This window comes from Streptomyces tauricus, assembly GCF_014650955.1.
Classification (GTDB): domain Bacteria; phylum Actinomycetota; class Actinomycetes; order Streptomycetales; family Streptomycetaceae; genus Streptomyces; species Streptomyces tauricus.
In genome coordinates, this window is record NZ_BMVY01000047.1 from 1 (window position 1) to 48,710 (window position 48,710).

At 67.4% G+C, this 48,710-nt stretch carries 53 protein-coding genes and 13 pseudogenes; 33 read left to right on the forward strand and 33 right to left on the reverse strand.

Annotation, left to right across the window (positions count from 1 at the left end; genetic code table 11):
- Positions 1 to 158 precede the first annotated feature (158 nt).
- The 5 genes and pseudogenes from IE278_RS37920 to IE278_RS37935 all read right to left on the reverse strand — a co-directional run bounded on the left by IE278_RS37920 (position 159) and on the right by IE278_RS37935 (position 3,769).
- Complete coding sequence (locus tag IE278_RS37920) at positions 159 to 581, reverse strand: hypothetical protein (RefSeq protein ID WP_189779564.1); 423 nt, start codon at positions 579 to 581, stop codon at positions 159 to 161.
- Positions 582 to 874: 293 nt separating this feature from the next.
- Positions 875 to 1,357, reverse strand: a pseudogene (locus IE278_RS43325) (thioesterase family protein); the annotation flags it as partial.
- Positions 1,358 to 1,377: 20 nt separating this feature from the next.
- Positions 1,378 to 1,551 (reverse strand): LLM class flavin-dependent oxidoreductase, encoded by a 174-nt coding sequence (locus IE278_RS41890; protein ID WP_246571374.1) that lies wholly within the window; start codon positions 1,549 to 1,551, stop codon positions 1,378 to 1,380.
- 732 nt (positions 1,552 to 2,283) lie between these two features.
- The gene (locus IE278_RS37930) at positions 2,284 to 2,832 is read right to left on the reverse strand and encodes a TetR/AcrR family transcriptional regulator (protein WP_189779565.1); all 549 of its coding nucleotides are present in this window, start codon (positions 2,830 to 2,832) and stop codon (positions 2,284 to 2,286) included.
- 31 nt (positions 2,833 to 2,863) lie between these two features.
- Positions 2,864 to 3,769: an SAM-dependent methyltransferase gene (locus IE278_RS37935; protein WP_189779566.1), complete on the reverse strand. Its 906-nt coding sequence runs from the start codon at positions 3,767 to 3,769 to the stop codon at positions 2,864 to 2,866.
- Between IE278_RS37935 and IE278_RS37940 the strand changes: the two genes are divergently transcribed.
- A complete protein-coding gene (locus IE278_RS37940) occupies positions 3,768 to 4,625 on the forward strand; it encodes an SDR family NAD(P)-dependent oxidoreductase (protein WP_246571377.1) in 858 nt (285 codons plus the stop codon). The genes IE278_RS37935 and IE278_RS37940 overlap by 2 nt on opposite strands.
- A 23-nt stretch (positions 4,626 to 4,648) precedes the next feature.
- Here IE278_RS37940 and IE278_RS43435 read toward each other — a convergent pair.
- A pseudogene (locus IE278_RS43435) lies at positions 4,649 to 5,338 on the reverse strand (IS701 family transposase); the annotation flags it as partial.
- Between the two features lie 26 nt (positions 5,339 to 5,364).
- Here IE278_RS43435 and IE278_RS43440 point away from each other — a divergent pair.
- The gene (locus IE278_RS43440) at positions 5,365 to 5,529 is read left to right on the forward strand and encodes an MmyB family transcriptional regulator (protein ID WP_213089777.1); all 165 of its coding nucleotides are present in this window, start codon (positions 5,365 to 5,367) and stop codon (positions 5,527 to 5,529) included.
- A gap of 59 nt (positions 5,530 to 5,588) precedes the next feature.
- Here the strand turns inward: IE278_RS43440 and IE278_RS37950 are convergent, their stop codons facing one another.
- The 4 genes and pseudogenes from IE278_RS37950 to IE278_RS37965 all read right to left on the reverse strand — a co-directional run bounded on the left by IE278_RS37950 (position 5,589) and on the right by IE278_RS37965 (position 8,587).
- On the reverse strand, positions 5,589 to 6,707 hold the full coding sequence (locus IE278_RS37950) for an MMPL family transporter (RefSeq protein WP_189779567.1): 1,119 nt from the start codon (positions 6,705 to 6,707) through the stop codon (positions 5,589 to 5,591).
- A 372-nt stretch (positions 6,708 to 7,079) separates the two neighbouring features.
- Positions 7,080 to 7,307, reverse strand: coding sequence for an MMPL family transporter (locus IE278_RS43330; RefSeq protein WP_246571383.1), 228 nt, complete (start codon positions 7,305 to 7,307; stop codon positions 7,080 to 7,082).
- A gap of 38 nt (positions 7,308 to 7,345) precedes the next feature.
- A pseudogene (locus IE278_RS37960) lies at positions 7,346 to 7,804 on the reverse strand (transposase); the annotation flags it as partial.
- Positions 7,805 to 7,990: 186 nt separating this feature from the next.
- Positions 7,991 to 8,587, reverse strand: coding sequence for a TetR/AcrR family transcriptional regulator (locus IE278_RS37965; RefSeq protein ID WP_189779569.1), 597 nt, complete (start codon positions 8,585 to 8,587; stop codon positions 7,991 to 7,993).
- Positions 8,588 to 8,665: 78 nt separating this feature from the next.
- On the opposite strand from IE278_RS37965, the gene IE278_RS37970 reads away from it, so the two are divergent.
- The 4 genes from IE278_RS37970 (at position 8,666) to IE278_RS43335 (ending at position 10,975) form a co-directional block, all read left to right on the forward strand.
- A complete protein-coding gene (locus IE278_RS37970; protein ID WP_246571402.1) occupies positions 8,666 to 9,361 on the forward strand; it encodes an amidohydrolase family protein in 696 nt (231 codons plus the stop codon).
- Positions 9,362 to 9,433: 72 nt separating this feature from the next.
- Complete coding sequence (locus IE278_RS42650; RefSeq protein WP_246571405.1) at positions 9,434 to 9,574, forward strand: hypothetical protein; 141 nt, start codon at positions 9,434 to 9,436, stop codon at positions 9,572 to 9,574.
- On the forward strand, positions 9,571 to 10,425 hold the full coding sequence (locus IE278_RS37975; RefSeq protein WP_189779570.1) for an alpha/beta hydrolase: 855 nt from the start codon (positions 9,571 to 9,573) through the stop codon (positions 10,423 to 10,425). The genes IE278_RS42650 and IE278_RS37975 overlap by 4 nt, the downstream gene beginning before the upstream one ends.
- 154 nt (positions 10,426 to 10,579) lie before the next feature.
- Positions 10,580 to 10,975 carry a pentapeptide repeat-containing protein gene (locus tag IE278_RS43335; protein ID WP_213089770.1) on the forward strand — a complete coding sequence of 132 codons (396 nt, stop codon included), beginning with the start codon at positions 10,580 to 10,582 and terminating at the stop codon, positions 10,973 to 10,975.
- Between the two features lie 380 nt (positions 10,976 to 11,355).
- On the opposite strand, the gene IE278_RS37985 is transcribed toward IE278_RS43335, so the two are convergent.
- The 3 genes from IE278_RS37985 to IE278_RS37995 are packed head-to-tail and all read right to left on the reverse strand — an operon-like array spanning position 11,356 to position 13,569.
- Positions 11,356 to 11,553 carry a hypothetical protein gene (locus IE278_RS37985; RefSeq protein ID WP_189779572.1) on the reverse strand — a complete coding sequence of 66 codons (198 nt, stop codon included), beginning with the start codon at positions 11,551 to 11,553 and terminating at the stop codon, positions 11,356 to 11,358.
- Positions 11,554 to 11,571: 18 nt separating this feature from the next.
- Positions 11,572 to 12,918, reverse strand: coding sequence for an ISKra4 family transposase (locus tag IE278_RS37990; protein ID WP_189779573.1), 1,347 nt, complete (start codon positions 12,916 to 12,918; stop codon positions 11,572 to 11,574).
- A gap of 33 nt (positions 12,919 to 12,951) precedes the next feature.
- Entirely contained in the window at positions 12,952 to 13,569 is a 618-nt protein-coding gene (locus IE278_RS37995; protein WP_189779574.1) for a hypothetical protein, read from the reverse strand.
- A 247-nt stretch (positions 13,570 to 13,816) separates the two neighbouring features.
- On the opposite strand from IE278_RS37995, the gene IE278_RS38000 reads away from it, so the two are divergent.
- The 3 genes from IE278_RS38000 to IE278_RS38010 all read left to right on the forward strand — a co-directional run bounded on the left by IE278_RS38000 (position 13,817) and on the right by IE278_RS38010 (position 17,383).
- Positions 13,817 to 14,839, forward strand: coding sequence for a LacI family DNA-binding transcriptional regulator (locus IE278_RS38000; protein WP_189779575.1), 1,023 nt, complete (start codon positions 13,817 to 13,819; stop codon positions 14,837 to 14,839).
- A gap of 228 nt (positions 14,840 to 15,067) precedes the next feature.
- Positions 15,068 to 16,195 (forward strand): GH12 family glycosyl hydrolase domain-containing protein, encoded by a 1,128-nt coding sequence (locus IE278_RS38005; RefSeq protein WP_189779576.1) that lies wholly within the window; start codon positions 15,068 to 15,070, stop codon positions 16,193 to 16,195.
- 108 nt (positions 16,196 to 16,303) lie between these two features.
- Entirely contained in the window at positions 16,304 to 17,383 is a 1,080-nt protein-coding gene (locus IE278_RS38010; protein ID WP_189779603.1) for a lytic polysaccharide monooxygenase auxiliary activity family 9 protein, read from the forward strand.
- A 412-nt stretch (positions 17,384 to 17,795) separates the two neighbouring features.
- Here the strand turns inward: IE278_RS38010 and IE278_RS38015 are convergent.
- Positions 17,796 to 18,023, reverse strand: a pseudogene (locus tag IE278_RS38015) (TerD family protein); the annotation flags it as partial.
- Between IE278_RS38015 and IE278_RS38020 the strand changes: the two are divergent.
- The 6 genes and pseudogenes from IE278_RS38020 (at position 17,986) to IE278_RS38040 (ending at position 20,305) form a co-directional block, all read left to right on the forward strand.
- Positions 17,986 to 18,243, forward strand: coding sequence for an aldo-keto reductase family protein (locus IE278_RS38020; protein ID WP_189779577.1), 258 nt, complete (start codon positions 17,986 to 17,988; stop codon positions 18,241 to 18,243). The pseudogene IE278_RS38015 and the gene IE278_RS38020 overlap by 38 nt on opposite strands.
- Before the next feature lie 21 nt (positions 18,244 to 18,264).
- Positions 18,265 to 18,441, forward strand: coding sequence for a hypothetical protein (locus IE278_RS38025; protein WP_189779578.1), 177 nt, complete (start codon positions 18,265 to 18,267; stop codon positions 18,439 to 18,441).
- A 67-nt stretch (positions 18,442 to 18,508) separates the two neighbouring features.
- A complete protein-coding gene (locus IE278_RS38030) occupies positions 18,509 to 18,793 on the forward strand; it encodes an alcohol dehydrogenase catalytic domain-containing protein (protein WP_189779579.1) in 285 nt (94 codons plus the stop codon).
- Positions 18,794 to 18,886: 93 nt separating this feature from the next.
- Positions 18,887 to 19,084: pseudogene (locus IE278_RS43340) on the forward strand (zinc-binding dehydrogenase); the annotation flags it as partial.
- A gap of 175 nt (positions 19,085 to 19,259) precedes the next feature.
- Entirely contained in the window at positions 19,260 to 19,499 is a 240-nt protein-coding gene (locus IE278_RS42655) for a hypothetical protein (RefSeq protein WP_246571408.1), read from the forward strand.
- A gap of 524 nt (positions 19,500 to 20,023) precedes the next feature.
- Entirely contained in the window at positions 20,024 to 20,305 is a 282-nt protein-coding gene (locus IE278_RS38040; protein ID WP_189779581.1) for a hypothetical protein, read from the forward strand.
- Between the two features lie 25 nt (positions 20,306 to 20,330).
- On the opposite strand, the gene IE278_RS38045 is transcribed toward IE278_RS38040, so the two are convergent.
- Both IE278_RS38045 and IE278_RS38050 read right to left on the reverse strand, forming a co-directional pair.
- On the reverse strand, positions 20,331 to 20,870 hold the full coding sequence (locus tag IE278_RS38045; protein WP_189779582.1) for a transposase: 540 nt from the start codon (positions 20,868 to 20,870) through the stop codon (positions 20,331 to 20,333).
- A gap of 161 nt (positions 20,871 to 21,031) precedes the next feature.
- A complete protein-coding gene (locus IE278_RS38050) occupies positions 21,032 to 22,282 on the reverse strand; it encodes an FAD-dependent monooxygenase (RefSeq protein WP_189779583.1) in 1,251 nt (416 codons plus the stop codon).
- Positions 22,283 to 22,354: 72 nt separating this feature from the next.
- Here IE278_RS38050 and IE278_RS38055 point away from each other — a divergent pair, with 72 nt between their 5' ends.
- From IE278_RS38055 to IE278_RS43120, 5 genes and pseudogenes are all read left to right on the forward strand, one after another.
- Entirely contained in the window at positions 22,355 to 22,963 is a 609-nt protein-coding gene (locus tag IE278_RS38055) for a TetR/AcrR family transcriptional regulator C-terminal domain-containing protein (protein WP_189779584.1), read from the forward strand.
- Positions 22,964 to 23,088: 125 nt separating this feature from the next.
- Positions 23,089 to 23,538 (forward strand): DUF6924 domain-containing protein, encoded by a 450-nt coding sequence (locus IE278_RS38060; protein WP_189779585.1) that lies wholly within the window; start codon positions 23,089 to 23,091, stop codon positions 23,536 to 23,538.
- A 102-nt stretch (positions 23,539 to 23,640) separates the two neighbouring features.
- Positions 23,641 to 24,525, forward strand: a pseudogene (locus IE278_RS43115) (transposase).
- 332 nt (positions 24,526 to 24,857) lie between these two features.
- Positions 24,858 to 26,588, forward strand: a complete 1,731-nt coding sequence (locus IE278_RS38070) for a SpoIIE family protein phosphatase (RefSeq protein WP_189779586.1) — start codon at positions 24,858 to 24,860, stop codon at positions 26,586 to 26,588.
- Positions 26,589 to 27,197: 609 nt separating this feature from the next.
- Positions 27,198 to 27,343: pseudogene (locus IE278_RS43120) on the forward strand (SDR family oxidoreductase); the annotation flags it as partial.
- A gap of 690 nt (positions 27,344 to 28,033) precedes the next feature.
- On the opposite strand, the gene IE278_RS41895 reads toward IE278_RS43120, so the two are convergent.
- The 6 genes from IE278_RS41895 to IE278_RS41980 form a co-directional block, all read right to left on the reverse strand.
- Complete coding sequence (locus IE278_RS41895) at positions 28,034 to 28,252, reverse strand: hypothetical protein (RefSeq protein ID WP_213089771.1); 219 nt, start codon at positions 28,250 to 28,252, stop codon at positions 28,034 to 28,036.
- A gap of 642 nt (positions 28,253 to 28,894) precedes the next feature.
- Positions 28,895 to 29,377 (reverse strand): hypothetical protein, encoded by a 483-nt coding sequence (locus IE278_RS38075; RefSeq protein ID WP_189779587.1) that lies wholly within the window; start codon positions 29,375 to 29,377, stop codon positions 28,895 to 28,897.
- Positions 29,378 to 29,434: 57 nt separating this feature from the next.
- On the reverse strand, positions 29,435 to 30,337 hold the full coding sequence (locus IE278_RS38080; RefSeq protein ID WP_189779588.1) for a hypothetical protein: 903 nt from the start codon (positions 30,335 to 30,337) through the stop codon (positions 29,435 to 29,437).
- 520 nt (positions 30,338 to 30,857) lie between these two features.
- Positions 30,858 to 31,820, reverse strand: coding sequence for an STM4015 family protein (locus IE278_RS38085; RefSeq protein ID WP_308434964.1), 963 nt, complete (start codon positions 31,818 to 31,820; stop codon positions 30,858 to 30,860).
- A gap of 57 nt (positions 31,821 to 31,877) precedes the next feature.
- A complete protein-coding gene (locus tag IE278_RS38090; protein WP_308434963.1) occupies positions 31,878 to 32,132 on the reverse strand; it encodes a hypothetical protein in 255 nt (84 codons plus the stop codon).
- A 99-nt stretch (positions 32,133 to 32,231) separates the two neighbouring features.
- A complete protein-coding gene (locus IE278_RS41980; protein WP_220451695.1) occupies positions 32,232 to 32,375 on the reverse strand; it encodes a hypothetical protein in 144 nt (47 codons plus the stop codon).
- Between IE278_RS41980 and IE278_RS43445 the strand changes: the two are divergent.
- The 3 pseudogenes from IE278_RS43445 to IE278_RS38100 all read left to right on the forward strand — a co-directional run.
- A pseudogene (locus IE278_RS43445) lies at positions 32,376 to 32,567 on the forward strand (transposase); the annotation flags it as partial.
- A gap of 96 nt (positions 32,568 to 32,663) precedes the next feature.
- Positions 32,664 to 32,966 (forward strand): annotated as a pseudogene (locus tag IE278_RS43450) (MmyB family transcriptional regulator); the annotation flags it as partial.
- A gap of 193 nt (positions 32,967 to 33,159) precedes the next feature.
- Positions 33,160 to 33,510, forward strand: a pseudogene (locus tag IE278_RS38100) (helix-turn-helix domain-containing protein); the annotation flags it as partial.
- Here IE278_RS38100 and IE278_RS43020 read toward each other — a convergent pair.
- The gene (locus IE278_RS43020; RefSeq protein ID WP_281403207.1) at positions 33,504 to 33,977 is read right to left on the reverse strand and encodes an HGxxPAAW family protein; all 474 of its coding nucleotides are present in this window, start codon (positions 33,975 to 33,977) and stop codon (positions 33,504 to 33,506) included. The pseudogene IE278_RS38100 and the gene IE278_RS43020 sit on opposite strands and share 7 nt — an antisense overlap.
- A 175-nt stretch (positions 33,978 to 34,152) precedes the next feature.
- On the opposite strand from IE278_RS43020, the gene IE278_RS38105 reads away from it, so the two are divergent.
- The 4 genes from IE278_RS38105 (at position 34,153) to IE278_RS38120 (ending at position 37,949) form a co-directional block, all read left to right on the forward strand.
- Complete coding sequence (locus tag IE278_RS38105; RefSeq protein WP_246571417.1) at positions 34,153 to 34,584, forward strand: MarR family winged helix-turn-helix transcriptional regulator; 432 nt, start codon at positions 34,153 to 34,155, stop codon at positions 34,582 to 34,584.
- A gap of 684 nt (positions 34,585 to 35,268) precedes the next feature.
- Positions 35,269 to 36,069, forward strand: coding sequence for an alpha/beta fold hydrolase (locus IE278_RS38110; RefSeq protein ID WP_213089772.1), 801 nt, complete (start codon positions 35,269 to 35,271; stop codon positions 36,067 to 36,069).
- 34 nt (positions 36,070 to 36,103) lie between these two features.
- Positions 36,104 to 37,213, forward strand: a complete 1,110-nt coding sequence (locus tag IE278_RS38115) for an FAD-dependent monooxygenase (RefSeq protein WP_189779591.1) — start codon at positions 36,104 to 36,106, stop codon at positions 37,211 to 37,213.
- A gap of 229 nt (positions 37,214 to 37,442) precedes the next feature.
- On the forward strand, positions 37,443 to 37,949 hold the full coding sequence (locus tag IE278_RS38120; protein WP_189779592.1) for a hypothetical protein: 507 nt from the start codon (positions 37,443 to 37,445) through the stop codon (positions 37,947 to 37,949).
- Between the two features lie 59 nt (positions 37,950 to 38,008).
- On the opposite strand, the gene IE278_RS38125 is transcribed toward IE278_RS38120, so the two are convergent.
- Both IE278_RS38125 and IE278_RS38130 read right to left on the reverse strand, forming a co-directional pair.
- A protein-coding gene (locus IE278_RS38125) for an IS5 family transposase (protein WP_246571424.1) occupies positions 38,009 to 38,829 on the reverse strand; the annotation gives its coding sequence in 2 pieces (ribosomal slippage) (positions 38,009 to 38,503 and positions 38,506 to 38,829; 819 coding nt in all).
- A gap of 387 nt (positions 38,830 to 39,216) precedes the next feature.
- On the reverse strand, positions 39,217 to 39,393 hold the full coding sequence (locus IE278_RS38130) for a hypothetical protein (RefSeq protein WP_189779593.1): 177 nt from the start codon (positions 39,391 to 39,393) through the stop codon (positions 39,217 to 39,219).
- A gap of 219 nt (positions 39,394 to 39,612) precedes the next feature.
- Here IE278_RS38130 and IE278_RS38135 point away from each other — a divergent pair, with 219 nt between their 5' ends.
- Complete coding sequence (locus IE278_RS38135; protein WP_189779594.1) at positions 39,613 to 40,290, forward strand: TetR/AcrR family transcriptional regulator; 678 nt, start codon at positions 39,613 to 39,615, stop codon at positions 40,288 to 40,290.
- Between the two features lie 413 nt (positions 40,291 to 40,703).
- Here IE278_RS38135 and IE278_RS38140 read toward each other — a convergent pair.
- The 7 genes and pseudogenes from IE278_RS38140 to IE278_RS38170 form a co-directional block, all read right to left on the reverse strand.
- A pseudogene (locus tag IE278_RS38140) lies at positions 40,704 to 41,161 on the reverse strand (transposase); the annotation flags it as partial.
- A gap of 170 nt (positions 41,162 to 41,331) precedes the next feature.
- The gene (locus IE278_RS38145; protein WP_189779595.1) at positions 41,332 to 41,739 is read right to left on the reverse strand and encodes a PaaI family thioesterase; all 408 of its coding nucleotides are present in this window, start codon (positions 41,737 to 41,739) and stop codon (positions 41,332 to 41,334) included.
- Between the two features lie 93 nt (positions 41,740 to 41,832).
- Positions 41,833 to 42,426, reverse strand: a complete 594-nt coding sequence (locus tag IE278_RS43350) for an RraA family protein (RefSeq protein ID WP_213089775.1) — start codon at positions 42,424 to 42,426, stop codon at positions 41,833 to 41,835.
- Complete coding sequence (locus IE278_RS38155) at positions 42,423 to 42,875, reverse strand: DUF6196 family protein (protein ID WP_189779596.1); 453 nt, start codon at positions 42,873 to 42,875, stop codon at positions 42,423 to 42,425. Before IE278_RS38155 ends, IE278_RS43350 begins: the two co-directional genes overlap by 4 nt.
- Before the next feature lie 5 nt (positions 42,876 to 42,880).
- On the reverse strand, positions 42,881 to 43,327 hold the full coding sequence (locus IE278_RS43355; protein ID WP_213089776.1) for a GNAT family N-acetyltransferase: 447 nt from the start codon (positions 43,325 to 43,327) through the stop codon (positions 42,881 to 42,883).
- Between the two features lie 106 nt (positions 43,328 to 43,433).
- Positions 43,434 to 44,033, reverse strand: coding sequence for a TetR/AcrR family transcriptional regulator (locus IE278_RS38165; protein WP_189779597.1), 600 nt, complete (start codon positions 44,031 to 44,033; stop codon positions 43,434 to 43,436).
- A 110-nt stretch (positions 44,034 to 44,143) separates the two neighbouring features.
- Complete coding sequence (locus IE278_RS38170; RefSeq protein ID WP_189779606.1) at positions 44,144 to 44,539, reverse strand: MmyB family transcriptional regulator; 396 nt, start codon at positions 44,537 to 44,539, stop codon at positions 44,144 to 44,146.
- A gap of 44 nt (positions 44,540 to 44,583) precedes the next feature.
- Between IE278_RS38170 and IE278_RS38175 the strand changes: the two are divergent.
- Positions 44,584 to 44,754, forward strand: a pseudogene (locus tag IE278_RS38175) (aldo/keto reductase); the annotation flags it as partial.
- A gap of 331 nt (positions 44,755 to 45,085) precedes the next feature.
- Here IE278_RS38175 and IE278_RS38180 read toward each other — a convergent pair.
- A pseudogene (locus tag IE278_RS38180) lies at positions 45,086 to 45,569 on the reverse strand (IS5 family transposase); the annotation flags it as partial.
- 212 nt (positions 45,570 to 45,781) lie between these two features.
- Here IE278_RS38180 and IE278_RS38185 point away from each other — a divergent pair.
- The 4 genes from IE278_RS38185 (at position 45,782) to IE278_RS43125 (ending at position 48,178) form a co-directional block, all read left to right on the forward strand.
- On the forward strand, positions 45,782 to 46,030 hold the full coding sequence (locus IE278_RS38185) for an antitoxin MazE7 (RefSeq protein ID WP_189779598.1): 249 nt from the start codon (positions 45,782 to 45,784) through the stop codon (positions 46,028 to 46,030).
- Positions 46,031 to 46,032: 2 nt separating this feature from the next.
- Complete coding sequence (locus IE278_RS38190) at positions 46,033 to 46,416, forward strand: toxin Doc (RefSeq protein WP_189779599.1); 384 nt, start codon at positions 46,033 to 46,035, stop codon at positions 46,414 to 46,416.
- A 158-nt stretch (positions 46,417 to 46,574) separates the two neighbouring features.
- Positions 46,575 to 47,597, forward strand: coding sequence for an LLM class flavin-dependent oxidoreductase (locus IE278_RS38195; RefSeq protein ID WP_189779600.1), 1,023 nt, complete (start codon positions 46,575 to 46,577; stop codon positions 47,595 to 47,597).
- A 197-nt stretch (positions 47,598 to 47,794) separates the two neighbouring features.
- On the forward strand, positions 47,795 to 48,178 hold the full coding sequence (locus IE278_RS43125; protein WP_189779601.1) for a hypothetical protein: 384 nt from the start codon (positions 47,795 to 47,797) through the stop codon (positions 48,176 to 48,178).
- Positions 48,179 to 48,710: the final 532 nt, after the last annotated feature.

Genomic DNA, 48,710 nt, shown 5'->3' on the forward strand with positions numbered 1-48,710 from the left:
CTACAAGATCCCGTTCACCGAGCCCTTGACGTCACCATCGGGCCCTTAACTTCGTGGCATTGCATGATCCACCAGCGGTGATCATTTGAAGACACTGCCTAGGCGGACGATCGGGCAACAACGGGGCTACACGCTCCCACAGGTCATCAGGCACAAGATCAACGGACACCCAACGGAATCTGCCGACACAGCACCCAACTGCCAAGCCCCACAACGACTTTCATTCTGAAATGATCAGCTGTGCCGAAGGAACCGCCCCCGTCGGTGTGTGCAGCACAGCGTCGGCCCGTGCGGTGACCCGGTTGCGGGCCCGCGCTGTGCAGCGCCATCGTCACCTCCGTCGACCAGCAACTCACCGAATCCACCCCGGCCGCAGCAGCGGGTTCGGCCGGGCGAGGCGGGGCAGCGCGGGGCAGGCTGTCTTTCTCCAGCACCGTTTCGAACTGCAGCGAGTCGCCATGTTGCCTTGCCGTCGCAAGAATCGACGTGGGTTGTTGGCTCTGCTCGACCAGAAGGTACGGCCTGGTGGTGAACCCGCCGTGTGAGCGGCCCAGCCCGTGATCACAGGGCTTGGTGAACACACCGCCCGGCGGTTCTTTCTGCAGGTCACCCGGCCGACGAGCCCGGCTTGATGCTGGTGCGCACGGTATACCTTGGAGGCAACGCTGAGGCCCCCACATGATGGCATCGTTCGCGTCACCAGGGGCTGATGTTGGGCAAGATGTGGACGCCAGTCGATCAGCGTGCTTCCACGTTCGGAGGCATAGGCGAGGAACCCGGGCCGGGGTGGGGGCGCACAGGAAGGCGAGGAGCTCGCGGGCGAAGGGGACATTCTTCGGGCACGAACTGGCCTTGCCCGGAATCACTGCACCGGTCAGCCACCGCGCGACCGCGTTGAGACTGTCAGCGAGTCGGGCGCCTGTGTGGAACCCGTTCTCCCTGCCATCGGTGGGCAGGGGCGCCCTGCCCACCGATGGCACCCGTCACGGTGATGGCGGCCGAGGACGGTTGGCATTCTCCAGCATGACGAAATCGTCCGATCTAAGGTCGTTGACTGCGGCGGCCAGGTCGGTGGCGCCGTGATCCTCCGCGACCGAAGCCCGATCCAGGCACCGGTCGTCATCACCGTAGCCACGACGGCGTTGTCCGAGTTGGTCATGTCCACTGAGACCTGCCACCGCGCGCCGTCTTCGCTGGCGCCCGTCAACCGATATGCCGCAGTGATCGTTTCGTCGACATTCACCTCGCGGAGATAGCGAAGCTCGTCCACCGTCGATACCGGCGCGACGCCCGCTTCGGTGATGCGCCGAAGGGTCCAACCCGCCTCAACAAGGTGCACGTATCGAACGTCGGCGCTGTAGTGGAAGTATTACGAAATCATCGCCCCCCAAGGCCGATACCGAGGGTGAGGCGGCCGCCCGAAACACCGTCGATGCTCTGAGCCTCCTTGGCCAGCATACGAGCAGGCCAGACCGGGCCGAGCAGGACGTTACTGATGAGCCCGATACGGTTCGTGGCACCTGCCGCCGCTGCCAGCGCGACTGTGTCCATCACCCCCGGGTAAGCGACACGGCCCACACTGCCCAGGAAAGGCAAACCCCGCGTGTTCTGCGCGACGCGCCCACTCCGGAATGACGTCTGCTCTCACATCGCGTATCTGATTGGGAATTCCGATACCAATTTTCATGAGTGTTCTCCTTCTGTGAAGGGTATTTACCTCGGTTAGTCATGCGTTCACTGCAGGGATTACAATTGCGCAGCATGCTGCTCCCCCGATATTTCGGGGTGTTGAGCGATGCAAGACGCCTGGTTGACCCAAGCCTGATGAATTACGACGGCGCGCTGTGTCCGGTCTCATGGATGTCCGCCATCGACGGGGCGGGGCGATCCCGTTGGCCTGTCGGTTCTTTAGCAGGAACCGACAGGCATCGACGATGTCGGCCATGCCGCCGAGCTCGCCGGTCAGCGTCTTTGCTGGAACTTGTCAAGGGTTCCGGCCAGTCCCGCCCTGCCCTGCCCCGCCAGAACGGGCTGTCCTCGATCGGCCGGGGGTGGATCGCGTTCACCCGCACTGGAGCCGGCTCGACGCTCAGCGTCCGCACCATCCCGGTCACGGCGGTTAACGGCCGTCAGGGTTGTCGAGCCGGGGGGTCTGTGCGATGAAGGCGGGACGAGCGCCGTGGATGCAGGACGCAGCACACCTTCACGGGCACCGTAGGTCGCCTGTACGCGAAGATGGCCACAGATCTTGTCGTGTGAGCGTGCGCCGATTCCAGTTCCTGATCAGTCTGCGAACGCAAGCAGCTCTTCGCGGAACGCTTCGGTGTCAACTTCCACACCGGACGCCACCCGGATCTGAAGGCCGCTCAGCGCGCAGAGGATGAGCTCAGCCCGTCGCTGGGCTGCCGGACCGGGCTCACCGGACGTCTGCTCGATCGAGCGGGCCAGCCACCCGCGCACTCGGACGTGGCGCTCAGCGATCATTGACTGCAGCCGGGCCGAGCTCGTCGCCTTCGCCCACACCTGGCTGCTGATCTGTCCTCGTCGCTGGTCGGTTGCGGCTGCCATCAGCGCCTCTATCGCTTCGTCGAGCGGCACGAGGTTACTGCTTTCCGCATCGAAACGAACACCGAGTGCGCTTTCACTCACCGCCATCACGACCGCGTCCTTGTTGTCGAAATAGCGGTAGACCGTCCCCGTTGCGACGCCGGAGGCATCCACGATGTCGGCCATCGAGGTATCGGAGAATCCCTGTTGAGCGAAGAGCGCCGTGGCGGCATCGATGATCGCCTGGCGACGGTCACGGACTTGTTGTTCGCTCAGTTTTGCCATGGTGCTGACGCGCTCCTCAATGAGCCGGTGTTCACGAAGCTTTCTGAACGGCGTGGAACAGCCACAAGCTCTCGCCGCCCCGTCGGGAATCCCAGTGATCGGGCACCCGCCTGTCGAGTGTGGTCCCGTGTGCGGCGAACGTCGACTCCGTGACGTTCCATTCTGCCGGTGAAAGCCACTGCGCAGGCGGAGCACCCGGACCAGGCGCGGCGTGCGGGAGGATCCCGTCGGTGATGATGTCCGCACTGTCAGGGGCTTTGTCGTCCGTACGGTTCCGAGCAGCGAAATCCGCTCGTTCCTGTGGCGTCGAGGTCGCGTAGTCACCGGCCAGCCAGGTCATCGGCGCAGGGCCGCCGGCGATGCCTTTGACGATGTCATCGCAGATCTGGCGGTCCAGATAGAACAACAGCCCCTCAAGCAGCCACGACGACGGCCGAGCGTTGTCGAACCCCGCCGCGGCGAGCATTTCACGCCACTCCCCCGTCGCATCTGAGGAAATCCTGATCCGCTCGGCGGTCGGTCTCAGATCCGTCCGGGCAAGCAACTCGTCCTTGAACGCATGGACCTCGGCACTGTCGATCTCGAAGATCCGGGTGCCGCGCGGCCACGGCATGCGGTAGGCGCGGACGTCGAGTCCTGAGCCGAGCAGAACCACTTGGCGGGACCCGGCGGCCGCGGTCGCGCGCAGGTGCGTATCGAAGAAGTGGGTGCGGACCGCCATGTAGTCCCCCATCATCCGAGTCAGCGGTGAGGTCGCGCTGACCCCGTCGGCGAGATAGTCCCGCTGGTCCGCGGGCACCTCGCCCCTCAGGGAAACGAGGAGCCGCGCAAGCAGATCGTCGAACAACGCGTCGGGACGGGTGCCTTCGGGCGCCCGCATAGCCGCGGTCGCCACGCCACTGCTGGCGATGGATCCGGGGATCCTCAGCTCACTCATGGACGAACCTTCCGTTCAGCAGCGGAGTTGTGATGATCCGCCGCGCTCCGCCATCATAGGAATGAACGTTCATTCCGACAAGGAGATCATAGTGACAACCCAAGGCACGCAGGGCCACGCACCTCGTACCGCTCTCGTTACCGGATCAACGAGCGGCGTCGGTCGCGCGGCCGCGGTGGCCCTTGCCCAGGCGGGCATGTCGGTCGTCGTGCACGGCCGCGACGCGGAACGCGGGCAGTCGGTCTGCGAGGAGATCCAGGCCGCTGGCGGGACGGCGACGCTGCTGCTGGCAGACCTCGGTGACGTCGCGCAGGTCCGCGAGCTGGCCGAGCGCGCTGAGACGGTGACCGGCGGCATCGACGTACTCGTCAACAACGCCTTCGAACCCGGCATCTACGCACCGAGCGCGGACACCTCGATCGAGGACTTCGAGCTGCGCATCGCGATCAACATGCGGGCGCCGTTCCTGCTCACCTCGGCGCTCGCCCCCGCGATGGCCGAACGCGGCCAGGGCACTGTCGTAAACGTGTCGATGGCCGCAGCCAGCAAGGGGGTACCCGGGATCGCGCTGACGTCGGCGACGAAGGCCGCACTGGAAGCGCTCACCCGCTCCTGGGCGGCCGAGTACGGGCCCCGCGGCGTCCGGGTCAACACCGTCAGCCCGGGCGTCGTGCTGACGCCGGCCAACGCGCACATGCTCGACCAGATGCATGCCTTCGCGTCCACCACTCCGGCGCAGCGGCCTGCAGAAGTGGCAGAGGTCGCCGCCGTGATCGCGTTCCTTGCGTCGCCGGGTGCGTCTTTCATTCAGGGGGCCAACGTCGCGGTGGACGGCGGAATGCTCGCGGCCTCCTGACAGGGCGCCAGAATCCGTTCTCATCACATGATTGGGTGCCCGCCGTTGGCGTGGGGCCATGTCTTGTGGCATCGGGTTGATGACCGGGGGCCTGGAGTTCGGAGGGCAGGTCCTTGTCCGTCCAGGCTTGCCAGCACCGGTACAGAGTGACGGCGGGGGTGAGCCAGGAACGGACCGCCCGTAAGGGCCCGGGCCAGCAAGGCCGTTGGTGCTGGTGGGATGTGGCTGAGCCCTCTCCCTGGCACGCCATCAGGCCCGATCGGGCGCGGTGGTGTCCAGAGGGCCGGGTGGGGCGAACCACCGGTCCAGCAGAAGGAAGGGGCAGTTGACGGGGGTTTGGTGACGGCGGATGGCTCGGTCGGAGCTGACCTGGAAGTCGGCCCGGCCCAGTCCGTCCTTGATCTGCTCGTAGCTCTGCTCGGTCCAGGGCCGCAGCCCGTAGAGCCGGACGGTTCGGCGAGGCCGGCCTGTGGGCGCGGGCCGGTGGCGGCGTGCGGGACGTCGGGGCGGGGCAGGTCGGTGGCCAGGAACCAGGTGGCTTTCTCCGGCAGCACGCCCGGATCGGTGGTGGCCACCACCGGGCGGCGCGGGCAGTCGGGGCCGTAGCCGGCCAGGCGGGCATCAACAGCCCACCAGGTCTCGGTGTGTCCGTCGCGGAAGTGGCGCTCCACCCGTCTCCAGTCACCCGGATGTTCCGGATCCGTCCCGGCCAGGGGACCGCACATCGGTCACCAAGCACATCACGCACCCGACAGGAGGGCCGCTCGAGTTCGGCGTCGAAGCGGTGACACTCCCCCAGAGCTCCGACCAACAACTGGTGATCTACACGGTCGAGCCCGACTCCCCCACGGCGCGCGCCCTTCCCTCACTCAGCAGTTGCGCGCTGCAAGCGGCCCGTGTGTGAGGCGGTCCCGGCGGTGACCACGTACGACTGGGAGAGCCCGAAGATGCCGCAGAGCCGCTTCACGCCGTCTGGACCGGCTTCTCGCTACGGTTGACTGAGTGTGAGTCAGTGACGGAGCTGGCCCGCCCGAACCACCTAGGCGTACTCGGTCGGCCCCGGCCGTCGGGCATGATCTGCTGGACGGGTTGGCGCGGAGGGTGCTCCCCGCCGGACGTTTCTTCTCGAGCACCACCGTGCCCAACACATCTCCTCAGTCCGTGGTCACCGGTTCGGTGCTTCGGGGCGGGTGCGGGAGCCGTGGTGGGCGCTGCCCGGCCGGGCGTTGGCGGTGACCACCAGTTCACCCGGCCCGCCAGTTGCCTGAACGCCGGGACCAGCACGCCTCGTACGACGGTGGCGTCGATGAGGACGATGGCCGCCAGCGTCGTGCCCAGCGCCACCAGCAGGCTGACCTGGGAGAGCATCAGCGCGCCCATGCTCACGGCGACCACCAGCGCCGCAGTGGTGAACAGCCGTCCCGTGTGCTCGATACCGAAGACGATGGCGGCCGTGTTGTGCCCGGTGCGCCGCCACTCCTCTGCCATGCGGGAGACGAGGAAGACCTCGTAGTCCACGCACAGCCCGAAGGCCAGCGCGGCAGCGAGCAGCGGCATCGTGATCTCCAGCGTGCTCGCGCCTCCCGTGGCCGGCGGTCCGAGGAGCTGGAGGCGCTGGAAGAGCAGGACCATCAGGCCGAGGGCGGCGCCGATGCTGAGCGCGCCCAGGACGGCGGCCTTCAACGCCACCAGCAGGCTCCTGGTGAACAGCAGCAGCATGATGAACACAGCGCACAAGGTGAGCCCCGTCCACCAGGGGAGCGCGTCCATGACGGCTTGCCGGGTGTCGTCGAAGTGGGCGGCTGTCCCGGTCACCAGGGCCGGGCCCGGAGCCGGGGTGGCGCGTACGGCGTCGACCAGGGCGCTGGTCTCCGAGGACTGGACCGGGTCGGCGCCGAAGACCGTGACCAGCGCGCCGGTGCGGGAAGCCGCTCCCGTGTGACGCTTCGCGACGCGCCGGCCCTCAGCGTATTCGCCTGCCGCCGTGCTCACGCGGGCCGCGCCGGGCAGTGCGGCCAGCGTGCGGGCATACGCGTCGAGTTCGGTGGCCCGGGACGCCGCGTCAGTTCGGGGCAGTACCACGGCTGCTGTTCCGGTGCGAAGGAGAAGTCCGCGCGGACGGCGCGGCGGCTGTCCGCGCCTCGGCGCTGGGTAGGAGGACGGACTCGTCGGTCAGCGCGGGCCGAAGCCCCGCGACGGGCAGGGCCAGGCCCAGTAGGAGGACGGCCCCGGCCGTTCCCCACAGCCAGGACCGTGCGGTGACCGCTACGGCAGCCCGTCGCCAGGCCGGGCTGACCGACAGGTCGCCGGAGCCCCGGCACCAGGGTCCGCGACTCGGCAGACGTGGACCATCGAGCCGGCCGCCCAGAGCGGCGACCAGGACAGGAAGGAGGAACAGGGTGCCGGCGGCGCAGAACGCAACGACGATCAGCGAGGCGATCGCGAGGGAACGAATCAGCCCCAGCGGAAAACGAGCAGGCCCGCCATGCACCAGGCCATGGTCAGGGCGCAGAAGACGACGGCCCGGCCGGTGGTGGACATCGCCCGCCCCACAGCCTGTTCGGCGTCCAGACCGCGGGCGCGCTCCTCCCGGTAGCGGGCGAGGGTGAACAGGGCGTAGTCGACGGCGAGGCCGAAGCCGAGGGCGCAGCTGAGGTTCACGGCGAAGACCGAGATCGGCATCAGCCGGGTCGCGACCGCGAGCAGGACCAGAGCTCCCGAGGCCGCGGTCGCGCCGATCGCGCAGGTATGCCCTCGCCGGTCTCGGCAGCCTGCATCCAGGCGACTTACCGGGCTGAGGCGCGGGCGGCTCGCAGCGAAGCGAGTGCAGCCTCGTCGGTGTCGGCGAGCAACCGCCAAGCGGTGGGCGTGGAGGCGACCGGGCCGAACACCCCTGCCTGGTCCCGCAGCACGGCCAGATCCGCGATCGCCTTACCACCATCGGCGAACATCACCGCCAGATCGGTGGCGACCCGGCCCGGATCATGCCCGGTCCCGCGCGGCCGAAGCGACCTGAGAGCGGCGGAGTACGCGGCCGTCAGCCCGGTGGCATCAGCGAGATCCGCCAGCAACCGCGCCCCGGCATGCCCGACCACTCCCGAACCATCGGCACTGACCTGGACCTTGGGACGCAACCCGATAGCCTGCACGTAGAAAGTGCCCTCCGCCTGGACCGACAGAACCCCTCAGCAAGATTCATCGCCCCAGGTCAGGAAGGCACTTTCGCGTTCCCGCCCCAAAGCCAGCCGTACCCAAGCGAAACGGCGAGGCTAGTCCAGCAACCAAGGGTCGAGGCTGCTGGTCAGCGCGTCCGCAGACAGGGTCTGAGGGATCAGGTGAGGCGGCAGCAAGGGCCGAGGGCCTGCTCAACGTTCCGGACGTGATCGTGGAGCGGGTCGGCCATCGCTCATGCGCAGGATCAAGGTGACCGCGTCCTGCGAGCGGGTTCCGGGAGTGAGGACTTTCTGCAGAAGGAGGCCGCGAATCGCGGCGATGGTGACGGTGGCCACCTCCCGCGCTTCCTTCGCCTCGAGCCCTTCGCGTTCCGCGAGTGAGGACAGCATCACGGTCAGGTCGTCGATCGACTCCACGAACTCACGGAAGTCCTCGGGGGCGTACGCGGCCAGGCCGACGACGTGGAAGAAGCCGCGGACACGCGACAGCTGCTCCGGCCGGGTGTAAGTACGCCAGATCGCCGCGACGAAATCGTCGAAGGTTCCCTGCTGGGCCGCCTCCAGAAGTGCCTCGTTGTCACGGGATCGCTGGGCCGTGAGCATGGCGGCCAAGACGCCCGGGAGCGACCTGAAGTGGTAGCGCAACAGGGCGTGGCTGGTCTCGATCCGGGCGGCGATCTCGCGGAGCGACATCGCCGGCGGGGGAAGGGCCTCACCGAAGGCGTCGAGAAGCCGTGCCAGGAGTCGTTCGCGCGCACTGACGTTGCGTTGCGAAGTTGACAGGATCACTCCCACAGTTTATCCATTGGAAAAGAAGCTCGCAACAGCGGAGGATCGACGATGGGACCTGACCATGTGGTCGGCGCGATGGTCATCGACGGATCGGGGCGCGATCCCGGCAACCTCGGCCTCACGATCCAGAGCGGCCGCATCACCCGCCTCGGCGCCTCCAGCGCGCACGGCGAGCGTCTCGATACCGAGGGCTTGACGATGACGCCCGGCCTGAACGACGCTCACGCCCACCTGGGCCTGTCGAGCCCGATCCAGCCGCACTTCTCGTTTCAGATCAGCGCCGCCGAGATCGCGGCGGACATCCTCGCCACGGTCGGCGCGACGCTCGACGCCGGCTTCACCACGGTTCGCGACACCGGCGGGATCGATGGCGGTGTCGTCACCGCCATCGCGAACGGCAAGGTCAGAGGGCCTAGCGTCCTGTCGTGCGGACCTGTTCAGTGCCAGATCGGCGGACACGGCTACTACGGAGCCGCATGGGAACCCACCGAGCTGTGGAGCAGCCACCACATCCCGGGTCTGTGCGCCCTCTCCATGATGGCGGGCAACGCGGACGAGTTGCGGCACAACGTCCGCGAAGCCTTCCGTCGCGGAGCCTCCTTCCCGAAGCTCTGTGTGACAGGCGGAGTGGTGGGCGGACATGATCGGCTGACCGACACCCAGTTCGCCGTCGAAGAGATCGCTGTCGCAGTTCAAGAAGCCGCGGCGCAGAACACCTATATGACAGTCCACGCCCACAACAACGAGGGCATACGCGATGCGCGGCCCTGATGGCCACTCGCGAGATTGCCCTCGCGCCTACGTTCGCCGTCGTCGAGCAGCTGCTGCACGACACCGCCGAAGGTGAGTGTCATCGCTCCTAGCGCGCAGGCAGACCTTCTTCTGTGGAACGGCAATCCGCTGGAAGACCCGGAACTGTTCTCCGACCCCACCAACGCCGTCCTGGTCAGCCAGGCCGGCCAGATCGTAAAGGACCTCAGATGAGCACCATGTGGCAGGGCTGCCTCCCCCACACCGACTACTTCGAGATGCGCTCCAGCGGTGGGCACGACTACGGCGTCTGGGTCACCGCGCCACCGCGCTACGACCCTGCCACAGCGCAAGCACCTGTCGTGTACGTACTCGACGGCAACTGGGCCGTGGGCATGACCGCCCCGCTCATCGTCACCCAACTGGACCCCATGCAGTCGGTTCAGCCCTACGTGCAAGTCAGCGTGGGGTACGCGGGCGAGGAAGCCGAGCACTGGGAGCGGTTGCGCAACCGCGACCTCGTGCCCCCCGGCGAACCCATCGCGAAGGAGTTCATCGATGCGGTGGAGATGGGGGTCGACAGGGGCACGATGACGCGCGAGCAAGCCAACGCCTACCTCGCCGAATTGAGCGACAGCCGCGGGGACATGTTCCTGAACTTCCTTACCGACGACCTGCACCCGCGGATCGAACGCGACTACGGCACAGCCGCGAGCGGTCATGGCCTCTTTGGCTATTCCTACGGCGGACTCTTCAGTCTCTACGCCTGGCTCACCAAGAGCACCTTCTTCGAAAGCATCGGCGCGGGCAGCCCCGGCATCGTCAATGCAGACAGTCAGGTCTTCGCCCGGCTGGAAGCAATGGGTGACACCCTGCCCGACACCAAGCTGCACGTGACCTTCAACGAGCAGGAGATCCTCGGAGACCTGGCGGTCTACCAGAACCTCACGAAGAACACGGCCACGTTCCTTCACCGCCTCACCTCACGCGGCGGATCCGTCACCAGCGCACTCATGCACGAAACCCACGTGACCGGGCTGCAGGCATCGTTCCTCAGCTACCTCAGGACCTGCCGCGCCCAGTGAACCTGGACGCCGCAGCTCTCCTTCCGTCCCATGTGAGTTGACTTCTCTGGAGGTGTACGGGTGGCCGAGCGTGACATCGTCAGCACGACGCCCCCTGCCGTGGGTATCGCCGAATCACTCAGGCGACGGCTGCCCGTCGGCCGAACTCCTCGGCGTGTTCGCGCACCGCTGCTCTGCCACCCGGGCGACGCTCACGAAGGCCCGCCTGTCCGGGGCGACGCTCACGAAGGCCGACCTGTCCGAGGCGGATCTCGTTTCGGCTTTCTGGTCAGAGGAGACCCAGTGGCCTTCCGAGTGCGGGAGCGGTCGGTGTCTCCGAGTGACGGTAGGTGGCGCATCCAGGAAGTTGGGAACAGTGGTGCAGATCCGTCGGAGCCGCCGCTTGCGCCCACCGGGTGACTGCGGAAAAGTCAGAGTCGTTTTAGGCAGGTCTGAGGGATCTGGCCGCCGGGCACGATGCGCCAGAGGTTCCTGCCCTTCCCGCATGCCCGGTAGGCCGGCCCGCTCTTGCGCGTGTGCGATCGCGACGATGCAGGAGCGGGCCCTCTAGCCGCGGCTGAGGTAGTGATGAACGGGGTGAGTTCATCGTCGTCACCGGCCCGTCGTACGGGCCTGGACGCCTGTCGCCGGCGTGCCGGACCGCGACACGTTGCAGGGCGCGCCACTTGCTCTCGCACGGCGCGGCAGCGGATGCGTGTGCCAAAGCCGCGGAGGGGGTGCTGGCTTCTGCCTGAGTGGTGGGCGGGCAGAAGCGGAGAGGACGCGCGCCGCCATCGCGGCCACGGTCATCAGTCTTTGGATCATGGCTGTTGTCCGGTGACATCGATGCTGGATCGTTTGCCGTCGAAGTTGGACTGCCCGGCAGCGCGGCACGGGAACCTTCTGCACTATGTCCAGCACGGTTCCAGGCTGCGCTGTCCAACAGGGCTCTTACAGAAGCGCGTTGCGTTCCGCATTTCGCCGATAGACGTCACGTGCCGCCTGGGTGACGAACCCAGCGACGAAAGCGACCGGGCTGCCATAAAGCAAAGGAGGACCCACATCGGAAATCCAGTCCCCGATGGCGAGAACAGCGACAACGTCGAGGTAGTAGAACAGGAACAGTGCCCCTTGGCCGAGCTTCGTCATCGCCCATCCCCCTTGTGGTCACCGCTCTTTCGCCCATGGCATGCCCGGTCCGTTATGGTCCGACACCGCGCAGGGCCGGGACGCTCCCGCCAGATGGAGGTGCTGCTGTGATGGTTCGCTTTGCGGGTGGCCCGCTCGCCGGGCGCGGGCTGCAGACCACCGACGTCCTAACCTGTCGGCGCGGATCTCGTCGGCGGCCTGTCGGCCGCATCCGCGCAGGACACGGGCGGCCTTGACGGCGATCCAGTCCTCGACAGCCGGATCGGCGAGAGCATGAAAGCAGCGGGACGCGGCCCAGAGTTTCTCGATCAGGTGGACCAGGTCGAGGACGATGTGGATGTTCACGCCGCGGTGTTCGGACTCGGCCTGGATCAGGTCGAGTTGGTGGCGGGCGACGTCGACGAGGACAACCCAGCACCTGCGGTGCTGCGGGTCACGGGCCTGAGCCTGGTCGAAGGCGGCGGCGATGACGTGCTCGGGATCGTGCTCGACTGATCCTGCCAGCCACTTGGCCTGGGCTTTCGGACCGGGGCGCGGCATGCGGGCGGTGCTGCGACCGCCGGGCGTGGCGATGATGTCGTGCGGGCGGCGCACGGCCGGGTCGGCGTCGTCGACGGCGGCCAGGGTCGCCATCCGCTTGCGCCCCGCCTTCTCCCCTACGGCCAGCCGGGTGCGGAAGGTCTGCTTCGCACGCTCGGCCGCCTTGCGGGTGGCCTCGCGCAGATGGCCCGGCCGCATGATGATCCCCTTGCCGTCCGCGGACAGCACCAGCAGCACGTCCGCGCTCTGCGGCGTGGGGATCCGGGCAGCGTGGAACGCGGCCACGTCCACCGCCTCTGCCTGCACGAGGTGTTCGACCTGGCGTTCGCCCACGACCTTCCCGCAGCAGCGGGTGATCGCCTCCATCACGGTGTCATACGAGCCGCGCACCGCCTCGAGCACGGTCAGCTTGCGCACTCCGAGGCTGTACCGCTCGTGCGGCAGGCCGAGCGCCGTATCGGCCGGATAACAGTTGGCCTGCCCCGGCGACCGGAGCACGCACCGGGTGACCCTCACCGTCGCGACGCTGGTGGCCAGTTCGCTGTGATGCCCACGCTCCAGCCGGGTGCGTCCGCCGGCGAGGGCTGCACGTGCGTATGGATCCAGCGCGGTCAGCTCCGCCTCCTCGTGGCGGGCGCGCAGGTCGAGGTGGGCCTGCAGCAGCAGCCGGGCCAGTTCCCGGCCCCGCGCCGCGGCCGTCTCCTCCACGTCTTGATGGGGCAGGGCCAGCGCGGCGGGGCCGGAGAGATCGCAGATCAGCTGAGTGAAGAAAGAAACCGCCTTGGCAAACGGGTCAGCCGTCGCGGCGTGCTCGTAGTCTTGCATCGGGCTCTCTTTCCGGGGCATCGAATGGTCTCGTCACCCTCGACGCCAGGCGCGAGAGCCCTCCCGCTCACCGGCGCGAGGCGACACCACGGAGTCGTTGCCGCGCCCGGGCGCACGCCCCGGAGGCGCCGTGTCCCGCGAAGCGAACAAACCTGGCGCCACCTCGGCGATCCAGTCCCGCCCGCTCAGCCGCGCCAGCTTCGACCGGAACCCTTCCACCTTGCTTTTGTCCGTCGACAGACCCAACACGGAGCACAGCTGATGCGCTCGCATCGGATGTACCGTGTCGGCGAGCACCTCCACGATGTCTGCGTACGCATCCGGCAGCGCCTCAACCCCCAACTGGTCCGTCCACAACGGCACCAGCCGCACCCCAACCGGTGAGCCGGCCTCGAACCGGTCCGCTTGCGCCGCTGGTTCCTCAAGTGCCCCGGCTTCGCCTTCCGGCTCCGTCTCCCCATCCGCGCCGGTGATCGGCCCGTAACCGGACAGGATCTCGGTCATCGTCTCCCGGGTGATCTCCAACCGGGAAACCACGGCTTCCTGCTCGGCCAGCTGCCCCGTCACCTCAGCGATCTGCCCCCGCAGTTCAGTGATCCGAACCCGTGCGGCAGCCTCCCGCCGATCCAGTTCCTCCAGCCACGACACCATCGCCGCCTCCCAGCCCCGAACCCTGGACACGACGATCCGGCAAACGATCCATGGCAGCAACAACCCACCAGGGCGATCTCACTGGAGGAGAGCTACACCCCAGGGGCGAGGGGGCGATCCGGTCGACTGCCCTCAGCGGATCAGTCCGAGTCGGCTCGGACGCGTCGTGGCCGGGCCGCTCTGCCGAGACCCATCGATCGGCACGGCTGTAGCCGTACTATCGGATGATCTCGTGGGGGAGGTCGACATGGGCAGACAGCGCCCTGGCACGCCGACGCTGGAGGAAGTGGCAGCGCTCGCCGGAGTCGGGCGGGGAACCGTCTCCCGGGTCATCAACAACGCGGCCGGAGTCAGGCATTCGACCCGCGTGACCGTGGAACGCGCCATCGCGGAATTGGGGTACGTACCCAACTTGGCCGCCCGCTCCCTGGCCGGACGGCGTGCCGACGCCGTTGCGCTGGTCATGACGGAACCGGACTGGCGGCAGTTCGGTGAGCCCTTCTTCTCCGCTGTCGTCGGCGCCGTCGGCGACGCGCTGACCGACACCGGCGTGCAACTGCTGCTCACCCTGGTCCGCACGGACGTCGAGCGGCAGCACTTCGTCGAGTACGCACGCGGCGGCCGCGTCGACGGTGTCCTGCTGATGTCCGTCCACGCCACGGACCCCTTGCCCGACATGCTGTCCGAAGCGGGTCTGCCCACCGTCCTGCTGGGGCGCCGCTCCGGTGACGAAGCCGTGACCTACGTCGACGCGGACAACGTGGGCGGGGCCCGTGACGCGGTTGCGTACCTGGTACGTACAGGTCGCACGGCCATCGGTACCGTCACCGGGCCGCCCGACATGCACGTCGCCCAGAGCCGGTTGCGTGGGTACCGTGAGGGCCTTGAGCGCGCGGGCGTCGAGATCAGGCCGTCCTGGATCGTCGAGGGTGATTTCACGCAGGAGAGCGGACGCCGCGCGACCGCCGAACTCATCGCCCGGGCGCCGGAAGTGGACGCCGTGCTCGCCGCGTCGGACACGATGGCCGCGGGTGCGCTGGAGGCGCTGCGGGCGGCGCGGCGCCGGGTGCCGGAGGACGTCGCCGTGATCGGCTTCGACGACTTCCCGCTGGCCCAGCGCACCACGCCCCAGCTGACGACCGTGCGCCAACCCATGGAGGAAATGGGCCGCACCATGGTCCAGTTGCTGTTCGACGTGATGCAGGACTCCTCCGGTGCGTGGCGTCACGTGATTCTGCGTACGGAATTGGTGAAGCGCGCGTCGACCTGACAGAAAGTTTCGGGAGCGCTCCCAGTCACCCTCCGATCTGCGGGATCACCGTTGTTGAGCTGGTGGTTTCGAGATTGCTCAGAGTCCTCGACGCGCACAGGGTTGTCAGGGACATGTACGACTTCTACAGTCCCTTGTCAGCAAGGAAATGGGAGCGCTCCCATCTGTGTATGGAAATGATCACGCTCCCCTCGGCCCGGTCATTCGCACCTCCCCGAGAGGCTCCCCATGCGACCGATACCGCGTCAAACCCACACTCCGCGCCGCCTGTTGGCAACGCTCCTCACAGCTCTCGCCTCCATCGCGACGCTGCTGTCCGTGACGGCGCCGGCCCGCGCGGACACCACGATCTGCGAACAGTACGGAACGACCACGATCCAGAATCGCTACGTCGTCCAGAACAACCGCTGGGGCACCAGCGCCACCCAGTGCATCAGCGTGAGCGACTCCGGCTTCCGGATCACCCAAGCCGACGGTTCGGTACCGACGAACGGCGCCCCGAAGTCGTACCCCTCGATTTTCAACGGCTGCCACTACACCAGGTGCTCACCGGGGACAAACCTCCCGGCGAGGATCGACACCATCTCGACCGCCCCCAGCAGCATCTCGTATGGCTATGTCGACAATGCGGTCTACAACGCCTCGTACGACATCTGGCTGGACCCGACGCCCCGCACCGACGGCGTGAACCAGACCGAAATCATGATCTGGTTCAACCGGGTGGGCCCGATCCAACCGATCGGTTCGCCGGTCGGTACGGCCTCCGTGGGCGGCCGTACCTGGGAGGTGTGGAGCGGCAACAACGGCGGCAACGACGTGCTGTCCTTCGTCGCTCCGGCGGCGGTCAGCAGCTGGACCTTCGACGTCATGGACTTCGTCGACCAGGCGGTCGCCCGCGGACTCGCCCGGTCCGACTGGTATCTGACGAGCGTCCAAGCGGGCTTCGAACCCTGGCAGGGCGGCGCGGGGCTGGCGGTGAACTCGTTCTCCTCCACCGTCTCCACAGGCGGCAGCACGCCGGGCGATCCCACCGATCCGGCGGTCTGCACGGTGTCCTACGCCACCAATGTCTGGTCCGGCGGCTTCACCGCGAACGTCACCGTGGGCAACGGCGGCCCAACTCCGGTCGACGACTGGCAGCTGGGCTTCAACCAGCCCTCCGGACAGCGAATCACCAGCGCCTGGAACGCCACCGTCACCCCGGACTCGGGAGCGGTGACCGCGCGTCCGCTTGCCCACACCAAACGGATCACCGCCGGAGGCAGCCAGTCGTTCGGCTTCCAGGGCACGTACACCGGCGACTTCGCGAAACCGGCTGCATTCACGCTGAACGGCACGGCCTGCGCCACCGCGTGACACCCGGCCGCCGCAGCCGTCATCGACCAACCGGCTCGGACGGATACGGGCACTCGCACCATTCGATCAGGGACAGGAGAATCCATGCTATCTCGCATGTCGTTACGTATGTCACTACGCACAAGACTCGTCTCCCTCGGGGCAGTGGTGGCCACCCTCCTGGGCGCCCTCGGTCTGACCCTTCTCGGCCAGGACAAGGCCGAGGCTCACGGCGTGGCCATGATGCCGGGGTCACGTACCTACCTCTGCCAGCTGGATGCCATCACCGGCACCGGCGCCCTCGACCCGACCAATCCGGCGTGCCGCGCCGCCCTCAACCAGAGTGGCGCCACGGCGCTGTACAACTGGTTCGCCGTGCTGGACTCCAACGCCGGCGGACGCGGCGCGGGTTACGTCCCGGACGGTAAACTGTGCAGCGCGGGTGACCGGTCGCCGTACGACTTCTCCGCCTACAACCTGGCCCGTTCGGACTGGCCGCGGACGCACCTGACGTCCGGGGCCACGATGCGGGTCAAGTACAGCAACTGGGCCGCGCACCCGGGCGACTTCCGGGTCTACGTCTCCAAGCCCGGCTGGTCGCCGACCTCCTCGCTGGGCTGGGGCGATCTGGATCTGATCCAGACGGTCACCAACCCGTCCCAGCAGGGCTCGGCGGGAACCAACGGCGGTCACTACTACTGGGACCTCAGGCTGCCCGCGGGGCGTTCCGGTAATGCGGTGATCTTCATACAGTGGGTCCGTTCGGACAGCCAGGAGAACTTCTTCTCCTGCTCGGATGTCGTCTTCGACGGCGGCAACGGCGAAGTCACCGGCCTCCGGGGCGGCGGCGGCACGCCGACTCCCGAGCCGACGTCTCCGACCCCCACCCCGACACACACCGGCTCCTGCATGGCCGTGTACGAAGTGGTCAACTCCTGGAGCGGCGGCTTCCAGGGCTCCGTCCAGGTCATGAATCACGGGACGCAGCCACTCGACGGCTGGGCGGTCCGGTGGAAACCAGGCACCGGAACGAAGATCAACAGTGTGTGGAACGGTTCGATGACCACGGCCTCGGATGGCACGGTCACGGTCCGCAATGCCGACCACAACCGCACCGTGGCTGCCGACGGCAGCACCACGCTGGGCTTCACAGCCGGCTCGACGGGCAACGACTTCCCCGTCGGCACCATCGGTTGTGTGAACCCGTGACGCACAGGCCGGGCGGTCACCGACCGCCCGGCCTGTCGCGCGGAGGGCATGCGGCACCGAGGGCATATGGGGCGGAGGGCATGTGGCGCCGCTCAGAAAGAACACGCCCCACTAGGAGATGTGATGTCCGAGCCGGATTCGAGCTGCTCCGCACGATGATCTGGCTGCAGTAGCTCCGCGCGACAGCGTTGGTCTGTCGATGGCTCGGCACGTTCGAGGTCAGTCCGGTCGTCCAAACCCTGGCACCACACGGTGTGCAGGTGGTGATCGTGGAACCGGGCGGGAGCCGGAGCCGGAAGAGGGTTTCGTGCGCTGCCGCCAGGCCGACGTCTCCTGCGCCGAGCACGAGGCGAGCGCGCGGGCGCACGGCGCGGGGACGTCGGCCGTGCTGCCGCAGCTGGCTGCTTGTCGGTCATTCGGCGATGTCGACGCCGTAACTGCGAGCGAGGTCGGCCAGGCCATGGTCGTAGCCCTGGCCGACGGCGCGCAGCCGCCAGCCCTCTCCCCGGCGGTACAACTCGGCAAGGATCATGGTGCGTTCGGTGGTGGCGGCCTCGAGGGTGGCTCGGGCGGTCGGGGCCGCGCCGATCCCACAGGTGGCGGTGATCTCGACGGCTCCGACGTCGGAGAAGGTCGCGGCGGTCAACCATGTCGAGCTGCACCCCTACTTCCAGCAGCCCGACGTACAAAGCGCCGACGCCGAGCACGGCATCCTCACCCAGGCCTGGTCGCCGATCGGCGGCATCACTTTCTACCCGGGTCCGTGGCGGGAGGACCGCAAGAACGTGATGCAGGATCCGACCATCGCAGCCATCGCCGCGACCCACTCCAAGTCGCCCGCACAGGTCATGCTCCGTTGAGGCATCCAGCAGGGACGTTCGGTGATTCCCAAGTCGACCGACCCCGGCCGGATCGCCCAGAACCTCGACGTCTTCGACTTCACCCTGGACGACGACGAGATGACCCGCATCGACGCGCTCGACACGGGCAAGCGAACCGGTATCGACCCGGATGAGCCGCGCGGCGACTTTTACGACCGCCCGATTCCGGAAGCCTGAGTCCCGTCATGAGATCCGTGCGATTCCCCCGCTACGGCAGCCCCGAAGTCATGGAAGTCGCCGAGACGTGCGAACCGCACGCCGGGGCGGAGAGATCCGCGTGGCGGTGCGGGCCTCATCACTGCCTCCGGGCGAGATGATGATCCGATCCTGGCGACGTCGCCAGCAGGCGCCGACGACGTTCCCGCACCGCACCGGGCATGATGCGGCGGGCGTGGTCGACGAGATGGGTACGGGAGTCGACGACGTCCAGGTCGGCGACGAGGTCTTCGGGTTGGCGGAGCCGGCCGGATCCGGAACCAACTCCGACTTCGCCCTTCCGACGACCTGGGCGCGCAAGCCGTCGGCGTAGAACTGGGCGCAGGCGACCGCAGCCGCCGGCTCGTCGGAAACCTCGACCCGCGTCCTAGACCGGCTCGGCGTCGGCCCGGGTTGCACCGTTCTCATCAACGGCGCAACCGGCTCAGTCGGCACCGCCGCGGTGCAGCTCGCACACGCGCGCGGCGCGAAGGTCATCGGCATCGCCGGGCCCACCAACCAGGACTACGTCCGCTCGCTCGGCGCCACACCCACGCTCTACGGCAACGGCCTGACGGACCGCATCCGGAAGATCGCGCCCACCGGCGTCGATGCCGTGTTCGACTGCGCAGGCGGGGCGCGCCCCGATCCGATCGCGACCACAGGGCACCCGGCGCGCGTCATGACCACCGCCGACACCTCCGCCCCGCGGCACGGCATCCACCTCTCCCACGGAGCCCCCCCGGCTCACTGGTTTCCGGGGCGGGGATGCGGGCTTCGAAGGATGTCTCCCAGGTGCCGTGCTGACCAATCTCGTACACGTCAGCGAGGAAAGGGTTGCCGCCGCGGCGTTCACCGTGCCGGGACCGGATCATCCGGCGTCGCTCACGCGACTGGGCCACGTGGGTGCCTGCACCGGCACGGCCTTCGAGGAGGCTTTCGGCACTCAGTCCTTCCTGAGCCTTCTGGATTACGTTCGTGCCTGCGCCGTAAAGCCAACGGGCACGCAGGAACACTGGTGGCGGCCGGGGCAGCGGTGACCTGTGGAGCCCCGACCGCATTGCGGCCCTGACCGGCGGCAACGACGTGCAGCAGCTCCCAGAACCCGTCCTTGAACCCCGAGCGCCCTCGAGGTGGCTTGATTGTCAGTAGCTCCTCGTACCCTCTGGCAGGTAGGACGACCTCTCCAACGCCACCCATGCGGTGGCCTGGCCCTTGAAGCCGGAGACATCCATGCTCCATCCAGACGACGTCACCTCCCCATGGATCAGGATCCGCCGATGGTTGCAGAGCAATGCCGCTGCCAGCGCGCAAGCACTCAACCCCCCGGCCACCGACACGGACATCCAGCATCTGAACGACTCACTCGGCTTCCGCATACCCCAGGTCCTCGAAACCTGGCTGCGCCTGAACAACGGAAGTTCCGCGAAGGACTCCAGAATCCCCATTCCTGGAGGGTTCCAGCTTGTTCCTCACCTGGACTCCAAGATCTTTCCCGGTGGAGAGGTGTTCCTCGACTGCCAGAGCATCATCGACCGCCACCAGCAGTTTCTCCGTATAGCCGATGGCATTGAAGACGATGACTGGTGGAAGCCGTCGTGGATTTCCTGTCCTGGCCGAGACGGATGCGCACTATGGACTGCTTCTGGACGTCGGCCACGCCGACGAGAGCGCCCCGGTTCCGGTCCTGGCCTACCGCGAGACCGACTACGCCACGCACTACGCCTCATCACTGGGACACGTCCTGAACGCTGTAGCCAACGCGCTGGAGGACCGCCGGGAAGGCGGCGTACTCACGCATGGCCGGCACGCAAGCGTGAAGGATGGTCGGGTGATCTGGGACTGACCGGCATTCGTTGCCGTTCAGAGGCTCATGCAGTGACGCTCGATGCCGGCCGCGGCTTCGCGGCGTTGGGAAACACTGGCTGTCGGGTGAGCCGACGAGTCATCAGCGTGACGGCGAGGGTGAGCATCGGTTCGGAGTGCTCGGGCCGGGTTCGTAGTCGCGCACATTCCGGCGTGGCGTGAAGCCACCACGCCAGCAACCTCTCCACCACCCACCGACGAGGCAGGATCACAAACCCCTGCGCACCCTTTGACCTGCTCACCGTCCTGATCGTCAGATGGAGATACGACTTCGCCCAGTCCACGAGCGTGCCCGCGTAGGCCCGGTCGGCCCAGACAGCGGTGATCTCGGGGTGCATCAGCCGCAACCGGAAGAGGACTTCGCGGGCTGCTGCGCTGTCGTGGGTGCCGGCCGGGGTCACCATCACGAACGGCGGCAGCCCTTTCGTGTCCACCACCAGGTGTCTCTTGCGGCCCGGCGCCTTCTTCCCCACGTCGTATCCGGACGTGGCCCACGGAACCGTCGCGGCGACCTTGACGGACTGAGAGTCGATCACCGCGGTCATCGGGTGCGGCGAGGCCCCCCATCCGGCGGCGCAGTTGGTCGCGGACGAGGTTGAAGCCCCCTGCCCCACTCCACCGGCGAACAAGACCCGTACACGGTCTGGAAGGCGGACAGTCCTGCGGCAGCTCCCGACGGCCATCGGTCTCCGGTGTCCGGCCGTTTTCAGGCGGTGCGGATCGGCGACGGGTTCTCGGGGAGTTGCCAGCTGCCGCCGCGGTCCTCCTTCGAAAAGCGCGCGGCGAGATCGGGGACGTGCAGGAAGCAGGCCAGCGCAGTGGCGGCTTGGAAGGCGTCGATCGCACGCTGGGTCATCGGCATGCCCAGGCGTAGGAGACGCGGATTCACCTCGCCGTGGATCTCGTCGACGAAGGGCCGCAGCACGCTGTCGTAGTTCGCCAGTGCGGTCGGCAGGTCGCCCGGGTGCCGGTTGATCTCGCCGGCCAGGACGTGGGCGCCCACCAGGCCCCCGGAGATGCCCATGCCGCTGTAAGGGGAGGCACAGTGAGCCGCGTCGCCGGCAAGGACCACGCGGCCCTTGGACCAGGTGTCGGTTCGGACCTGAACGATCTCCTGGGAGTAGAAGAAGGGGCTCGTCCGCATGCCCTTGATGAAGCGCTCGGTCTGCCAGCCCGCGTCGCGGAACCTGCTCGCCCAGAACTCCTGCTGGCGCCCGACGGGTTCCCGGTGGATCGCCGAGGCTTCCTCGGACTCCTCCCGCATCACGAAGTACACCTGCGTCTCGGTCGGGTTGTGGCTGCGGCGCATGATCTGACGGCCACCCGGCACCATGTAGGTGTCCCGGATGTTGCTGTCGGACGCGATGCGCGGGATGAACCAGTAGGCCATATGGATGCCGACCCGCCAGTACGGGTCGCAGCCCGCGGGGAGGATCGCCCGCCGGATGCGCGATCCCTGCCCGTCCGCGCCGACCAGGAGGTCGAACTCGCCGGAGGACCCGTCGGAGAAGTGCGCGATGACCTTCTGTTCGTCCTGCTCGAAGCCGTCCACGCTCACGCCGAAGACGTACTCGGCGTCGTCCTTCGACGCGTCATGCAGGATGCGTACCAGGTCACCGCGCATGATCTCGTACTCGGAGGTGAGGGTCTGCCGGCCCTGGCCGGAGGTGTTGGCCATGATCGTCGCCTTGGCCCTGCCGCGAGCGTCGACGAACGCGACACCCGCCTCGTCCACCAACTTGCCGCGGACGGCATCAAGAAGCCCCATCCGTTCGACGGCCTCGATGCCCTGACCCCGGAGGTCGACCTGCGCCCCGGCGGCCCGCAGCACCGGAAAGCGTTCGACGACAGTCACCCTGTGGCCGCCCCGCGTGAGCCAGAAAGCCAGCGCCTGGCCCGCTATCCCGCCGCCGGCAACAAGGACCCGCAGAGGGCGCGCCCCCGCTCTGTTGGCCATGCCCATCACCCCAAAAATCTATCAGTGAATGATTCCTTTCCAGAGTCACCTATCGGTGATAGATTTGTCAACGTGACCAAGGTGAACCGTGAGATCGTCGTCTCCGAAGCGCTCGACCTGCTCGACGAGGTCGGGCTGGACACGGTCAGTACGCGGCGGCTGGCGAAGCGGCTGGGCGTCGAACAGCCGTCGCTCTACTGGTACTTCCGCACCAAGAAGGACCTCCTCGCCGCCATGGCGGAGGCGGCCATGGCACCGCATGCGGCCGCCCCGCTGCCGACGCCCGACGACGACTGGCGCGACTGGTTCCTGGACAACACGCGAAGCTTCCGGCGCACCCTGCTGATGCGCCGGGACGGCGCACGCCTCCACGCGGGCAGCACCCCTGCCAACGACCTCGACCGGATCCGTCGCAAGATGGACTTCCTCGTCACCTCCGGAGTGCCCGAGCGGGACGCGCAGATGGCGATGCTGGCCGCCGGCCGTTTCACGGTCGGCAGTGTTCTGGAGGAACAGGCGGACGTCGGCGCCGGTGACGGCTCGGATCCAACGGCGGACATTCCTGTGATCGACTACGAGTCGGCATTCGAGGCCGGCCTGACCCTCATCCTGGACGGCTTGGTGCACCGCACCGCAACGCGGGCCACCTCCCTGCCGTCAGACGATGGCACCCTCAAGTGATCAACGCACCACCAACCGGGTCAGCCCGTGGACCTCCATGTCCTGGTAGACCTCCAGTACGACCCCGCGGAAAGTGGTCCGGTTCCGCGGAGGCACTGCAACGTATACCGAGCAGAATCGAGAGGGTGACGGTGAGGCCATCCATCGGTGACCGCAAGTTGGACGCGGCCCTGGTTGTACGCACCGACTACGGACACGAGCCCATCTGGCGGGCCATAGTGACAGAACTGACGCAGCCGTGGGGTGAGGACGGCGAGCGTGAGGCCCTCGTGCACATCGTCGACGATCCGGGCTGGTCCGATGCGACGGTGGAGGAGATACGGGCGGCGGCGCAAGCCGGGGACAGAACCGTCTTCCTCGTCGACTCCACAGCCATTCGCCACTCGCACTTCGCCATGCTGGCGGTCGACCTCGATACCACCGAAGGGACCATCCCGGGGCAGGATACGTTTCGCCTGGAACCCGCGGCAGTACAGGAAGTACACATGCAACGGTTCATCGACAACGTCAGCTTCGCCGACTACGTCGATCAAGCCGCACGCGACCCGGACAACATCGTGTGGTCTCCATACTGACTCTTGAACCGCCAGCGGGCCTTGGCCTCTGATGATCCACACCCGGTCACCCGGACCGTGCTTTGAGGGAGCCGACGAGTATGTCGACGAGTTCCTCACGGGATCTCGACAGCTCATCTGTCCTCTTTGGTGGCCGAGTTGGCCAGACCGTGGGTGGTCGGGCTTGAGGGGCGTCGGTTCCAGGCGAGGGGTGGGGCGAGGAGGCGTGCACCGGGTGCCGGTGCCCGGCATCAGCTGGTCTTCGTTGACCGGCTGGCAGCCACGCTCATCCACCTGCGGCACGACTTGCCGCACGCGGTCCTGGGTGTGCTGTACGGCGTCGATCGCTCCACGGTCACCCGTGCTGTCGGCGAGGTCCGCCGACTACTCGCACAACGCGGCTTCGCTGTTCCCGGCCGTCCTGGTCTGCGGCTTCGCACGCTGGAGGATGTGTTCGCCTACGCCCAGGTTCGAGGGCGTCGAGCTGCGTCTGGACGCCACCGAGGTCCAGGTCCGCCGACCGGTGGCAGGTCGCGGCGGGCGGCGCGCCTTCGTCTCGGCCCGCCTTCGTCTCGGGCAAGAAGAAGCAGAACACGATGAAAGCCACTGTCATCGCCGACCACCGCGGTCGCACGCTGTGGGCTGATGGCCTGCGGCCAGGGAGAATGCACGACCGCTGCCCGCGCGGCGGGTATCGCCGGCTGCCTTCGCCACTTCGACCTGGTCGAGATCCTGCTCGACGACGGCTACTTGGGCCTGAGCCGCGACCACCCTGGCCAGGCCGTCACCCCACCCAGAAAGCCACGGCCCGGAGCGCTGGTCGGCAGAGTCAGGCAGTGGGAAGACGACCAGTACGAGCATTCCTCCGACCGGATCACCGTTGAGCACGCGCTGGCCGACCACAAACGATGGAAACAACTCATGCGCTGGACCCACCGCCGAGACCGGCTGCCCGACACCTACCGGGCCATCGCCGGCCTCGTCTCCGACCGCACAGCCACCACCTGAATGCAGGCCACGACCGGGCAGACCTGACTCACCCGCTGTCACGCACCAACTCGTCACTCCGTACACCGACGGCCGTCTCGGAAGAGTCACGAAGGAGAACAGCTCACAGCCCTTCTTCGGCTCATTGCTCCGCGTGCGGGCGCCTGGGGCGTCAAGACCACCAGTCCATCCCTCCCCGCCAGTCGTGACCGGCATCCGGGACTTCGGGGACAGCTTCCTCCTCGGCCACCAGGCTGTGCTCAAGCAGTCGACGCAAGGCAGACGAATCTGTGATGCATGCCGAGATCCGGTTGGGGTACTCGACGTCATTCGGGCTTGACCAGAGGAGAAACATGGACGACGTCGCCGCACCCGGGAGGGAAAGTGTTCCCCTGCCCGGGCATCAGGCGCGTTGTCGCGCCCTGCTCGATGGAACGCCGGAAAGCCTGCGAGCATCCGCCATCGCGGTGGATGACGACGGTCTCATCGTCGCGCTCAACAGTGCGGCGCAAAGCCTCCTGGGCAGGGAAGCTGCAGAACTCGTTGGTCAGGACTTCCATGACCTACTGCACCGGGACAGATACGGGCACTCGGTGCCTCGCACGCGCTGCGCGATGAGGAAGGCGCTCCTCACGGGCGACACCAGGCATGGCGAAGCCGAGTGGTTCGCACGCGGGGACGGCACTGTGGTCCGGTTGTCCTGGCTGGTCACGCCCTACATTCTCGATCCGGGCCGGACAGGTGCGCTGGCGCTGTTGTACGAGCCGCCGCAGTCGGACGTTGGCCACAGCGATGGCGGGCACTCCGCGGCGCTGACGGAACTGGACCGGCTGGCTCTGCTGGCGGAGACGACCACGCAGCTCACGTCCACCCTGGACGTGGACGAGGCGTTGCACCGACTCGCGGCCTTGACCGTGCCCCGGCTCGCGGACTGGGCCGTGTTCGACCTTCTCACCGAACGTGACGAAGTGCGGCGTGTTCTCGTGATGGAGCACAAGGACGGCATTCTCGTCGAACGGGACGACCTGCAAGGCCCAATGCCTCCGGTGCCGGCGGAGTCGCCGATGCCGCTGTCGCGGGCCCTGCGCGGAGCCGCATCGTCTCTCGCTGGCCCCGCCACTTACCAAGGTCCGCCCGACTCCGGCATCGCGGTCGAGCAGCAGCGCCTGTTCACCGCCACAGGTATGCACTCCGCCGCCATCGCACCCATTCGCGGGCTGCGCGACGTGCTCGGCGCCCTGACCCTGGGCCGCGCCCAGCGTCATGACGCCTTCACCCCTGCCGACCTGCCGCTACTGGAGGACCTCACCCGCCGGGCGGGCCTGGCGCTGGACAACGCGCGCCTGTACCAGCGCCAGCGGAAAGTCGCGGAGACCATGCAACGCCATCTGTTGCCCCAGCTGCCCGTCCTACCTGGACTGGAGATGACCGCGCGCTACGTGCCCGCTCCGGACGCCTCGTCCGTGGGTGGCGACTGGTACGACGCCTTCGCTCTGGCCGCCCACGCCCACGCACTGGCCATCGGCGACGTCGTCGGACACGATCTCGACGCCGCAGCCGGCATGGCGCAGGTCCGTAACATGCTGCGCGCCTTCGCCTGGTCCCACCCCGGGGCCGCGCCCAGCGCCGTCGTCACACGGCTCGACGAGGCAGTGATGCACATTGCAGAGGCGCCCATGGCCACTATGATCCTCGCCAAGCTCACACTCGGCGACGACGCACTGTGGCGCCTGCGCTGGACGAACGCCGGCCATCCGCCACCCCTGCTCATCACCCACGACGGCCAGGCCCACTACCTCGAGGGGGCTCACGGCATACTCCTCGGCACGGGAGCCACCAGACCTCGCCCCGACGCCGTCACCGACCTGCCTCCCAGGGCCACGCTCCTGCTCTACACCGACGGACTGGTCGAATCCCCGCACCACTCCATCGATCACGGGCTTGACCGGTTGCGCCGACACGCGGCCTCTCTCGCCCACCGCCCTCTCGATTCCTTCTGCGACCTGCTACTGGATCAAGTCCGCCCCGGCGACAACGATGACGACGTCGCCATGATCGCGCTGCGCACACCCCCTCCCGTATGACATCCGGGCCCTGCCCAGCCTTACCGGTGAGCAGAGTCAGAACTCCGTGACCGAGTGTCTGTTCGCTGAGGAGGTGGGCGCCATGGACATGTCCGGGTCGAGACCCGGGGGAAAAGAGCGATACCACCCTGCTGTCGGCGTACAGCTGAACGTTGACGTGTTCCACTTCGTACGGGGAATGTGCACCGTTTTCGGTGTGGTGATGTAGGGGCCGTGAGTCTGCTGCTGACGGAAGACGACTCCTCATGATCTTCTTCGTGCGGATGTGAAGCGGGATGCTCGCCCGGACCCGTGCAGGGGTGCAGCGCGCTTCTCACCCATGTGACTGTCCCAGTCCTTCTTCATCGACCAGCCCGAACAATCGGTGGTCGATCATCACATCCAGTTCCCGCCACGCGAGAATTGCACTCATGATCATGCCTTTTCTGCCTGAGGCGACTTGTTTACCACAATCCTCTTTCCGGTTCTTTCGGGGTGAACCGGTTCGGAAATCGATGACTACACAAGGGAAGGTAACGGGGCCTGGCCGAAAGCCTCAAGCATGCCCCGTACCCGGCTCGAAACGTAAGACGGAACAGTGAACCTCTTCCAACCCGGCAGGTGGTTCGCGAGGTGATCGCGGCGTCGGCCCCACTACGCCGGATCTGCCGCGACGACGACATGGCAGGCATTGCCGTGTTCCTTGCCAGCCGGACAGGCGCATACCTCACGGGCGCCGTGATCCCGTCGACGGCGGCACCGCCACCACGGCGTAGGCCTGGCGCGTCAACCGCCCGTGGTTGATCGGGGCGCGCTCGGCAAGCAGGTGCTCGCCCTCCCCCAGCGGAAGCCGCTTGCACCGCCGCCGAAGATCTCGCGAAGGCGGTGAAAGAGGCGTTCCCTCAGCCCCCGGACGCCGAAGTGATGTTGAGCTTCCCTGCGCCCGGCATCCAGCGCACATCTCGTTCCCCGCCCAACTGGCCGCCGCCGGGTGACGGCGGCGCCAGACCACGCGGTAGAGGACATGTGCAAGGTCAGGGTGCCGACTGCTCCCATGCGAATCGAACAACGACCGCTGTCCGATCGGTGGGAGAAGCCACCGCCCGTTGCCGCCAACTGTGCTGTCCGTCAGGCAGTCGTCACGTTGCAGCCGTCACCGTAAAGGCTTCCGACCCGGACACCATGATCACAGTGCCCGGTGCCGTCCCACGGTGAGATGCCCTCACCACGGCTCCTGCTGTTACCCGACCGGAGCACTCGCATCTCCTGCTCCAGTTGCCGTAGCAGCCAAGAGCTCCCCCGAGTCAGCGCCTCGAACCGTAGATCACGCCACGGACGCCGTGCCCCTGCCAGATGTCAGGGTGCGACCCTCGGAGCGGGCCGGAGAGCCCCGTTGACGAGGAACCGGGTGGTGCCGTCGGCCAGGGCCCGCCGGGCGACCTCCGGACGGGGCCGGATGTTCGAGGTCACCTCGGCGGCGCCGTCGTCGTCCCGGGGCCTCCTGCCCCGCCCGCAACGGCCGTTGCGGGCGGGCTGGAAGGTGGTGAGTGTGTCGTCCGCGCCATTGATTCCGGGGTGCCGGCGGGGACCTTGGCCGCGATCCACTCCTTGTCGTCGAGCGTGATGCGCTCGACCTCGCGGTCACGGGCCTTCGTTGCCAGTGCGGTGACGTCGTTGAATGTCACGGCCTGGCGGGCGGTGAGCGTGACCGGGCCGCCGAAAGCCCGGTCCTCGGCGAGGAAACCGGTGCGGCTTCGGCGGCAGCCGCGCGGTCGGTCCAGGAGGCTGGGCCGCCGGCCGGGGTGGTGATGGTGCCGGTCTGCTGTTCGTGGCGCCCCGATCCGACCGTCGAGTTGGGCCGAGTTGGGCGAGCGCGACCGCCATGCGCTTGTTCCTCGACCGTCAGAAATTCCCCGATCGCCTTGGCGACTGCTCAACGGTCCGGCACGTCGGCCCCTGGCCGGGGACGTCGAGCGGCGTTGCCAGCAGCGTGGCAAGTGACCTTCAGACGGATTCGGCACTCCCAGTAGCGTGTCCGTCTTCCGCAGGAGGTGTCATGTATGCAGGTATGCCGCCCGCCCGTACGGAGGGCACTCGACTGCGAACGATGAGGGTGCAATGAGTGAACCGACATCCGGCCGATCATCGCTCCGTCGAGACCGCCAGTCCTCCTCGGTCGGGGCTCCGCGGCCGGCCCTCGGCCAGTAGCGGGGCCGTGTCAGCGTGGTTGTACGCGAGCGGGTCCTGGCCGCGGTCACGGCCAGGACCCGCATCCACGCGTGGTCGGCAGCTGTCCCGACTCAGCTCTCGGGAACCGGGACGAGCCGTCAGGTCAAGGGGTTGGTGCACCCCGACGTCCAGAGGTGGGAGCTGATCGCGTTGTTCGCGTTCGTCGATGTATTCCCCAGTTTGAGGACGTTGTCCCGTAGGTCGTCGACGTACAGCTCGCCCCAGGCAAGGCACCCCCGCACGCCCTCGTGGCTCGCGTCCGCGTAGAACATGACGTTGCTGACGCCGCCGGCGTACGTTCCGGTGTTCAGCAGGGAAGTGGCCTTGTCGTTGGCCGGCTTCCGGAACGGGCCCGCGGCGTCGTTCCAGTTGCCGTCGTCACCCTGGGCCGCGCCAAGTTGCTCGTAGCAGTCCACCGCGTCGTACGCCCGCACGTAGCCGTCGTTCTGATGCGACCGGTACAGACTGGCACAGTTGGGTCCTGCGACACGGTCGGGAGCGGCCTGTGCGGGGCTCGTGAACAGAGTGCCCGCCGTCACGGTCACAGCTGCCACCGCCAGGGCGGTTCGGATCTTGCGCATGTGCCTCCTCCGGTTTCCTGTTTTTCATCCTCGGCCGATCGGCCAGGTGCAGGTGGATCAGTCGTGGGCGCCGATACGGTCCGCCCGCCGCAGGGCGGCCAGCTTCGTCCGGTTCCTGGTGGCGATCTCGTCGGCATATCGCGCGCGCACGGGATCGCCGTACTCGCGGTCCAGTCGGGAAAAGATGTCGCGCAGCGAGGTGCGCCGGGCGCAGGTGGCATCCGCGACGGCAATGTCCGTCTCGATGGCCTGCGCCTGCGAGGCGCCGAAGCCCGCGGTCCGCTTGCGCACGTCGGCACGGGCGGCGTCCGAGTCGGCGTAGTCGCGGCCTGTCAGGTCGCGCATGCACCGGGACCACGCCTTCAAGGTGCCCGTGAAGCGCGGGTCACGCATGACCTTGGGGACATACACCCCGGTGAGGTCTGTGGCGATCTTGTCGGCCTGGAAGAACGCCTCCACGTCGCCGTACAACTCGCTGCGGGCGAAGCGCATGCAGCCGCCACCCGGGCTGCGAACCGTTCCTCCGGAGGGCAGCCGAGCCGAGAGCATCGGTGTGTCTCGACCGCCCTGAAGAGCGGTGGTGTAGCGATCGCGCTCCGCCGGCGTCAGGCCCTTCTGATACGAGAGGTTCCTGTCGCGCTTCTTCGCCTTGAAGAACGCCTGCCGCAGTCGCTCGCCGTAGCCATGCTCGCGCGACCACTCCACGTCGTCCTGGACTAAGCGGTAGGTGAAAGCGCGGAACGTGTCGGCGTCCACCCGTGGAAACACCCAGTAGCGAAAGCCCTCCTGGACCATGCATCGTTGGACCAGACGCTGTTCGGCCTGGTCGACCCGGCCCTGCTCAGCTGGACTGAGTTCACGGGCCGGACTCGCGGTCACCGCCGGCGCCGTCGGTCGCGCCGGATTCGACGTACAGCCGGTCAGCACGGTGAGGGCGGATATCACCGTGGCGATGGTCATGATGGCGCTCTGTCGCCCCCGTGGCACGCTGTTTCATTCCCTCCGCTGTGACTGGACGTGACGAGGGCTGGTTCCCCCGGTTCCACAGAAGAGGATGCGCGCCATGGTTCGCCCTGTCGTTATGGGTGAGCGCACAGGCCTTTAGTCTGTGCGCACTGTCGCGCGCCGCGGCCGAAACTGGCTCGGAGAGAGATCGTGGGCGATGCGGAACGAGCAGGTGGCGGCGGTCAGCACAAACGAAGGGCGCCCTCGGCACCTAGGGGTCCCGGGGGCGCCAGCGCCGCCGTTCCATGCCTGCCCCGCCACGTGCTGCACGTCCATCACGACGTGCTTACGTGCAGGAATCGATGGGATCAGCACCGGAAGCCGTTCACATGGATGGCACCCCGTGCGTATGCCGATCCCGTGGGCTTCGACGGCTTGGACGAAGCCGACCCCGGCGCCGGCCCCGAAGCCGTGGAGGCCGGGGAGGACGATCGGGGTCAGGCGGGTTAACGTCAGTGTCCGCCGTGGCGGCAGGTCACTCCCCCACCGCCACATACCGGTTCGTGGCCTGCTCCCGTTCTTCGAGGTCGACCCTGACACCGGACGGCTCCAGGGCCTCGCGCAAGCGCTGCATCATCGGTTCCGAGAGGAAGTGGTGGCGCAGGTCCAGTTCTTCGAGGTGGGTGAGGGGCTGGCCGCTGAGGAGGGCCTCGGCGCCGGTGTCGCTCAGGGTGCCCAGGCCGAGGTGCAGGGAGGTGAGCCGGGCCACGACGGGGGCGCCGGCCAGGGCGGCGGCGATCTCGTCCTGCATCTCGCTGTTGCGCAGCCCGAGATGGCGCAGCGCCGGCAGGCGGTCGCCGTCGAGGATGGGGGCGAGGTCCGCCAGAGTGGTGGTGCAGCCGTAGTAGTCCGTGCCCAGCCACAGATCCAGGCGGCGCAGGGCGGGCAGATCGCTGGCGGCCACCGCGCGGGTCACCTCTCCGGGCAGACCACCGTTCTCCAGGCGCAGGACGCGCAGGTGCTCGTGGCGCAGGGGTGTCAGCCGCAGCCCCGGGCCGTCGTCGAAGCCGCCGCCGGAGCCGCGTACACCAAGTTCCTGAAGACGGGGATAGGCGGCCAGGATCGGGGTCACGTCGCCCTGCACGATCCAGGACAGCTCAGCCTCCTCGGCGGAGACGTCGGCGAGGTAGAGGGCTTCGAGTCCGGTGAGACGGCCGGCGGCGGCCACGAGACGGTCGGCCGTCTCGGCGGGGTCGTCCCCGTCGTCCTCGGAACCGTAGGCGCCTGAACCCAGTACCACGGCGCGTACCTGTGAAAGGTCGACGGTGTCGAGGAAGCGGTTCCAGCAGGTCTCGAAGGACTCTCCGTCCGTGAGGAGCTGGTAGCGGGAGAGCTTCCAGGCGACCTCGCCCGCCGGAGGCAGTGGCCCGCCCTCCTCTCCCTCGACCGGGAAGTCGTAGACGGGCAGACCGTGCAGGGTTGTCAGATTGTCGATCATCACGGCGCAAGCCTTCCACATGCGAACTGCGTTAGGTGCGGCGGGACTTGAGAAGCGTCAGCCCCGTCGTACAGGTGCCGTCACGGCCTCAGTACGACCTTGCCCGGCGACCCGGGCCGCCTCCGGGCGCGTCTCCTCGCCCACCACCCGTCCGGCACGCCCTATCGAGATGCTGTTCAGTGACGTCAACTGGCCCGAGACATGGAGGGGTTCGGCGTACGTCACCGGGACGACCGGCGCGATACCGATGACACTCGTCGAGGCCGCGAGGTAGGCGGCCCGCTCCACCACGCCCGATACGGCCGACCGCATCGGGCGTGGCGCCGGGCGGGAGTGTGCTGTCCTCCAGGGAGACCAAGGTGAACCCGGCGTTCTCGGCGGCACGGGCGACGCGGGAGACCCGGCGTGGTGTCAGCAGGTGATCGGGTGCATGGGCGGCGCGGCGCCAGGCAGCGGGATGCGCGCCATCTGGAGTGGGAGCTTTTCCTGCCCGAACAGTGAGCGGATGACGCCCGCCGGCGACGGGCTGCCGGAGTTCCCGATCATGTCGGGCATGTGCCCAAATCCCGTTTAGCGTTGGGGCTGTTGGACCGGCTGGCCGGCTGGCTGCCGTCGGTGCCGGTGATCGTGGCAGATGCCGGCTACGGCCACAGTGTCTTCTTCCGCCTGGCACTGGAGGACCGCGGCTGGTCCTATGCGGTGGCCGTTGACCCCAAAGAGACCGTCCAGCCGGAGGCGGCCGAGCCGTATCGGATGCCCTACGGCGGGCTGGGGCCACCTACCCGACCCTGCTACCGCGAACCTGCCCGGGTGGCGTTTCGAGCGCCGTGGCCGGGACCTGGACGTTGGTCGGCCGCCCGCTACCCCGACGACCGCGAGGTAGCCACGCTGGTGGGGGACCTCCTCGCCGGCAGCGCGGAGTTCGCCCGGCGGTGGGCCGCGCACGACGTGCGCCCCGAGCCCACCCTGCTCAAGACCGTCAACCACCCGCTGATCGGCCCCATCACCCTCAACTGCACCTTCCTCGACATCGCCGGCCGGGACCAGCAGATCGTCCTCTTCACGGTCGAGCCCGGCTCTCCCGCACAGGAGTCGCTGCGGCTGCTGTCGGTCATCGGAACACAGCGCATGAATGTATCCGGCTGAGCAGCCCTCGCAGAATGATCTTCGTGTGCCATGGCGGACGGGCAGGTGACCTCGTTCTTGAGCGCCTGGCACTCGGTGGGGGTTTTCAGTCCGGCCTCTGATCCGAGCGGTGCCGACGGGGTGCGCAACGCACGAGGGTACCGTGCCGTTGGAGGAGAGGTTCAAAGTCTCAACCTCAGGCACAGGAGCCTCGTTGGCTCCCTACCCTGCCGCACTCGACCTGCCGCACGCCCTGATCGAGCGGGTCACGAGGCTCATCGTCACCCGCGAGGGTGGCCGCGGTTGCAAACTCCCGCCGCACCAGCGTGCGCTGTTCGCCCTGGTATACCTGCGTCGGCATGACACCCTCGCGAAAATCGCGGCCGACTTCGGTATCTCTACCGCCCCCGCCTATACGGCCGCCGCCATCAATCGGCTCGCCGGCCGCGCGCCTGGCCTTCTGCGTGCCCTACGCGAAGCCGACCCCGACTGCGACTGCGTGGGTGCTCGGAGCCGGGCCCCGCTGCGACTGCGCGGGACCCGGCCAGGCGGTGACGCTCAGTTGGGCAGCCGTACAGTCTCGCCGGTGGATACCGGGACGGACATGGATGCGGGCGTGGAGACGGACACGGGAACGGGCTCTCCCTCAGAACGAGCGGCGGAAGGAGAGATGGGCAGAACTCCCTCCGTCACGTCCGGCACCGCTACGCGCCCACGCCTATGCGCCCGGCCTCGGCCTCGTCCGGCGAGCCGACACCCCAGGCAGTCGGGGTGGCCCGCACGGGCGGCACGGTCCCGTACCCGCCAGCTCCGCTCAGCCGGCGGCCGTATCCCCGACGGCTTGCCCCAGCCCGCGAGATGCAGCCCCCAGGTCACCAGCACGCCGAGCCCCGTGATTCCGACCCCCGACCACAGCGCGGGGCCGGACCCGAGGCACATCCCTGCTCCGGCCGTCGACAGCCCCAGAACGGCCACCGCGCACCCCGTCCAACCCGCCAGGGTGTGGCCCTCTTCGTAGTGATGCCCGCTCACGTGCCTACCTCCGGCCGACTGACCTATAGAATCGCTTAGCCGCTAAGGCAATTTATCTTACACGCTAAGGGATTTCCAGATGTCGGACGGCGGGAACACGAACGACCAGGGGGCGGAGGACGGGACGGAGGACGCTCCACGCCCTGGGGCCACACTGCCGGAGGCTCTGTCTGCGATGGACCGCCTCATCGCCACCAGCATGATCGCCCAGCAGGAGATGGCACAGCGTCTGGGCCTGAACGTCTCCGACCTGACCTGCTTCGGCTACGTCCTGGAGGCCGGCGAGAACCACCCCACGGCCGGCGACCTGGCCCACCGCCTGCACGTCACCACGGGAGCGGTGACCGGCATCGTCAACCGCCTCGAACGGGCGGGCTACGTGACCCGCCTTCCGGACCAGGCCGACCGCCGCCGCGTGCGCATCGCGGCCCAGCCCGCAGCGGTCGCCCGCGTCACCGCCCTCTACGGCCCCTATTACGCCCGCTTGGGCGAGCAGTTCGCCGACTACTCCCCCGCCGAGATCGCCGTCCTCAATGACTGGTTCACCACGACGACCCGGCTGATGACCACCTACCTCGACGAACTCCGCGAAGGCGCGGCCCCCTGAGCCACCCCCGGCCGCACGAATTAAGGGACAGTGGGGCCGACGTTACGACCGGCATAGCCACGGATGCCGAGCCACAGGCCCTGCACACAGCAGCCCGGAACCACGCCCCGCATGGGTAGCTGCGCAACGGGCACGTGCCGGGCCGGCACGGTGACATGCGGGGGAAGTAGCGAGCGGACACCGGCGGAGGTCAGTGCGCCGGCCAAGGCCGCGCGGGCGCTCTCCTCCGCATTCGGGATCGCCTCTCTGCGCACGTCGGCGGTCCCCGCCGTGTTCGTCACCCGCGCGGTCGGAGCGGGCGCATTTGGCGCGAGGTTGCACCGACGGCCCAATGCCGCGAACGGACGAGCGCGTCCGACACGATCACCGTCTCCTCGACCGCGGGCCGATGGAGCCCCACGGTCGCCCCGTTTGACGTGCAACCGCACCCGCCCGGTCGCACCCTCGGTCGCCTGCCCAAGTCGTCTACCCCTGCAGCCTCCCTGCCCTCCGGCGCACCTCTGATCTTCTCGTTCACACCTCGGTAGACACCACGGTGGATCAGGGCTAGCTTAAAGCGACGCTCAGTATCTTTAAGGAGGTGAGCGTTTTGGAGTCCACCTATCAGCGCGCCCTGGGCAACACCATGGTGTCCGAGAACGGCTGGGTGCCCGTCTGGTCCATGACGAACTCCGGGGGATCCCAGTGACCACTGCGCTGAACACGGTCAAGGTCGACGAGATCGAGATCGCCTACGCGGAGTCCGGTGCCGGCGAACCGGTGATTCTGCTGCACGGTGGCGAAAGCACCCATATCCAGTACGAGACGTTCCGGCCCCTGCTCGGTGACGGCATCCGTGCGATCGCCTACGACCAGCGCGATTCCGGAGCGTCGGTCAACCCACCCCACCCGTACGGCATCCCCGACCTGGCTGAGGACTGCGCCGCGCTCATCAGGGGACTGGGGTACGAACGAGCGCACGTCTTCGGATCCTCGTTCGGCGGCTTCATCGCCCTGCAGGTCGCAGTGTCGGTGCCCGACGTCGTGCAATCCCTGACGGTCGGTGCCACATTCTCCGACGCCTCGGCCCTGCAGGCGCCTGTGGCCTCCGAGATCGTCGCGCTGTCACCGTCGCAGCGCGACGCCCGGATGCTCGCCTTCGCCCTGTCCGAACGCGGGCAAGCGGACGAGAAGACGGTGGCCGAACTCAAGTCGATGATGATCCACCGCCCACCGGAGGCGGATGCGCGACGACTGGCCGCAATACCAGGCTTCGACCTCACCGACCGCCTGCCCCAGATCACGGCCCCCACCCTGCTCATTTACGGTGAGGACGATCCTGCAGCTCGTCCCGAAATCGGACAGAAGATCGCCGACGCGATTCCTGGGGCGAGGATGGAGGTGATTCTGGGAGCGCGCCACGGAATCACGATGGAGTTCGCACAGGAAACTGCCCGGTTGCTCCGCGATTTCGTGCTCGCCCACCCGACGCAGCCAGCGCGGTAAATATCCCGCCCCTCATCACTGTTGTGGAGTACGTATGCACATTCTTGTCTCCGGCGCGGGTGTCGCCGGTCTCTCACTCGGACGTGTCCTCGGAATGCGAGGTCATCGCGTCACGATCGTCGAGCGGGCCGATCGGCTCCGGGGCAATGGTTCACCCATCGATGTTCGCGGCGATGCGATCCAGGTCGCCGGAAAGATGGGCATCCTGCCTGCGGTCCGCGACGCGCGGATCCGTATGACTGAGCAGGTCCATTTCGTCGACGAGAACGGTACGGCCATCGGCCGGTTGCCCTCAGATATCGGCGATTCGTCCGACGACATCGAGATCGCCCGCGAGGACCTGTCCCGGATCCTGGCTGACGCCCTGCCCGACATCGTGGACCTGCGTCTGAGCGAGTCGGTGAACTCGATCGCCGAGCATCACGACCAGGTGGACGTCGTGTTCGCTTCCGGCACGTCGGAGAGCTTCGATCTCGTCCTCGGCGCCGACGGTATGCACTCGGCGGTGCGACGGCTCGTGTTCGGCCCTGAGCAGGACTGGATCCGGCATCTCGGTCTCTACGTCGCCATCATCGACATGCCCCGTGAAGCCGAAGCCGAGCGGATCAATCCCATGTACAGCTATCCGGGGCACCTGGCCGGCATCGCCCGGTTCAAAGACAAAGCCATCGGTCTCTTGATGTTCGCATCAGATCCCCTCGACTACGACTACCGCGACATCGAGGCGCAGAAAAGGATCCTCTTCGACCGTTTCGCCGGGTGTCGTTCGTGGAAGGTCCAGACGATCCTTGACGCGGTGCGCGCCGATCCCAACATCTACTTCGATTCGGTCAGCCAGATTCATATGCCCACCTGGCACCGGGGCCGGGTCGCGCTCGTGGGCGATGCCGCCCATTGCGCATCCCCCCTCGCGGGCCGGGGCACGTCCCTGGCACTGACCGGGGCTCAGTTCCTCGCCGAGGAACTCGAGCGTGGGGATGGAGATCACGTCCTTGCGTTCCCGCGATACGAGGACCGCCAACGGCCTTATGCCGCATTCGCCCAGGGTACGGTCGAGGGTGGTGGTGCACTTCTCGTTCCACCTACTCAAGAAGCGATCGTCGCACGGAACAAGCTGCTCCAGCCGGTCACGGCCGGTCAATAGCGCCTCGATCGGGCCCGATACCGCATACACCCGGCCGCAGACGTGTGTGACGCTACCGACTAACAACGGCTAACACAATGAAGCGGCAGGGGTGCGCCGCCCGCAACCACCAAACGAGCTGATCGGTCGCCTGACTGGTGAGTTGTTCGCCGTTGGTTGTGTTGGTGCGAGGGGAGCCGCCTACCTCTGCGCTGTACCGTCTTCGGAGACGATCACCGGGAGGCGCGGGATGACCAATGGTCTCCAGTTCAGTTGGGAACTGAGTGGCACTGGCTGGGCGATGTGTCTCATCAAGGACGGCTCCTCGGAGCGGAAAGACATCGTCAGCTACTGCACGGATGCTCTTGCCGACTTGCTTCACGGTGTCGCGGGCCTGTATGGCCCCATACCTGTCCAGCGCTTCTCCTTCGACCTTGAACCGGCTGAAGTGAGGTGGGTGCTGCGAGGCAGGGGTTCGGACGTTGATCTGGCGATATACCGCTTTCCCGACATGTTCGCGAGCTTCGATGCGCCTGACCAGGAAGGCACACTCGTCTGGGGTTCCACGCAGCCGCGACGCCTTCTCGGACACGTCGTCATGGAGGCCGCTCAGTCAGTACTGCAGGTCCACGGCGAGGACGGCTATCTGGCGAAGTGGGTTCAGCACTCCTTTCCCATCGCTGCATTGCAAGACCTCCGCCGGCTGCACCTCCAGCACGACAGGTGTCAACTGCAGCATGGCGTTGCCACTACATAGGACGTTGGATGCTTCCCAGGACAGCTGTGCACGGCAACACGACTCTGCCCCGATGACCTCTACCGACGGCAGCGCAGTACGCCGAGTTGCCGGTGAGTGATCAGGCAGCAGGCGAGTTTGAGGAAGGCTTCGTGGATGTCGGCTCGCCGTTCCCATCGGATGCGCAGGCGCCGGAAGCCGTGCAACCACGCGAAGCTCCTTTCCACCACCCAGCGGTAGGTGCCCAGTCCGGTGCCGTGCAGGGTGCCGCGGCGGGCGATCGCGGGCACGATGCCGCGGGCGCGGACCTGGTCGCGGTAGATGTCGTGGTCGTAGCCGCGGTCGGCGAACAGCGAGTCCGGTTTGCGACGGGGATGGCCGACCCGGCCGCGGACTGGCGGAATCGCGTCGAGCAGCGGCAGGAGCTGGGTGACATCGTTGCGATTGCCTCCGGTCAGCAGGACCGCGAGCGGGGTGCCGTGTCCGTCGGTGATCAGATGGTGTTTCGAGCCGGCCCGACCCCGGTCGACTGGCGAAGGGCCCGTGTGGATCCCCCTTTTAGCGCCCTGATGTGGGATGAGTCGACCACGCATCGGGACCAGTCCAGCCGTGAGGCCGCGTTCAGCTCGGCCAGCAGGATCGCGTGCAGCCGCTGCCACACGCCTGCCTCGTTCCAGTCCCGCAGCCGTCGCCAGCACGTCATGCCCGAGCCGAACCCGAGTTCCTGCGGCAAGTACTCCCACTGGATCCCGGTGTGCAGCACGTACAAGATCCCGCACAACACTTCCCGGTCCGGCAACGGCTTACGGCCCGGATACCGAAAGCGCCGTTCGCGCTGCGGCAGCAGCGGCTCCAAGCGGTCCCACAGCTCATCCGGCACGATCCACGGCGATGTCCCCACGCAGGGCCGAACGCTCAACTCCCGCCCCGGACACGGCCATCAGGACTGATCCACCTCTTTGTGTTAGCCGTTGTAACTCGCCGGATCGGCGATTTCAGACCCTTGCCGCTGGCTGGAAGACGACAGCGAAGCACCCGCCGGTGACAGGCGGAGCAGGCAGCGCTGGCGGCAGGCTGTGCGCGGGACAAAGGGCAGCCGTATGCGGTGCGCAAGTCGGTGCTGCGGCATCGGGCCCCACGGTTCGCCGACGTATTGGTTCGGACGAAGTCCGGATGGTTCCGATCCGAGGTCGTGAAGGGCGTGATCCTCGGCCGCAATGCGTATCAGGACGAACGGACCACCGTCGAGTTCCCGTCAGGATGCCCGGGACCGAGTCTCCCTTCCCCGTCATGGTTCGCACCGCCCCCGGACGGCGAAGCCGTTGCTGTGGCCGTAGGCAGCAGCCGGGACGGGAGCGAACACCACCAGATCGCAGTGCATGACGGAGCACAACTCCCGGATGCCGTCGAACGCGTCCTGCACGACGGCTGCTGAGTCCGCGACCCCGGTGGCCGGACGCAGCACCTCGCTGGCTCTGCTCGGGACATGGACATCGGCCGAGGAATTGGCCGGGCACGGCGACTACCGACATCACCGCGGCTTTCGTCACCTACGACCAGCGCCAGCGCCCGCAGGCGGCGGCCAGGACGTCCGCGCGGGACGGGGTTGACCTCTTGGGTCCCCGCCACCTGAGAGGCAATCGAGGCGCACACCACCCGGCGCAGCCGCTGTAGGGTTCCGTTCGTGACCGCGGACGAAACCACGCCAGAGCCGGGCCGCCGTCCGGGCGGGCGCACCGCCCGGGTGCGGCGTCGGATTCTCGAGGCCGCCGCCGAGCTGATCGCCCGCGACGGGTTCGGCGGGCTGCACTACGGCCAGGTCGCCGAGCTCGCCGGGGTCAACAAGGCCAGCGTCTACCGCAACTGGCCCGACCGAACGACCCTACTCGCCGATGCACTGGCCTCCTTCAGCACCCACGCGGCGCCCCTGCACGACTCCGGCGACGTCGACGCCGACCTTGTCGACTTCCTCGAAGCCCTCGCCGCCGCCCTGTCCAGCCCGCAGGGTCGGGCGCTGCTCAACGTCGTGGGCTCGGCCCACGACAACCCCGGCCTACGGGCCGTCGTCGATGAGGCGTTCGCTCAGCGCCTAGGGAGGCTGCGCCAGCGGGTGGACGCGGCGATCGAGAACGGGGAGCTTCCAGTAGTCGATTGTCATCTTCTCGTCGAGATGCTCAGCGGTCCGGTGCACGGACTGGTCAGCCGGGGCGCGCGCGAGTTCACGCGAGCCGACGCGCAGCAGATCACCGCGATCGTGCTCGCGGGCGTACGCGCCACCGCCGCTCCCGACGGCACCCCGGACGCTGCGAAGTTCGAGGAGCGGCCCGACACAGATCGCGAGACGCGACCGATATACGGTTGAGCCCAGGCGGAGGCACGGTTCTGGCAGGGTGAGGCCCCCCGGGACCTACCTTCGGACGGAAAAGACGCCCGCTTCAGCAGCCGACAGCGCGCCCGTGCCCATGTCCGCGCGCATGACGATCCTGCTCGTCGAGGACGACGCGGTGATCCGCGGATCCGTCACGATGGGCAGCGGCGGCGGATCCAGGACCTGCGGGCGACCTTCTCGTGCAAGGGGACCTTCCGACTCATCGGACAATGCTCGGGACTGCACCGCCTGGGGGGCGCACTCGCCGGGCATGGGCCGCCACGCGTCGTACCGACGCCTTGCGCTGCCCTTCCTTGAACTCCCCCTCGCAGCTGGCGCACTTCTTCGCTAGCTTCCCCAGAGGACTTCCTGCCCAGGTGGCGGATGAGATCTTCGCCCCGGCCAGAACCGGTGCTGAAGCGAGCCCCGCGGTGTGTCGAAAGAGCTCTCACTCCGGATTCGGATAGCGATGACCCTCTTCGCTGCCCATGAGGGTTCGGGCCCGTCAGATCCCCTTTTCCATCGCCCACATGTTCACGGAATCGATCGCGCACCGCGACCACTCCAGCTCACCGCGGGAGCCGAGTTCATCGAGGACCAGGTGATGAAGTCTGGCCCACACCCGGGCCTTGGTCCACTCGGTGAACCGCCAATGGGCCGACGCGCCCGGCGGGCCGAACGAGGCGGCCGGCACCTGCTGCCACGTGCAGCCCGAGGTCGCCACGAAGACGATCGCAGCCAGGACTTCACGGTCGCCGTGCCGACGCCGGCCGCCACCCTGCGGCCGCGACGGCGCCTTTGGAACCACTCGCTGGAACAGCTCCCACAGCTCGTCCGGCACCAGCCGCTCAACAATCTTCGACACCGCACAAGTCCAGCTAGCCAAATGAGATGATCTCTTGGGGAGTACGCCGACACCGCCTGCCGGAGTCACTGGACGAGCCGCGCGGGCCGACCCATGCTGTCGTGAAGCTGCCGCTGCGCATAACCTGGTCCGGGATCAGGGCCTCTTGCGTGATCGACGTCTGCCAGGATTCATCCGGGCCGGACGGTGACGATCTGCCGCACCAGTGCGCAGAGCTCACCAGCCGGGTCGGTCAGCTCCACGTCGACGACCGTCGATCTTCCGGGACGAGCAATACGGGCTTCAGCCGTTGCGGCGCCGTGGACGGGCCGAAGGAAGTTGGTCGAGGACTGCATAGTGGCGGGAGCAGCGGTGGGATCGCCGCTCGCGAGGACAGCCACAACGGCGGCGCTGACGTCGGCAAGCGCCATCAGCGCGCCGCCGTGCACACCGCCGCCGATCGTGGCGAGGTCGCCGCTCTCGGATAGGTGGGCGACGACGCGGTCGGGTTCGATCGTTGAGAAGGTGACGCCCAGGTACCGGGCGAAGGGCACGAGGTGGTGGATGGTGTCGGTGGTGATGGGCGGCGTGACGCTCATGGTCATGTCTCCGGTGCTGAGCCGTGGTCGTTGAGGTGTTGGCGAAGGGTCAGTGACAGGTCCGCGGTGCGTCGCTGGAGGTAGCCGGCGAAGTCAAGTTGGTCGCGGAGAGATCAGCCCTGGTGGATGAGGTCGCCCTGCGCCGTCTCGATGCGTTGGATGCGGCTGGCGAACTGGAAGACTCGGTTGGCCTGGGCTGGTCTGATAAATGTGACGCCGTCGTCGCGACGACGGCGTCCCCGATGGCGACGGGAGCAGAGTCCAGGGTGGTGGTCCGTATCGGCGGGGCCACGGGCGGTATCGGCGCGGGCCGGATGAGGCCGATCCGAGACTGAATAGCGGGAGGCGGGTGTGCCGCAATTGCGCGGTGTCCCGGCGGGCGCCCCACAGCACGATTCCGGCGAGTGCGGCTTCCGCGAGCCGCAGACCGGCGATGCACTCCTCCTCGCGCCTGCCTCCGTTGTCGATGACGAGGACGTCGCTCCTGTCCGACTCGGCGATCACTTCCAGGATCGAGTCCGCGCTGCCGAGGTGGGTCACGGGGCGCGCGGGTCCAGAGAATGGTGCACCCGGCAGGAGCGGCCGAAGCGATGGTGGCGCCCACCTCACGGGGGGATTCAGATAGACGGACGCATTTGCGATCGCGGCCGTCGGCACCCGTTCGTCTCCGGCAGCAACGGTGCTCATGACGGGGTCGCTGTGGGGTGGTCGGCGAGCTCTCGGATGACGCCGGCGACATCGTCCAGCAGGTCGATGGGGCAGCCCCAGTAGTCGTAGATCCCACCGTGATCGCTGTTGCTGCCGCACACGACGAACAGTCCGGTCCCCAGACGCTTCTTCAACTCGGTGGCGAGCCAGCCGACGAAGCCGCTGTTGTCGAGGCCGGGTGGGAAGTGGAAGGACAGCAGACCGAATCGTTCTCTCTCCTTGTCACTCCCGTCGTCCGGGCGAAGGGCGCTCCAGCATTCGTCGTCGCGGATGACCGCGAGGACGTGCTCATCCAAACGGGGCGGCTCGTTCATCGGTGTTTCGACGAATGACCACGCCCCGTCGAGCACCGCGATCTCAGAGTTCGCTATGACGGCCCGTAGCCGGGTTCGTGTCTGAATCGAGGTCTCTTGGCTGACGCTGACCATGGTGGTCACCTGCTTCCGGTCGAGGCTGGGCGGGTTGGTTCGTCGAGCGAGAGGAGCATCAGGATGTCGGCGCGGGCGTAGTAGTCGGCGAGAGGAAGTTCCTCCCGGCTGATCCGGCGAAATCCCGAGTCCTCGTAGAGCCGGAGCGCGGCAACCGGCCGGCTGTTCGTCCCGAGAAAGAGACGCCGGGCGTCCAGCTGTCGAGCCCGAGCGATCGCAGCCTCTCGAAGCCTTTGGCCGGCGCCGCGGCTCCGGAATTCAGCACGCACGCCCATCGTGGCGAGCTCAAGAAGATCGGAGCTGTATCGCAGGAGCGCAACGCATCCGGCGGCGGTGCCGTTCGGTATCCGCGCGATCAGAACATCCCCGCCCGACTGAACGATGTGGGTGAAAGGATCGCGCCCAGCAGGTGTCCATCCTCGTCGGTGAGAACGAACAGCACCCTGGTCCACTCCTCGTTGACGCTACGGAAGTCCGCTGCATCAACAGCATCGGATGCCGACCGGATCACGAGACCAATGGGCGCAGCCGGTACACGCCCGTTGCGTGAATCAACATTCAAGCTCGGCGTTCCAGTCCTGCCAGCAGCGTGAGACCACCTTCGATCACACGGTCGAACGCTGCCTGGCTCCGGTCTGCGCGAGCAAGAACGTGCGCTCCTTGCACGATGGCAATGATCGTGGCAGCAACGGCCTCGGCGGAGAAGTCGTCTCGCAGCTCCCCTCGCGCTTGCCCGTCGATCAGGAGATGTTCGATTCGTCGGCGATACCAGGTCAGGCTGTCCGCCACGGGCCCCCGCAGCCGCTCGTTCTCCAGCACGGCGTTGTCAAGGGTCATCCGCCCGAACCGGCAGCCTTTCTGGCCGTCGCGCGGCTTGCTCAGATAGCTCTTGACGCTTCCAGCTGGCGATGGCGTCTGCTTCAGGTAGTCGTCCATTGCGCGCTCGAGTTCGGCACTGTTGCGGAGCATCGCTTCGGCTGCGACGTCGGCCTTGGTCGGGAAGTGGTGGTACATGCTTCCCTGTCCGACGCCCGCGCGCGCTCGGATCTCCGCGGGGGTGGTCGATGTGTAGCCCTGCTCCCACAGCAGCTCCCGGGTGGCCTCGACGAGACGCTCTCGTGAGCTGGCAGCCGGGTGGTGGCGTTCCGTGCTCTTCACGTGGTCGGTCCCTCCTTGCAGGCTGGCAGCTCTTGCCGTTCTGTCCCTACCTACAGGTACAGTATCAGCATGGCACGGACGGTACCGGGGGCAAATCCTCGATCGTGCGGCTACCGCGGCTGGACGGGATGAGGCCAGATGCCGTCGCGGGCTTCGGTGGCGGCCCAGCTCTCCAGAAGCTGCAAACGCTCCCGCGTCGACTCGTCGGCCGGGTAGTAGACGAACAGGCTCAGCGTCGTGGAGTCGGGCAGCGCGAGCGCCTCGAACCCGAGGTCGAGATCCCCGACCACCCGGTGACGGAGGACCTTGCGACCCGTGCGGTGGTACTTCACGTCGTGGACGGCCCACCGGCGGGAGAAGTCGTCGCTGCTCGTGACGAGCTCGCCCACGAGATCGGAAAGGCGCCGATCCGCCGGGTTCGCGCCGACGTAGCCACGCAGGACGGCGACGACATCGTTGGCGGTCTGCTCCCAGTCGACGTAGAAGTCGCGTGCGAGCGGGTCCAGGAACGTGAACCGGGCACAACGGCGTCACCCTCCCTGCCCTGGGTCTGGGCGTCTATCAGAGCTCACCGGAGGAGACCGCCGAGGCGGTGGCGACCGCGCTCGAGCTGGGCTACCGCCACGTCGATACGGCAGCCGCGTACTTCAATGAGAAGGAGGTCGGAGACGGCCTGCGCCGAGCTGCACTCCCCCGGGATGACGTATTTGTCGAAACCAAGGTGTTCCCGAGCGACTACGGGTTCGATGAGACCCTGCACGCGTTCGAGAAGTCGCCCCCCCCGGAGAGCTGGCCGAGGACACCGCGCAAGTGGTCGTCGGGGAGCGGGACGGGCAACCGTCGGCTGCTAGAAAGCACGACAGAACGGGTGGGATCCCGGAAGATCAGTTCTTTCGCGTTTGAGCGCACGGCAGAACGAACGCAGCGACGTGGCAAGGCTCTTGGCCGTCTCGCCGTTCAATGCCGTCAATGCCTCTACGGCCGCTCCAGCTGGCTCCGCAGATCGACGGCGTGCGGCTGTCCAGCTTCCCGCTCCACCACAGCCGCACGGGGCGGTGAAACGCGATCATGGGCTTCAGCCCCTCGCTGTCATGGACGTTGCCGGCCGAGATCCCGACGACGAGAGGCAGACCGTTCGCGTCCGACAAGATGTGCATCCTGGAACCCGGCTTACTCCGGTCCACGGGGCTCGGACCTGTGTGTTCGCCCCCCTTTTTTTGCCCGGCCGTGAGCGGTGTCCAGGACGACACGGGTGACGTCGACCAGGTCGGCGTCGTCGAGCCGGTGCAGCACGGCCAGGTGCAACCGGCCCCAGAGACCAGCTCCGGACCAGATCAGGAACCGGCGGTGCGCGGTGGACTTCGATATGCCGAAGGACCGCGGCGGAGCCCGCCAGGCGCAACCACTGACCAATACATGAATGATGGCCGCAAACAGCGTCTCATCAGGTGTGTCCGGCGTCCTGCCACCCTGCGGTGGCACCCTCGGTGATGGGATCAGCGGCTTCGCGATCTCCCACAATCCATCCCGAACGATTCAACTCCAAGTTCCCTGCCCCATACCGGATTCTACGTCCGTCTCACCACATAGGACACGGTCACGTCTGCCCCCTCCATGCAGACGGCTGGCTTCCGGCGATGAGTGAGCCGAGCAGTATCTGCCGCGGTTCAGCGCGTTGCCGCCCAGGCCGTCCACGTGCGCCACCTTTGAGGTATTCACGGAGGTAGTCACAGGTGCATACTGAGGGTATGGCTGATACCACCGTGAAGATCGACACAGAGACCCGGGACCGGTTCAACGCGATCGCCGCCGCTCGCAAGACGAGCGTGCGTGCCCTGCTCGCTGAACTTGCCGTGGAGCAGGAGAACCAGCTCAAGCTGGGCGTGGCGACGGACGCGTTCCGTGAGGCCGTCTCCCAGCCGGGCATGGCCGAAGCCTTCGACCGTGACTTCGGCGGACTCCCCCAGGCGGCGCGCACGACGCACCGGGCGGCCTGACCTTGGACCTGCACATCGACATCCGCTGGCTCCTGGACCGGCAGGAGGAACTGCTCGGCAAGGAACTGGGCGTGCTGGACTACTCCGCGCTCGTAGCCGCAGTGGCACGCCACCGCGTGAACACCCCACAACTGACAGAGGGCTCCCCGGACGCGTACTGGAGGGCGGCCGCACTCATGGAGCAACTCGTACTGCTGCGGTCACTGCCGGCCCGCAACGAGTTCTTCGCCTACGGCGTCGCCGTCGCCTACCTCAAGGCATCCGGAGAAAACGTCGACACCACCGCATACGAACCCTGGCGCGACCTGATCGCCGACATCCGCGCACTGCGCCTGACCGTGTACGACATCGCCGACCGGCTGCGCTCCCTGAGCCCGCCCGCCTGAGCGTCAACCGGTGCTTTCGCTCACGTCGGCGAAGGCCCGGCCTCGCGGCCATCGAGCCCTCAGCCAGATCGACAGCAACCAGTGGCCACGCCGTTACGTGTAGACACCTCCATCTAGGTTCCGAGGAATGAAACCGGTCGCTGGTTGTTGAATGTGGCATGAAAAAGATCGGGTTCCTGTCCTTCGGACACTGGACGCCATCGCCGCATTCACAGACACGCTCTGCGGCAGACTCCCTGCTCCAAGCGATCGACCTCGCCGTCGCCGCGGAGGAACTGGGCGCCGACGGCGCCTACTTCCGGGTGCACCACTTCGCCCGGCAGCACGCCTCACCGTTCCCGCTGCTCGCGGCCGTCGGGGCGCGCACCAGCCGGATCGAGATCGGCACCGGCGTGATCGACATGCGCTACGAGAACCCGCTGTACATGGCCGAGGACGCAGGCGCGGCCGACCTCATCTCCGGCGGCCGACTCCAGCTCGGCCTCAGCCGGGGATCCCCGGAGCAGGTGATCGACGGCTGGCGGCACTTCGGCCACACGCCCCCGCAGGGCGGAACCGACGCCGACATGGCACGCGAGCACACCGAGCGGCTGCTCGACGTCCTCACAGGCGAGGGCTTCGCACAGCCCGACCCCAGACCGATGTTCGCCAACCCGCCGGGACTGCTGCGCGTCGAACCGCACTCCGAGGGACTGCGAGAGCGTATCTGGTGGGGCTCCGGCTCGAACGCCACCGCCGTCTGGGCAGCCGGACTCGGGATGAACCTGCAGAGCTCCACCCTCAAGGACGACGAGAGCGGCGAGCCCCTGCACGTCCAGCAGCGCAAGCAGATCGAGGCATACCGCGAGGCATGGCAGGCCGAGGGCCACACCCGCGAACCAAGAGTCTCGGTCAGCCGCAGCATCTTCGCGCTCACCGACGACCGCGACCGCGCCTACTTCGGCCGGGAAGGCAACTCCAAGGACCAGATCGGCTACATCGACGCCCACACACGCAGCATCTTCGGCCGGTCCTACGCCGCCGAACCCGACGTCCTCATCAAACAGCTCGCCGAGGACGAGGCCATCGCCGCCGCCGACACCCTGCTGCTGACCGTGCCCAACCAACTGGGCGTCGAGTACAACTCCCATGTCATCGAGAGCATCTTGACCCACGTCGCTCCCGAACTCGGATGGCGCTGACAGCGCCGCCTTCGAATGCCAACCCTCCTGCGGTGCGACCGGTCGCGATAGATGACACACCTGGTCGCGACGACTGACACCCCAGAACGCGACCGGAACCGCCACTGGACTCCGGCACCGTGACGGCAGCCACTCCCCTATCGCCTGTCCCGGTCGCGCCTGTCGGCCTGACCGACCGGGCCAGGAGGTTCGTGCAGGTGGACGGCGTTCGTGTTCCCCGACAGGGCCTCGGGCAGCGCCGGAAGATGTGGATCGAGCACGGGGTCCCTGCCGTGGAGATCGACCGGGCCTCGGCCTTCCAGGACCGCTGGGGCGGTCTTGCGCTGCCGCCCGCCCCGTTCTCCGAGGGCGGTCCGCGCGTTCTGGACGCCGACTGTCCCGAGGGCTCGTCCGCTGAGGGCTGGTTGTTTCCGGCAGGAAGCTGCCGAGTCTCCATGGCCTACGGATTCATGATCGGGTCCGACGGCGCATTCGGGATCGATGCCCACCGCTGGACACCACTGCACGCCGGCACAGAAGAACGGGTGGAGTCATTGGCGCTCGCCGCCCACGCCGGCCGCTGGGCCAAGACCGCGACATGAGTCAAGGGGGAAGGCCGTCGGGTCATCGAACCTCGTCGGCTTCGAACCGGTGCCCGAAGTACAGGGCGTAACGGACACATGGTGGAGGGGCAAAGACTCGCCCATCGCCCTCTACCGCGGCGGGACTGTCGGCGGTATGTGGACCGGGTTCGAGGGACATCACGGTGCATGACGTCGCATGGGCCGGGCGGCGCTCGACGAGACAGGCACGTTCTTCGGTGATCACTGGCGACACCCGTCCTCAGGCGACTCAGGAGCGAACTGGGACGAGCGGAGGGCTTCGTTGCGTTGTGTGACTTACGAGCCTCCGGGGGAGCAGAACCGTTATCGCGCGTTTGCTTGACACTCTATTGAGGGGCTCATAAGGTCCGCGACAGCCCTCGAACGGTTGTCGATATATCGAACAGAAACTTCGACGGCCCACAGTGACGCTAGGAGTTCTCTCGGCATGAAGAATCTCAAGGCAGTGCCCTCAGAGCTCGTAACACGATCTTCTGTGTGACTCAGGTGCAGTCAAAGCGAAGCGGTCGAG

Coding starts and splice junctions, on each gene's coding strand:
- IE278_RS41890 (WP_246571374.1), bottom strand. CDS start 1,551: ATGGACACAGTCGCGCTGGCAGCGGCGGCAGGTGCCACGAACCGTATC.
- IE278_RS37930 (WP_189779565.1), bottom strand. CDS start 2,832: ATGGCAAAACTGAGCGAACAACAAGTCCGTGACCGTCGCCAGGCGATC.
- IE278_RS37940 (WP_246571377.1), top strand. CDS start 3,768: ATGGACGAACCTTCCGTTCAGCAGCGGAGTTGTGATGATCCGCCGCGC.
- IE278_RS37935 (WP_189779566.1), bottom strand. CDS start 3,769: ATGAGTGAGCTGAGGATCCCCGGATCCATCGCCAGCAGTGGCGTGGCG.
- IE278_RS43330 (WP_246571383.1), bottom strand. CDS start 7,307: ATGCCGATCTCGGTCTTCGCCGTGAACCTCAGCTGCGCCCTCGGCTTC.
- IE278_RS37970 (WP_246571402.1), top strand. CDS start 8,666: ATGGTCATCGACGGATCGGGGCGCGATCCCGGCAACCTCGGCCTCACG.
- IE278_RS37975 (WP_189779570.1), top strand. CDS start 9,571: ATGAGCACCATGTGGCAGGGCTGCCTCCCCCACACCGACTACTTCGAG.
- IE278_RS37985 (WP_189779572.1), bottom strand. CDS start 11,553: ATGACGAAGCTCGGCCAAGGGGCACTGTTCCTGTTCTACTACCTCGAC.
- IE278_RS37990 (WP_189779573.1), bottom strand. CDS start 12,918: ATGCAAGACTACGAGCACGCCGCGACGGCTGACCCGTTTGCCAAGGCG.
- IE278_RS37995 (WP_189779574.1), bottom strand. CDS start 13,569: ATGGTGTCGTGGCTGGAGGAACTGGATCGGCGGGAGGCTGCCGCACGG.
- IE278_RS38000 (WP_189779575.1), top strand. CDS start 13,817: ATGGGCAGACAGCGCCCTGGCACGCCGACGCTGGAGGAAGTGGCAGCG.
- IE278_RS38005 (WP_189779576.1), top strand. CDS start 15,068: ATGCGACCGATACCGCGTCAAACCCACACTCCGCGCCGCCTGTTGGCA.
- IE278_RS38010 (WP_189779603.1), top strand. CDS start 16,304: ATGTCACTACGCACAAGACTCGTCTCCCTCGGGGCAGTGGTGGCCACC.
- IE278_RS38040 (WP_189779581.1), top strand. CDS start 20,024: ATGGCATTGAAGACGATGACTGGTGGAAGCCGTCGTGGATTTCCTGTC.
- IE278_RS38045 (WP_189779582.1), bottom strand. CDS start 20,870: ATGACCGCGGTGATCGACTCTCAGTCCGTCAAGGTCGCCGCGACGGTT.
- IE278_RS38050 (WP_189779583.1), bottom strand. CDS start 22,282: ATGGCCAACAGAGCGGGGGCGCGCCCTCTGCGGGTCCTTGTTGCCGGC.
- IE278_RS38070 (WP_189779586.1), top strand. CDS start 24,858: ATGGACGACGTCGCCGCACCCGGGAGGGAAAGTGTTCCCCTGCCCGGG.
- IE278_RS38075 (WP_189779587.1), bottom strand. CDS start 29,377: ATGCGCAAGATCCGAACCGCCCTGGCGGTGGCAGCTGTGACCGTGACG.
- IE278_RS38080 (WP_189779588.1), bottom strand. CDS start 30,337: ATGACCATCGCCACGGTGATATCCGCCCTCACCGTGCTGACCGGCTGT.
- IE278_RS38085 (WP_308434964.1), bottom strand. CDS start 31,820: ATGATCGACAATCTGACAACCCTGCACGGTCTGCCCGTCTACGACTTC.
- IE278_RS38090 (WP_308434963.1), bottom strand. CDS start 32,132: ATGCGGTCGGCCGTATCGGGCGTGGTGGAGCGGGCCGCCTACCTCGCG.
- IE278_RS41980 (WP_220451695.1), bottom strand. CDS start 32,375: ATGCCCGACATGATCGGGAACTCCGGCAGCCCGTCGCCGGCGGGCGTC.
- IE278_RS38105 (WP_246571417.1), top strand. CDS start 34,153: ATGGACCGCCTCATCGCCACCAGCATGATCGCCCAGCAGGAGATGGCA.
- IE278_RS38115 (WP_189779591.1), top strand. CDS start 36,104: ATGCACATTCTTGTCTCCGGCGCGGGTGTCGCCGGTCTCTCACTCGGA.
- IE278_RS38120 (WP_189779592.1), top strand. CDS start 37,443: ATGACCAATGGTCTCCAGTTCAGTTGGGAACTGAGTGGCACTGGCTGG.
- IE278_RS38145 (WP_189779595.1), bottom strand. CDS start 41,739: ATGAGCGTCACGCCGCCCATCACCACCGACACCATCCACCACCTCGTG.
- IE278_RS43350 (WP_213089775.1), bottom strand. CDS start 42,426: ATGAGCACCGTTGCTGCCGGAGACGAACGGGTGCCGACGGCCGCGATC.
- IE278_RS38155 (WP_189779596.1), bottom strand. CDS start 42,875: ATGGTCAGCGTCAGCCAAGAGACCTCGATTCAGACACGAACCCGGCTA.
- IE278_RS38185 (WP_189779598.1), top strand. CDS start 45,782: ATGGCTGATACCACCGTGAAGATCGACACAGAGACCCGGGACCGGTTC.
- IE278_RS38195 (WP_189779600.1), top strand. CDS start 46,575: ATGAAAAAGATCGGGTTCCTGTCCTTCGGACACTGGACGCCATCGCCG.